The sequence below is a fragment of the Serratia sp. G204Y genome (genome assembly GCF_051172435.1).
Taxonomy (GTDB): domain Bacteria; phylum Pseudomonadota; class Gammaproteobacteria; order Enterobacterales; family Enterobacteriaceae; genus Serratia; species Serratia sarumanii.
Genome location: NZ_JBPIZA010000002.1, coordinates 55,612 through 112,885, shown reverse-complemented (window position 1 = coordinate 112,885; position 57,274 = coordinate 55,612). Strand labels below are relative to the sequence as shown.

Annotated in this window: 49 protein-coding genes (2 of these 49 running past the window's edge); 29 read left to right on the top strand and 20 right to left on the bottom strand. The window is 61.2% G+C overall.

Features of this window, described 5'->3' with window-relative positions:
- The 5 genes from ACSBQQ_RS14975 to lpxC all read left to right on the top strand — a co-directional run.
- Nucleotides 1–733 carry the 3' portion of a D-alanine--D-alanine ligase gene (locus tag ACSBQQ_RS14975; protein ID WP_033641257.1) on the top strand. Its footprint begins 188 nt before the window's first position, so the window shows 733 of its 921 coding nt (coding positions 189–921); the start codon falls outside the window, past its left edge; it ends in the stop codon at nucleotides 731–733.
- A gap of 1 nt (nucleotide 734) precedes the next feature.
- Nucleotides 735–1,586, top strand: coding sequence for a cell division protein FtsQ (ftsQ, locus tag ACSBQQ_RS14970; protein WP_033637108.1), 852 nt, complete (start codon nucleotides 735–737; stop codon nucleotides 1,584–1,586).
- Complete coding sequence (ftsA, locus tag ACSBQQ_RS14965; RefSeq protein ID WP_004932758.1) at nucleotides 1,583–2,839, top strand: cell division protein FtsA; 1,257 nt, start codon at nucleotides 1,583–1,585, stop codon at nucleotides 2,837–2,839. Before ftsQ ends, ftsA begins: the two co-directional genes overlap by 4 nt.
- 74 nt (nucleotides 2,840–2,913) lie before the next feature.
- Nucleotides 2,914–4,068: a cell division protein FtsZ gene (ftsZ, locus tag ACSBQQ_RS14960; protein WP_004932757.1), complete on the top strand. Its 1,155-nt coding sequence runs from the start codon at nucleotides 2,914–2,916 to the stop codon at nucleotides 4,066–4,068.
- Between the two features lie 103 nt (nucleotides 4,069–4,171).
- Nucleotides 4,172–5,089, top strand: a complete 918-nt coding sequence (gene lpxC, locus ACSBQQ_RS14955; protein WP_025159644.1) for a UDP-3-O-acyl-N-acetylglucosamine deacetylase — start codon at nucleotides 4,172–4,174, stop codon at nucleotides 5,087–5,089.
- A gap of 104 nt (nucleotides 5,090–5,193) precedes the next feature.
- Here lpxC and ACSBQQ_RS14950 read toward each other — a convergent pair whose 3' ends face one another.
- Nucleotides 5,194–5,709, bottom strand: a complete 516-nt coding sequence (locus tag ACSBQQ_RS14950) for a DUF721 domain-containing protein (protein ID WP_033637110.1) — start codon at nucleotides 5,707–5,709, stop codon at nucleotides 5,194–5,196.
- Nucleotides 5,710–5,735: 26 nt separating this feature from the next.
- Here ACSBQQ_RS14950 and secM point away from each other — a divergent pair, with 26 nt between their 5' ends.
- The 3 genes from secM to mutT all read left to right on the top strand — a co-directional run bounded on the left by secM (nucleotide 5,736) and on the right by mutT (nucleotide 9,541).
- On the top strand, nucleotides 5,736–6,266 hold the full coding sequence (gene secM, locus ACSBQQ_RS14945; RefSeq protein WP_049213090.1) for a secA translation cis-regulator SecM: 531 nt from the start codon (nucleotides 5,736–5,738) through the stop codon (nucleotides 6,264–6,266).
- A gap of 82 nt (nucleotides 6,267–6,348) precedes the next feature.
- Nucleotides 6,349–9,057 carry a preprotein translocase subunit SecA gene (gene secA / locus ACSBQQ_RS14940; RefSeq protein WP_049213091.1) on the top strand — a complete coding sequence of 903 codons (2,709 nt, stop codon included), beginning with the start codon at nucleotides 6,349–6,351 and terminating at the stop codon, nucleotides 9,055–9,057.
- A gap of 79 nt (nucleotides 9,058–9,136) precedes the next feature.
- Nucleotides 9,137–9,541, top strand: a complete 405-nt coding sequence (gene mutT / locus ACSBQQ_RS14935) for an 8-oxo-dGTP diphosphatase MutT (protein ID WP_033652916.1) — start codon at nucleotides 9,137–9,139, stop codon at nucleotides 9,539–9,541.
- A 39-nt stretch (nucleotides 9,542–9,580) separates the two neighbouring features.
- On the opposite strand, the gene yacG is transcribed toward mutT, so the two are convergent.
- The 3 genes from yacG to coaE are packed head-to-tail and all read right to left on the bottom strand — an operon-like array spanning nucleotide 9,581 to nucleotide 11,196.
- Nucleotides 9,581–9,772: a DNA gyrase inhibitor YacG gene (gene yacG / locus ACSBQQ_RS14930; protein ID WP_004932737.1), complete on the bottom strand. Its 192-nt coding sequence runs from the start codon at nucleotides 9,770–9,772 to the stop codon at nucleotides 9,581–9,583.
- A 51-nt stretch (nucleotides 9,773–9,823) separates the two neighbouring features.
- A complete protein-coding gene (zapD, locus tag ACSBQQ_RS14925; protein ID WP_060388127.1) occupies nucleotides 9,824–10,576 on the bottom strand; it encodes a cell division protein ZapD in 753 nt (250 codons plus the stop codon).
- A 5-nt stretch (nucleotides 10,577–10,581) separates the two neighbouring features.
- Nucleotides 10,582–11,196, bottom strand: a complete 615-nt coding sequence (gene coaE / locus ACSBQQ_RS14920; RefSeq protein ID WP_060428656.1) for a dephospho-CoA kinase — start codon at nucleotides 11,194–11,196, stop codon at nucleotides 10,582–10,584.
- 362 nt (nucleotides 11,197–11,558) lie between these two features.
- Between coaE and ACSBQQ_RS14915 the strand changes: the two genes are divergently transcribed.
- On the top strand, nucleotides 11,559–12,602 hold the full coding sequence (locus tag ACSBQQ_RS14915) for a GMP reductase (RefSeq protein ID WP_015376656.1): 1,044 nt from the start codon (nucleotides 11,559–11,561) through the stop codon (nucleotides 12,600–12,602).
- 53 nt (nucleotides 12,603–12,655) lie between these two features.
- On the opposite strand, the gene hofC is transcribed toward ACSBQQ_RS14915, so the two are convergent.
- The 4 genes from hofC to nadC all read right to left on the bottom strand — a co-directional run bounded on the left by hofC (nucleotide 12,656) and on the right by nadC (nucleotide 16,817).
- Nucleotides 12,656–13,855 carry a protein transport protein HofC gene (gene hofC / locus ACSBQQ_RS14910; protein ID WP_043148138.1) on the bottom strand — a complete coding sequence of 400 codons (1,200 nt, stop codon included), beginning with the start codon at nucleotides 13,853–13,855 and terminating at the stop codon, nucleotides 12,656–12,658.
- A complete protein-coding gene (gene gspE, locus ACSBQQ_RS14905) occupies nucleotides 13,852–15,294 on the bottom strand; it encodes a type II secretion system protein GspE (protein WP_060428654.1) in 1,443 nt (480 codons plus the stop codon). Before gspE ends, hofC begins: the two co-directional genes overlap by 4 nt.
- Before the next feature lie 5 nt (nucleotides 15,295–15,299).
- Entirely contained in the window at nucleotides 15,300–15,737 is a 438-nt protein-coding gene (gene ppdD, locus ACSBQQ_RS14900) for a prepilin peptidase-dependent pilin (protein ID WP_033649215.1), read from the bottom strand.
- A gap of 189 nt (nucleotides 15,738–15,926) precedes the next feature.
- Nucleotides 15,927–16,817: a carboxylating nicotinate-nucleotide diphosphorylase gene (gene nadC / locus ACSBQQ_RS14895; RefSeq protein WP_060428652.1), complete on the bottom strand. Its 891-nt coding sequence runs from the start codon at nucleotides 16,815–16,817 to the stop codon at nucleotides 15,927–15,929.
- Nucleotides 16,818–16,901: 84 nt separating this feature from the next.
- On the opposite strand from nadC, the gene ampD reads away from it, so the two are divergent.
- Both ampD and ampE read left to right on the top strand, forming a co-directional pair.
- Nucleotides 16,902–17,498 (top strand): 1,6-anhydro-N-acetylmuramyl-L-alanine amidase AmpD, encoded by a 597-nt coding sequence (gene ampD, locus ACSBQQ_RS14890; RefSeq protein WP_033652921.1) that lies wholly within the window; start codon nucleotides 16,902–16,904, stop codon nucleotides 17,496–17,498.
- Nucleotides 17,498–18,352 carry a beta-lactamase regulator AmpE gene (gene ampE / locus ACSBQQ_RS14885; protein WP_060428650.1) on the top strand — a complete coding sequence of 285 codons (855 nt, stop codon included), beginning with the start codon at nucleotides 17,498–17,500 and terminating at the stop codon, nucleotides 18,350–18,352. Before ampD ends, ampE begins: the two co-directional genes overlap by 1 nt.
- 60 nt (nucleotides 18,353–18,412) lie before the next feature.
- Here the strand turns inward: ampE and hemL are convergent, their stop codons facing one another.
- Nucleotides 18,413–19,702, bottom strand: coding sequence for a glutamate-1-semialdehyde 2,1-aminomutase (gene hemL, locus ACSBQQ_RS14880; protein ID WP_033637128.1), 1,290 nt, complete (start codon nucleotides 19,700–19,702; stop codon nucleotides 18,413–18,415).
- 174 nt (nucleotides 19,703–19,876) lie between these two features.
- Here hemL and clcA point away from each other — a divergent pair, with 174 nt between their 5' ends.
- Nucleotides 19,877–21,316, top strand: coding sequence for a H(+)/Cl(-) exchange transporter ClcA (gene clcA / locus ACSBQQ_RS14875; RefSeq protein WP_060428648.1), 1,440 nt, complete (start codon nucleotides 19,877–19,879; stop codon nucleotides 21,314–21,316).
- Between the two features lie 89 nt (nucleotides 21,317–21,405).
- A complete protein-coding gene (erpA, locus tag ACSBQQ_RS14870) occupies nucleotides 21,406–21,750 on the top strand; it encodes an iron-sulfur cluster insertion protein ErpA (RefSeq protein WP_033649222.1) in 345 nt (114 codons plus the stop codon).
- Between the two features lie 56 nt (nucleotides 21,751–21,806).
- Here the strand turns inward: erpA and ACSBQQ_RS14865 are convergent, their stop codons facing one another.
- From ACSBQQ_RS14865 to mtnN, 4 genes are all read right to left on the bottom strand, one after another.
- Nucleotides 21,807–22,037, bottom strand: a complete 231-nt coding sequence (locus ACSBQQ_RS14865; RefSeq protein WP_050438977.1) for a hypothetical protein — start codon at nucleotides 22,035–22,037, stop codon at nucleotides 21,807–21,809.
- Between the two features lie 215 nt (nucleotides 22,038–22,252).
- Nucleotides 22,253–22,867, bottom strand: coding sequence for a TRIC cation channel family protein (locus ACSBQQ_RS14860; RefSeq protein WP_033637131.1), 615 nt, complete (start codon nucleotides 22,865–22,867; stop codon nucleotides 22,253–22,255).
- A complete protein-coding gene (gene btuF, locus ACSBQQ_RS14855) occupies nucleotides 22,867–23,652 on the bottom strand; it encodes a vitamin B12 ABC transporter substrate-binding protein BtuF (RefSeq protein ID WP_033649279.1) in 786 nt (261 codons plus the stop codon). Before btuF ends, ACSBQQ_RS14860 begins: the two co-directional genes overlap by 1 nt.
- A gap of 22 nt (nucleotides 23,653–23,674) precedes the next feature.
- On the bottom strand, nucleotides 23,675–24,376 hold the full coding sequence (gene mtnN, locus ACSBQQ_RS14850; protein WP_033637132.1) for a 5'-methylthioadenosine/S-adenosylhomocysteine nucleosidase: 702 nt from the start codon (nucleotides 24,374–24,376) through the stop codon (nucleotides 23,675–23,677).
- Nucleotides 24,377–24,505: 129 nt separating this feature from the next.
- Between mtnN and dgt the strand changes: the two genes are divergently transcribed.
- The gene (gene dgt, locus ACSBQQ_RS14845; RefSeq protein ID WP_033649226.1) at nucleotides 24,506–26,023 is read left to right on the top strand and encodes a dGTPase; all 1,518 of its coding nucleotides are present in this window, start codon (nucleotides 24,506–24,508) and stop codon (nucleotides 26,021–26,023) included.
- Between the two features lie 180 nt (nucleotides 26,024–26,203).
- Nucleotides 26,204–27,643 carry a serine endoprotease DegP gene (gene degP / locus ACSBQQ_RS14840; RefSeq protein WP_033649228.1) on the top strand — a complete coding sequence of 480 codons (1,440 nt, stop codon included), beginning with the start codon at nucleotides 26,204–26,206 and terminating at the stop codon, nucleotides 27,641–27,643.
- Nucleotides 27,644–27,708: 65 nt separating this feature from the next.
- Here the strand turns inward: degP and barA are convergent, their stop codons facing one another.
- Nucleotides 27,709–30,435, bottom strand: coding sequence for a two-component sensor histidine kinase BarA (gene barA / locus ACSBQQ_RS14835; protein WP_033649229.1), 2,727 nt, complete (start codon nucleotides 30,433–30,435; stop codon nucleotides 27,709–27,711).
- A 66-nt stretch (nucleotides 30,436–30,501) separates the two neighbouring features.
- Between barA and rlmD the strand changes: the two genes are divergently transcribed.
- From rlmD to ACSBQQ_RS14795, 8 genes are all read left to right on the top strand, one after another.
- Entirely contained in the window at nucleotides 30,502–31,851 is a 1,350-nt protein-coding gene (gene rlmD / locus ACSBQQ_RS14830) for a 23S rRNA (uracil(1939)-C(5))-methyltransferase RlmD (RefSeq protein WP_033649231.1), read from the top strand.
- Between the two features lie 9 nt (nucleotides 31,852–31,860).
- The gene (gene relA / locus ACSBQQ_RS14825) at nucleotides 31,861–34,092 is read left to right on the top strand and encodes a GTP diphosphokinase (protein ID WP_033637137.1); all 2,232 of its coding nucleotides are present in this window, start codon (nucleotides 31,861–31,863) and stop codon (nucleotides 34,090–34,092) included.
- Between the two features lie 102 nt (nucleotides 34,093–34,194).
- Nucleotides 34,195–34,989, top strand: coding sequence for a nucleoside triphosphate pyrophosphohydrolase (gene mazG, locus ACSBQQ_RS14820; RefSeq protein WP_033649234.1), 795 nt, complete (start codon nucleotides 34,195–34,197; stop codon nucleotides 34,987–34,989).
- Between the two features lie 348 nt (nucleotides 34,990–35,337).
- A complete protein-coding gene (gene pyrG, locus ACSBQQ_RS14815) occupies nucleotides 35,338–36,975 on the top strand; it encodes a glutamine hydrolyzing CTP synthase (protein WP_033637139.1) in 1,638 nt (545 codons plus the stop codon).
- A gap of 81 nt (nucleotides 36,976–37,056) precedes the next feature.
- Nucleotides 37,057–38,352 carry a phosphopyruvate hydratase gene (eno, locus tag ACSBQQ_RS14810; RefSeq protein ID WP_060428644.1) on the top strand — a complete coding sequence of 432 codons (1,296 nt, stop codon included), beginning with the start codon at nucleotides 37,057–37,059 and terminating at the stop codon, nucleotides 38,350–38,352.
- Between the two features lie 298 nt (nucleotides 38,353–38,650).
- Nucleotides 38,651–39,841 carry an NAD(P)/FAD-dependent oxidoreductase gene (locus tag ACSBQQ_RS14805; protein ID WP_039568868.1) on the top strand — a complete coding sequence of 397 codons (1,191 nt, stop codon included), beginning with the start codon at nucleotides 38,651–38,653 and terminating at the stop codon, nucleotides 39,839–39,841.
- Nucleotides 39,838–40,233, top strand: a complete 396-nt coding sequence (locus ACSBQQ_RS14800) for a hypothetical protein (RefSeq protein ID WP_077791442.1) — start codon at nucleotides 39,838–39,840, stop codon at nucleotides 40,231–40,233. Before ACSBQQ_RS14805 ends, ACSBQQ_RS14800 begins: the two co-directional genes overlap by 4 nt.
- 36 nt (nucleotides 40,234–40,269) lie before the next feature.
- Entirely contained in the window at nucleotides 40,270–41,463 is a 1,194-nt protein-coding gene (locus ACSBQQ_RS14795) for a methionine gamma-lyase (protein WP_060428642.1), read from the top strand.
- A gap of 36 nt (nucleotides 41,464–41,499) precedes the next feature.
- Here the strand turns inward: ACSBQQ_RS14795 and ACSBQQ_RS14790 are convergent, their stop codons facing one another.
- The 4 genes from ACSBQQ_RS14790 to ACSBQQ_RS14775 all read right to left on the bottom strand — a co-directional run bounded on the left by ACSBQQ_RS14790 (nucleotide 41,500) and on the right by ACSBQQ_RS14775 (nucleotide 47,940).
- Nucleotides 41,500–42,894, bottom strand: coding sequence for an amino acid permease (locus tag ACSBQQ_RS14790; protein WP_033652933.1), 1,395 nt, complete (start codon nucleotides 42,892–42,894; stop codon nucleotides 41,500–41,502).
- A gap of 102 nt (nucleotides 42,895–42,996) precedes the next feature.
- Entirely contained in the window at nucleotides 42,997–44,532 is a 1,536-nt protein-coding gene (hutH, locus tag ACSBQQ_RS14785) for a histidine ammonia-lyase (protein ID WP_060428640.1), read from the bottom strand.
- On the bottom strand, nucleotides 44,529–46,220 hold the full coding sequence (gene hutU, locus ACSBQQ_RS14780) for a urocanate hydratase (RefSeq protein WP_025159649.1): 1,692 nt from the start codon (nucleotides 46,218–46,220) through the stop codon (nucleotides 44,529–44,531). Before hutU ends, hutH begins: the two co-directional genes overlap by 4 nt.
- Before the next feature lie 379 nt (nucleotides 46,221–46,599).
- Complete coding sequence (locus tag ACSBQQ_RS14775) at nucleotides 46,600–47,940, bottom strand: MFS transporter (RefSeq protein ID WP_049213101.1); 1,341 nt, start codon at nucleotides 47,938–47,940, stop codon at nucleotides 46,600–46,602.
- 326 nt (nucleotides 47,941–48,266) lie between these two features.
- On the opposite strand from ACSBQQ_RS14775, the gene queE reads away from it, so the two are divergent.
- Nucleotides 48,267–48,938 (top strand): 7-carboxy-7-deazaguanine synthase QueE, encoded by a 672-nt coding sequence (gene queE / locus ACSBQQ_RS14770; protein WP_043148130.1) that lies wholly within the window; start codon nucleotides 48,267–48,269, stop codon nucleotides 48,936–48,938.
- A gap of 29 nt (nucleotides 48,939–48,967) precedes the next feature.
- Here the strand turns inward: queE and queD are convergent, their stop codons facing one another.
- Nucleotides 48,968–49,327: a 6-carboxytetrahydropterin synthase QueD gene (queD, locus tag ACSBQQ_RS14765; RefSeq protein WP_004932638.1), complete on the bottom strand. Its 360-nt coding sequence runs from the start codon at nucleotides 49,325–49,327 to the stop codon at nucleotides 48,968–48,970.
- 436 nt (nucleotides 49,328–49,763) lie between these two features.
- Between queD and cysJ the strand changes: the two genes are divergently transcribed.
- The 3 genes from cysJ (at nucleotide 49,764) to ACSBQQ_RS14750 (ending at nucleotide 54,077) form a co-directional block, all read left to right on the top strand.
- On the top strand, nucleotides 49,764–51,566 hold the full coding sequence (gene cysJ / locus ACSBQQ_RS14760; protein WP_033649245.1) for an NADPH-dependent assimilatory sulfite reductase flavoprotein subunit: 1,803 nt from the start codon (nucleotides 49,764–49,766) through the stop codon (nucleotides 51,564–51,566).
- Nucleotides 51,566–53,281 carry an assimilatory sulfite reductase (NADPH) hemoprotein subunit gene (gene cysI, locus ACSBQQ_RS14755; RefSeq protein WP_016929053.1) on the top strand — a complete coding sequence of 572 codons (1,716 nt, stop codon included), beginning with the start codon at nucleotides 51,566–51,568 and terminating at the stop codon, nucleotides 53,279–53,281. Before cysJ ends, cysI begins: the two co-directional genes overlap by 1 nt.
- Before the next feature lie 61 nt (nucleotides 53,282–53,342).
- Nucleotides 53,343–54,077 (top strand): phosphoadenylyl-sulfate reductase, encoded by a 735-nt coding sequence (locus ACSBQQ_RS14750; protein ID WP_016929052.1) that lies wholly within the window; start codon nucleotides 53,343–53,345, stop codon nucleotides 54,075–54,077.
- Between the two features lie 55 nt (nucleotides 54,078–54,132).
- Here the strand turns inward: ACSBQQ_RS14750 and ACSBQQ_RS14745 are convergent, their stop codons facing one another.
- Complete coding sequence (locus ACSBQQ_RS14745; protein ID WP_033649282.1) at nucleotides 54,133–55,203, bottom strand: aminopeptidase; 1,071 nt, start codon at nucleotides 55,201–55,203, stop codon at nucleotides 54,133–54,135.
- Nucleotides 55,204–55,464: 261 nt separating this feature from the next.
- Between ACSBQQ_RS14745 and cysG the strand changes: the two genes are divergently transcribed.
- A complete protein-coding gene (cysG, locus tag ACSBQQ_RS14740) occupies nucleotides 55,465–56,895 on the top strand; it encodes a siroheme synthase CysG (RefSeq protein WP_033652938.1) in 1,431 nt (476 codons plus the stop codon).
- Nucleotides 56,896–56,917: 22 nt separating this feature from the next.
- Nucleotides 56,918–57,274, top strand: the 5' portion of a protein-coding gene (gene cysD / locus ACSBQQ_RS14735; RefSeq protein ID WP_004932620.1) for a sulfate adenylyltransferase subunit CysD. 552 nt of this gene lie beyond the right edge of the window; the window shows 357 of its 909 coding nt (coding positions 1–357); it begins with the start codon at nucleotides 56,918–56,920; the stop codon falls past the right edge of the window.

Here is a 57,274-nt window from a genome sequence, read left to right as displayed (position 1 = left end):
CGGGCGCGGCGGCGAGGACGGCACCCTGCAGGGGCTGCTGGAGTTCCTCGAACTGCCTTATACCGGCAGCGGCGTGATGGCCTCGGCGCTGACCATGGACAAATGGCGCACCAAGATGGTGTGGCAGTCGATGGGCTTGCCGGTGGCGCCTTACGTGGCGCTGAATCGCCAGCTGTATCTCGGCGCTGAAAAAGCAGCGCTGCTGGCGCGCGTGGCGGATCTCGGCCTGCCGCTGATCGTCAAGCCGAGCCGCGAAGGCTCCAGCGTCGGCATGAGCAAGGTCACCGAGAGCGCCGCGTTGGAAGCCGCGCTGGAAGAGGCCTTCCGTCATGACGACGATGTGCTGGTGGAGAAATGGCTGAGCGGCCCGGAATATACCGTGGCGATGCTAGGCGACCAGGTGCTGCCGTCGATCCGCATCCAGCCGGCCGGCGTGTTTTACGACTACCAGGCCAAGTACATTTCGGACGACACGCAGTACTTCTGCCCGAGCGGTTTGAGCGCCGAGCAGGAAGCCGAGATGGCGGCGTTGGCGCTGCGCGCCTATCGCGGCCTGGACTGCAGCGGCTGGGGCCGCGTCGACGTGATGCAAGACAGCGATGGCAGCTTCTATCTGCTTGAGGTGAATACCTCTCCGGGCATGACCAGTCATAGCCTGGTGCCGATGGCGGCGCGCCAGTTTGGATTAAGCTTCTCGCAGTTGGTGGCGAGAATTTTGGAGTTGGCCGACTGATATGTCGCAAGCTGCCCTGAATGCGCGCGATCGCGAGGTGGATAACGGCCCGCGCCGCAGCAATGGAACCCAGTTGGCGGGAATGATTTTCCTGCTGATGGTGTTGGGAACGGTTGTGTGGAGCGGTTGGGCGGTGCTTGGCTGGATGAAAGACGCCAGTCGCCTGCCGCTCTCAAGGCTGGTGGTGACCGGCGAACGCCACTACACCACCAACGATGATATTCGTCAGGCGATCCTGGCGCTGGGCGCGCCCGGCACCTTTATGACGCAGGATGTGGACGTTATCCAGCAGCAGATCGAGCGTCTGCCGTGGATCAAGCAGGCCAGCGTGCGCAAACAATGGCCGGATGAGCTGAAGATCCATCTGGTGGAGTACGTCCCGGTGGCGCGCTGGAACGATTTGCACATGGTGGACGCCGAAGGTAAAGCGTTCAGCGTGCCGGCGGAGCGGGCGGGCAAGCAGAAGTTGCCGCTGCTCTACGGGCCGGAAGGGAGCGAGCAGGATGTGCTGGAAGGCTATCGGGCGATGAGCGCTTCGTTGGCGGCCAGCAAATATACGCTGAAAATGGCGGCGATGACCGCGCGCCATTCCTGGCAGCTGGCGCTGGACAACGATGTCCGGCTTGAGCTGGGGCGCGATGACCGCAATGGGCGTTTGCAGCGGTTTATCGAGCTTTACCCGGTATTGCAGCAGCAGGGCCAGGCGGAGAGCAAGCGTGTCAGCTATGTCGATCTGCGCTACGAGTCCGGCGCTTCGGTAGGGTGGGCTCCGGTGTTGGTCGATCCGCAGGCGCTTGGCGGTCAGCAAAACAGTAATCAGCAACAGAATCAGGCACAGGCAAAACAACAATGATCAAGTCGACGGACAGAAAACTGGTAGTTGGACTGGAGATCGGTACTGCAAAAGTCTCCGCGTTGGTAGGGGAAGTTCTGCCCGATGGCATGGTCAACATTATCGGGGTGGGCAGCTGCCCGTCTCGCGGCATGGATAAGGGTGGCGTAAACGACCTGGAGTCGGTGGTGAAGTGCGTACAGCGCGCCATCGATCAGGCCGAGCTGATGGCGGACTGCCAGATCTCCTCGGTGTATCTGGCGCTGTCGGGCAAACACATCAGCTGCCAGAACGAAATCGGCATGGTGCCGATCTCGGAAGAGGAAGTGACGCAGGACGACGTGGAGAACGTGGTGCACACCGCCAAATCGGTGCGCGTGCGCGACGAACACCGCATCCTGCACGTGATTCCTCAGGAATACGCCATCGATTATCAGGAAGGCATCAAAAACCCGGTTGGGCTGTCCGGCGTGCGCATGCAGGCCAAGGTGCATCTGATTACCTGCCATAACGATATGGCGAAGAACATCGTCAAGGCCGTGGAACGTTGCGGCCTGAAAGTTGACCAACTTATTTTCGCCGGTCTGGCCGCGAGCTACGCGGTGCTGACCGAAGATGAACGCGAACTCGGCGTTTGCGTGGTGGATATCGGCGGCGGCACCATGGATATGGCGGTGTACACCGGCGGTGCGCTGCGCCACACCAAAGTGATCCCTTATGCCGGGAACGTGGTCACCAGCGATATCGCCTACGCCTTCGGCACGCCGCCGACCGACGCGGAAGCGATTAAAGTTCGACACGGCTGTGCGCTTGGGTCGATTGTTAGCAAGGATGAGAATGTAGAGGTGCCTAGCGTCGGGGGACGTCCTCCGCGCAGTCTGCAAAGACAGACGCTGGCTGAAGTCATTGAGCCACGCTACACCGAACTGTTGAATCTGGTTAACGATGAAATTTTGCAATTGCAGGAGCAACTGCGTCAGCAAGGGGTGAAGCATCATCTGGCGGCAGGTATCGTGCTGACCGGTGGCGCCGCCCAGATTGATGGCCTGGCAGCCTGTGCGCAACGGGTGTTCCACACTCAGGTACGCATCGGCCAACCCTTGAACATCACGGGTCTGACGGATTATGCGCAGGAGCCTTACTACTCGACGGCGGTAGGTCTGCTGCACTATGGAAAAGAGTCTCACCTGAGCGGTGAGACGGAAGTAGAAAAACGCGCCTCGGTGGGCAATTGGTTTAAACGCATCAATAGCTGGCTGAGAAAAGAGTTTTAATGTTTCAACAAAGAGATCATGCTGAGTAATCTTTTTATGATCTCGCAGCGACAGGCACAAAACGGAGAGAAACTATGTTTGAACCAATGGAACTAACCAATGACGCGGTGATTAAAGTCATCGGCGTCGGCGGCGGCGGTGGCAACGCCGTTGAACACATGGTGCGCGAGCGCATCGAAGGTGTTGAATTCTTCGCTGTGAACACGGACGCCCAGGCGCTCCGCAAAACGGCGGTTGGCCAAACCATCCAGATCGGTAGCGGTATTACCAAAGGTCTGGGTGCGGGCGCGAACCCGGAAGTGGGTCGCAATTCAGCGGAAGAAGACCGCGAAGCCCTGCGCGCAGCGCTGGACGGCGCAGACATGGTCTTCATCGCGGCCGGCATGGGTGGCGGTACCGGTACCGGTGCGGCGCCAGTGGTGGCTGAAGTGGCTAAAGATTTGGGTATTCTGACCGTGGCCGTGGTGACCAAGCCTTTCAACTTCGAAGGCAAGAAGCGCATGGCATTCGCGGAGCAGGGTATCGCTGAGCTGTCCAAACACGTGGACTCGCTGATCACCATCCCGAACGACAAATTGCTGAAAGTTCTGGGGCGCGGCATCTCTCTGCTGGACGCGTTCGGTGCGGCCAACGACGTGCTGAAAGGCGCGGTGCAGGGTATCGCCGAGCTGATCACCCGTCCGGGCCTGATGAACGTCGACTTCGCCGACGTGCGCACCGTGATGTCCGAAATGGGCTACGCGATGATGGGTTCCGGCGTGGCTTGCGGTGAAGACCGTGCCGAAGAAGCGGCCGAAATGGCGATCTCCAGCCCACTGCTGGAAGACATCGACCTGTCCGGCGCGCGCGGCGTGCTGGTCAACATTACCGCCGGCTTCGACCTGCGTCTGGATGAGTTCGAAACCGTGGGTAACACCATCCGTGCGTTCGCTTCCGACAACGCGACCGTGGTTATCGGTACCTCGCTGGATCCGGAAATGAACGACGAACTGCGCGTTACCGTGGTTGCAACCGGTATCGGTATGGACAAACGTCCTGAAATCACCCTGGTGACCAATAAGCAGGCCAGCCAGCCGGTGATGGATCACCGCTATCAGCAGCACGGCATGTCGCCTCTGCCGCAGGAAGTGAAACCTGCCGCCAAGGTGGTCAACGACCAAGCTGCGCAACCGAATAAAGAGCCCGACTATCTTGATATTCCAGCCTTCCTGCGTAAACAGGCAGACTAAGAATATCCTGAGAATTTGGAATCTCCGCTCTTTGTGCTAAACTGTCCCGCCGGCCATGCTGTATGCTTGGCTGGTAGGATGGATAACATTGCGAGATAAAACGATGATCAAACAAAGGACATTAAAACGTATTGTTCAGGCGACTGGCGTCGGTTTGCATACCGGCAAGAAAGTCACGCTGACAATGCGCCCAGCGCCGGCTAATACCGGGGTCATCTATCGTCGCACTGACTTGAATCCACCGGTTGATTTTCCGGCTGATGCAAAATCCGTGCGTGATACCATGCTCTGTACTTGCCTGGTGAATGAGCATGACGTGCGTATTTCGACCGTTGAGCACCTCAACGCCGCGCTGGCTGGGTTGGGCATCGACAACATCGTCATCGAAGTCGACGCCGCTGAAATCCCAATCATGGACGGCAGCGCCAGTCCGTTCGTGTTCTTGCTGCTGGATGCCGGCATCGAAGAACTGAACTCGGCGAAGAAATTCCTGCGTCTGAAAGAGACCGTGCGTGTTGAAGATGGCGACAAATGGGCCGAGCTGTCCCCGCATAACGGGTTCCGCCTGGACTTCACCATCGACTTCAACCACCCGGCTATCGACGCCAGCTCTCAGCGCTATCGTCTTGATTTCTCGGCTGAGTCGTTCGTGCGTCAAATCAGCCGCGCGCGCACCTTCGGGTTCATGCGCGACATCGAATACCTGCAGTCCCGCGGCCTGGCCCTGGGCGGCAGCTTCGACTGCGCCATCGTGGTGGATGACTACCGCGTGCTGAACGAAGACGGCCTGCGTTTCGAAGACGAATTCGTACGTCACAAAATGCTGGACGCCATCGGCGACCTGTTCATGTGCGGCCACAACATCATTGGCGCGTTTACCGCGTACAAGTCTGGCCACGCGTTGAACAACAAACTGCTGCAGGCCGTGCTGGCCAAGCAGGAAGCGTGGGAATACGTGACCTTCCAGGACGAAGCCGAAATGCCGTTGGCATTCAAGGCACCGTCTACCGTATTGGCGTAAGGTCTGAATTCCTCGCCCGCTGCGAATAACGGCAGGCGCATCCTCTGAGAGCCTGAGCATTCAGGCTCGTGATGCGGTCTGATGTTTTGCAGTTGTGTCGCTGATTACTTATCACGACTGGTTGTGTTGGTACCCTCTCCGGCCAATGCAGCCAGCCGTTCCAATATCTTGCGCAGTTTTTCCGGGCTACGGCTCGCCAATCCTCTCAGTTCTTCCGCACTTTCCAGACTCAAATGCCGCATCGGCACCGGTTTTTCCGGCGCTTTCTCTGCGTTTTGCACCTGGTGGCTGCCTTTCGCCATCAAGGCCGGATTAATCCTGATGTCGATCGACGACAATGATGGTAGAATTTGCGCTCGTAGTGCAGACAGCAAAGCGGGTTGTTCGTAGCGCAAGCGCATCATCCAACTGGCATTTGCCGTTTCGAGCACTAAAATACCCTGTCGGAAATTCGCGACGCGGCACCAGGGATGCAGGGGAGCGGGCAACAGGCCCTTCACTGCACGGTTAAGCTTGAGCAGCGCCACCGCGCGTTGCTGGACGTTATGCAGCGGCCCTTTGCTGCCGGCAGACGCGTCGTCGAACAGGACATCTAATAATTGTGGACGGCTATCGCGCATAATGGGCTCCGGCGGATTATAAACTCGTGATCGGTATTCTAAATCGTTGGCGACAATTTGGCAGACGTTATTTCTGGCCCCATCTCCTGTTAGGGATGGTTGCGGCCACGCTTGGCGCGTCTTCCAGTTTGTCCGGCGCCCCCGATCAGGCCGCACTGCCGAATACGTCGTCCAGCCTTAACCGGCAAAATGCGGCCAATGGTACCTTCAACAGCCTGGCCCTGCTGCAGGACGCGCACCGCCGTCCTACCTTCAGCGTAGATTATTGGCAGCAACATGCGCTGCGCACCGTCATTCGTCACCTTTCTTTCGCGCTGGCGCCGCAGGCGGTTTATGCGCGGGTGCAGGAGAGCGAAACCCAAGCGGAACCCCCTTTGCAGGTGGCGCAACTGGCGCTGCTGTCCACCCTCAACGCGCTGCTGACGCACGAGCCGAAGCCGCCGACCATCATTCGCCATACCCACCTTGAGGTGCTGCCAACGCTGGCAAGGCACCAGACCGGCCTGTGGGTGGCGCAGGTACAGGGCATTCGCGCCGGGCCTGCCGCGCTCGTCTGACTCCGCCCTTCGGGCACAAAAACCATAAATAATAGCAAGTTGACTGCCGTGTCAGGCCGTCATGACAGAGATATCAAACATCATGTTAGTGAAATTATTAACCAAAGTTTTTGGCAGCCGTAACGATCGTACCCTGCGCCGCATGCGCAAAGTGGTTGAGCAGATCAACCGCATGGAACCGGACATGGAAAAACTGTCCGATGATGAGCTGAAAGCGAAAACCAACGAATTCCGCGCGCGCCTGGAGAAGGGCGAATCGCTGGAAAGCCTGATCCCGGAAGCCTTCGCCGTAGTGCGTGAGGCGAGCAAACGCGTGTTCGGCATGCGTCACTTCGACGTGCAGCTGCTGGGCGGCATGGTGCTGAACGATCGCTGCATCGCCGAGATGCGCACCGGTGAAGGTAAAACCCTGACCGCCACGCTGCCGGCTTACCTGAACGCCCTGAGCGGCCGCGGCGTGCACGTCGTGACCGTCAACGACTATCTGGCGCAGCGTGACGCCGAAAACAACCGTCCGCTGTTCGAGTTCCTCGGCCTGAGCATCGGTATCAACCTGCCGGGCATGCCGGCGCCGGCCAAGCGTGAAGCTTACGCCGCCGACATCACCTACGGCACCAACAACGAATACGGTTTCGACTACCTGCGCGACAACATGGCGTTCAGCCCGGAAGAGCGCGTGCAGCGCAAACTGCACTATGCGCTGGTGGATGAGGTGGACTCCATCCTGATCGATGAAGCGCGTACGCCGCTGATCATCTCCGGCCCGGCCGAAGACAGCTCCGAGATGTACATCAAGGTCAACAAGCTGATCCCTAAACTGATCCGCCAGGAAAAAGAAGACTCCGACACCTTCAAGGGGGAAGGGCACTTCTCGGTGGATGAGAAGGCGCGCCAGGTCCACCTGACCGAACGCGGCCTGATCCTGATCGAAGAGATGCTGGTGGAAGCCGGCATCATGGATGAGGGCGAGTCGCTGTACTCGCCGACCAACATCATGCTGATGCACCACGTTACCGCCGCGCTGCGCGCCCACGTGCTGTTCACCCGCGACGTTGACTACATCGTGAAAGACGGCGAAGTGATCATCGTCGACGAACACACCGGCCGTACCATGCAGGGCCGCCGCTGGTCCGACGGCCTGCACCAGGCGGTGGAAGCCAAAGAAGGCGTGGAGATCCAGAACGAGAACCAGACGCTGGCTTCGATCACCTTCCAGAACTACTTCCGTCTGTACGAGAAGCTGGCGGGGATGACCGGTACCGCTGATACCGAAGCCTTCGAATTCAGCTCGATCTACAAGCTGGACACCATCGTGGTGCCAACCAACCGTCCGATGATCCGTAAGGACATGCCGGATCTGGTATATATGACCGAGAAAGAGAAGATCGGCGCCATCATCGAAGACATCCGCGAGCGTACCGCCAAAGGCCAGCCGGTGCTGGTGGGTACCATCTCGATCGAGAAATCCGAAGTGGTTTCCCGCGAACTGACCAAAGCGGGCATCGAGCACAAGGTGCTGAACGCCAAATTCCACGCCATGGAAGCGGATATCGTCGCCCAGGCCGGCCAGAGCGGCGCGGTGACCATCGCCACCAACATGGCGGGCCGTGGTACCGATATCGTGCTGGGCGGCAGCTGGCAGGCCGAAGTGGCGCTGCTGGAAGCGCCAACCGAAGAGCAGATCGAAGCCATCAAAGCCGCCTGGAAAGAACGCCACGACGCGGTGCTGGCGGCAGGCGGCCTGCATATCATCGGCACCGAGCGCCATGAATCGCGCCGTATCGATAACCAGCTGCGCGGCCGTTCCGGTCGTCAGGGCGATGCCGGTTCATCCCGCTTCTACCTGTCGATGGAAGATGCCCTGATGCGTATCTTCGCTTCGGATCGCGTGTCCGGCATGATGCGTAAACTGGGTATGAAAGAAGGCGAAGCGATTGAGCACCCGTGGGTGACCAAGGCGATCGCCAACGCCCAGCGCAAGGTAGAGAGCCGCAACTTCGACATCCGTAAGCAGCTGCTGGAATACGACGACGTCGCCAACGATCAGCGCCGCGCCATCTACAGCCAGCGTAACGAATTGCTGGACGTGTCCGACGTGAGCGAAACCATCGCCAGCATCCGCGAGGACGTGTTCAAGAGCACCATCGACAACTACATCACGCCGCAGTCGCTGGAAGAAGAGTGGGACATTCAGGGGTTGGAAGAGCGCCTGAAGAACGACTTCGATCTGGAGATGCCGATCGCACAATGGCTGGACAAAGAGCCGGAGCTGCACGAAGAGACGCTGCGCGAACGCATTCTGGAGAACGCCAAAGAGCAATACCAGCGTAAGGAAGACGTGGTCGGCAGCGAAATGATGCGCAACTTCGAGAAGGGCGTGATGCTGCAGACGCTGGATTCCCTGTGGAAAGAGCACCTGGCGGCGATGGACTACCTGCGTCAGGGTATCCACCTGCGCGGTTATGCGCAAAAGGATCCGAAGCAGGAGTACAAGCGCGAATCCTTCAACATGTTCGCCACCATGCTGGAATCGCTGAAATATGAAGTGATCAGCGTGCTGAGCAAGGTTCAGGTGCGGATGCCGGAAGAGGTGGAAGCGCTGGAACAGCAGCGCCGTGAAGAGGCCGAGCGCCTGGCGCAGCACCAACAGTTGAGCCACCACGACGAGAACGCGCTGGTGACCGAAGATCCGAACGCGCCGGCGACCGCCGAGCGTAAAGTGGGCCGCAACGATCCATGCCCATGCGGCTCCGGCAAGAAATACAAGCAGTGCCACGGCCGCCTGCAGTAATGCCGGCCGCGGTTAACCGATAACACCAGGGGTTCAGCTTGCTGAGCCCCTGTTTTTTGACACCCATCAGGAGGGTGAGATGAAACATCTGAATATCGCCGTGGGCATCATCCGCAATGCGCAACGGGAGATCTTTATTACCCGCCGCGCCGCCGACGCGCACATGGCCGGGTTCTGGGAGTTTCCCGGCGGCAAGATCGAACAGGGTGAAACGCCGGAACAGGCGCTGAGCCGCGAGCTGCGGGAAGAGACCGGTATCGAAGCCGAACGCGCCGAGCTGCTGGAGGTAGTGGAGCATCGCTTCAGCGATCGCATCGTGACGCTGAATTTTTATCTGGTGGAGGCCTGGGCAGGCGAGCCGTTCGGCCGTGAAGGGCAACCGATGCGCTGGGTAAAACAGGCGGATCTGCGTGAAGACGAATTCCCGGAAGCCAACGTCGGCATCATCCGACTGCTGGTGGCGCAGGCGAACGCCGCGCAATGACAAGCGTGGCCTGGCGCCCGCCAGGCCAACCGTGGGCGATCAGCGATCGTCCATTTCACTCCAGTCTTCGCTTTCCGACAGATCGCTGTTGCTCGGAATGCGCTTCTCTTCATCGGCCCACTCGCCGAGATCGATCAGCTGGCAGCGCTTGCTGCAAAACGGCCGGAACGGGCTGACTTCACCCCAAACCACGCCGGTGCCACAGGTTGGGCATTTTACTACGGTCGTCATAACGGTTCCTTACGCCTTCTGTCAGTGCTGAGAAGGCTTTCTTTCACAAGTTCAACAACAGGCCAGTTCGAACGTCAGGCGTTCAGGCACCACGCCATTTTCGCTGTCCAGCGGCAGGAAACGAATGGCATAACGCGTCTTGTGGCCGGAAATCTGCGGATAAAGCTGTGGCGCCAGATGGAGGCGCAGGCGCAGCAGATCCGCCCCTTCGGCATTATCCTGGAAAAAGCCGTTCAGGCTGATTTGATTGCGGAACGGCCCGGATTGGCGGATCAGATCCAGCACCATGATCAGCGCCTGGTTCAGCGGATCCAGCGACTGCAGCCAGGCGGCGACGTCGGCATCGCGATCCTGCTGCGGCGCGTGCATCCACATGTGCAGGGTCGGCAGATCGAAGCTGCAGCAGCCGCCGGGAATGTTCAGCCGCTGGCGCACCAGGCCGATCAGCCGGTCTTCGCGCAACGCCTGGCCGAGGCGCGGCGCCGCCATCAGCGCCGATGCGCGCGACTTCAACTGGCCGCGCAGCTGGTCGATCAGCGCCATATCCACGCCCGGCACATCGGCCCAGGCCAACAGTTTCTGCTGCTGGCGCTCCAGCTCTTTGAGCAGTTCGGTGCGCACTTCGCCGCGCTCCAGCACGTCCAGCAAGTCGGAGACGGTGCGAAAGAAGGTGAGGGCGATGGCGGTTTCACTCAGGGCGCGTTGGCCGTGCAGCTGTTGCAGCAGAAATTCGATGCGTAGCCAGGTACGCATTTTTTCGTTCAGCGGGTGTTCAAAGAGAACGGTTGGGGAAACATCACTCATGCAGTTTAATCCTGTTGGGGCGCTGTTGCCGCCAGTTCAAGGTAGCGACGATGCAGTGCGGCGACCTGTGGCTCTATCCCCTGAGCGGTGCCGCTGTTGTCAATAATGTCATCCGCCACGGCGAGGCGCTGCCGGCGCGTGGCCTGGGCGGCGAGAATGCTTTGCGCCTGCTCACGTCTGACGCCGTCGCGCGCGATAGTGCGAGCCAGCTGGGTTTCGGCATCGACGTCGATCACCAGCACCCGATCGGCGCGATCCTGCAGGCCGTTTTCCACCAGCAGCGGCACCACCCACAGCGCGTACGGGCTGGCGGCCTGCGCTAGTTGGCGCTGGGTTTCACGGTGTATCAGCGGATGCAGCAGCTGGTTCAGCCAGGTTTTGTCATCGGGATGGCTAAAGATGCGCTGACGCAGCGCAGCGCGGTTCAACGCGCCGTCCGGCAGCAACATTTCATTACCAAATCGTTCGGCGATCGCGGCCAAGGCAGGGGTGCCCGGCTCGACGACCTGACGGGCGATCACGTCGGCATCGACAAGGGTTGCGCCGTGGCGCGCAAAGGCGTTCGCGACGGTCGTCTTGCCGCTGCCTATGCCCCCGGTCAACGCAACAATGTAGGCCATGGTGTTAGGTGCATCCGATGTTCATAAAAAAATAATAGTCGAATCATAAAGCGATCGCGCAGAAGTGCAAGTCGGCAGGCGGCGCTTGCGCGTCGGCACCGTTCGGGCGGCGAGAAAAAGCGCAGCGGCACGGCAAAAATGAGCGGGCAATCACACTGCGATTATGCAGGTAAATTTGTCGGATTGTAGCGTAAATAAAGGCGAATTCGCAGTCTTGTTCGGCGATTATTAGCGCGTATTATAACGTCACTGGAACTGGCATTAATCTCGCCGCCGTCTTTTTGCGCCACTGGAAAGCCGTCGGGCAGAGATTCGAACATCCTCCTTGCGATCCGTCGCCATTAACCAGGAAATCATAAGTCATGCGTATTGAAGAAGATTTGAAGTTGGGCTTTAAAGACGTGTTGATCCGCCCTAAGCGCTCCACGCTGAAAAGCCGCTCCGAGGTTGAACTGGAACGTCAGTTTACCTTCAAGCATTCAGGTTGCAGCTGGTCCGGCGTGCCGATTATCGCCGCTAACATGGACACGGTGGGCACCTTCCGCATGGCCGAGGCCCTGGCTTCTTTCGACGTTCTCACCGCAGTACACAAACATTACAGCGTCGAGCAATGGGCTGACTTTGTGCAGCGCATGCCGGAATCGGTGCTGCGCCACGTGATGGTGTCCACCGGCACCTCCGAAGCCGACTTCGCCAAAATGCAGCAGATCCTGGCTCTGTCTCCGGCGCTGAAATTCATCTGCATCGACGTGGCCAACGGCTACTCTGAACATTTCGTCGCCTTCCTGCAGAAAGCGCGCGAAGCCTGCCCGAATCACGTGATCTGCGCCGGCAACGTAGTGACCGGCGAGATGGTGGAAGAGCTTATCCTCTCCGGCGCCGACATCGTTAAGGTTGGCATCGGCCCGGGCTCAGTCTGTACTACCCGCGTGAAGACCGGCGTGGGCTACCCGCAGCTGTCGGCGGTGATCGAATGCGCCGATGCGGCCCACGGGCTGGGCGGCCAAATCGTCAGCGACGGCGGCTGCTCGGTGCCGGGCGACGTCGCTAAAGCCTTCGGCGGCGGCGCTGACTTCGTGATGTTGGGCGGCATGCTGGCCGGCCACGACGAGTGTGAAGGCACCGTGGTGGAAGAGAACGGCGAAAAGTTCATGCTGTTCTACGGCATGAGCTCCGAGTCGGCGATGAAGCGCCACGTCGGCGGCGTGGCGGAGTATCGCGCGGCCGAAGGCAAAACCGTCAAGCTGCCGCTGCGCGGCGAGGTGGAGTTTACCGTGCGCGATATCCTCGGCGGCCTGCGCTCTGCTTGCACCTACGTTGGCGCCGAGCGCCTGAAAGAGCTGACCAAGCGCACCACCTTTATCCGCGTGGCGGAGCAGGAAAACCGCGTCTTCGGCAGCAAATAAGCCGCACCTTGCATTCGGGCGTCGCGTACCGCGGCGCCCGCTATACCTCTCCTTTATCCCAGCACGCTCCCCAGTTGAAAGATAGGCAGGTACATGGCGATCACCAAAGCGCCGACGATCCCGCCCACCACCAGCATCAGCAGCGGCTCCAGCGTTTGCGCCAGCGTATCGGCCAGCTCGTGCGTCTGCCGTTCATACCACTGCGCCAATTTATCCAGCAAGACATCCAGCGAGCCCGATTCTTCGCCCACCCGCACCAGCTGCCGGCACAGCGGCGGAAACAGCGGTTGCAGGGCGAGGGCGTGATGAAACGCCTCGCCTTCGGCGAGCTGCCGCTGTACCTGCTCCAGCGCCTGTCGGTACAGCAGATGGTCGGCCGCCAGCGCCGCCGCGTTCAACCCTTCCACCAGCGTCAGCCCCGCGCGTTGGGTCATGGTCAGAATACGAAAGGTTTGGCTCAGCGCGCCGCCGCTCACCAGCCGGGCGATCAGCGGCAGGCGCAGCAAGGCGGCCTGCTCACGTCGGCGCCACGGCGGGCGCGGATGCAGCCAGCGGCAATAGCCGAACAGCAATGCGCCGAGCAGCAGCGCCAAATAGGGGCCAACGGCGATCAGCAGCGCGGACAACCCCAATAACCCTTGGGTAAACCAGGGTAGCGGCGCATCGAACGACTGATAAACCTTGGCGAATTCCGGCAGCACCATCACCAGCATCAGCACGCTGACCAGCAGCGCCACCGCACAGATGAAGAGGGGATAGCGCAGCGCTTTGGTCACTTTGCGGCGCAGCAGCAATTGGGCTTCCTGCTGCTGCGCCAGCTGCAGGCAGCAGCGATCGAGATTGCCGGTTAGCTCGCCGATAGCGATCAGTTGGCGATAGATCAGTGGAAAAACGCCTGGCTGCGCGGCAAGGGTTTCGGAGAGTGGCTGCCCTTCGCGCACCTGTTCTGCCAACTGGCGCAACAGGCAACGCCAGGCCGCCGAAGGGTGCTCTGCCGCCAGAAGCTGCAGCGTATTGACCAGCGGCAACCCGGCCTGCAGCAGGGTGGCGAGTTGGCGGGTGAAGTGGATCAAAGGTTCTCCGCGCCACTGGCCGGGCGTGACGCGTTTGCCGTGCCCGATCCGCCAGGGTTGCATACCTTGCTCAATCAGTAACCGGCTCACCTGCCGTTTTTCATCGCTCATCAGTTCGCCGCGGCGCAGGGCACCCTGGGCGTCGAAAGCCTGCCACAGAAACAGCCGGCGCGCTTTCATGGCGCGGTTACGCCGGGCTGGACGACGTCGATCACGCGGTACAGCTCTTCCAGCGAGGTCGCGCCTTCGCTGGCCAGCGCCAGGCCCGCCTGCAGCAGCGAAAGCTGCCCCTGCTCGCGGGCGATATCCGCCAGCCGGCTGGGCGCGGCGTTCGCCAGCAACGCCGCCTGTATTTCCTGCGTAATGGCCAACAGCTCATACACGCCGATGCGCCCATAGTAGCCGCCGAAGCAATGCTCGCAGCCGTCGGCGCGCCAGGCGGTCAGCGGCTCCGGCCAGACCGAGGCAGGAAAATGCGTCGGCTGGCTGTGCGGGTAGCGGCAGTGGCGACACAGCCTGCGCACCAGCCGCTGTGCGATGACCAGCTTCAGGCAGCCGGCGAGCAGGTAGCCGGGGATACCCATGTGCATCAGGCGCGTCAGGGTTTCGCCGGTGGAGTTGGTATGCAGCGTCGACAGCACCAGGTGGCCGGTTTGCGCGGCCTTGACCGCGATCTCGGCGGTTTCCGCATCGCGGATCTCGCCGATCATGATGACATCCGGATCCTGGCGCAGCAGGGCGCGCAGCACCCGGGCGAAGCTCAGCTCGGTTTTGGCGTTGATCTGGGTTTGATTGACGCCGAACAGCGGTATCTCGACAGGATCTTCGACGCTGCACAGGTTGCTTTGTGCATCGTTCAACTGGCGCAGGCCGCTGTACAGCGTTACCGTCTTGCCGCTGCCGGTCGGGCCGGTCACCAGGATCAAACCTTGCGGGCAGGCCAGCGCCGCCGCGTAGCGCGCCAAATCCGCTCGGCTCATGCCCAATTGATCCAGCGGCAGCTCCTGCTGTTCGCCCTGCTGAACGCGCAGCACCACCTTTTCGCCGTGCAGCGTCGGCAGAGTGGCGATACGCATGGCATAGCGCGCGCCGTCCAGCGTCAGGCTGAGCTGCCCGTCCTGAGGCTGACGGCGCTCGGCGATATCCAACTGGCCGAGGATCTTCAGCCGGGCGATGAGGCGCGCGGCCAGCTGTGGCGGCGGTGAGGCGAGGGTTTGCAGCACGCCGTCGATGCGCAGGCGAATGCGAAAATGCTGCCGAAAGGGCTCGAAGTGGATATCCGAGGCGCGGCGCTGAATAGCCAGGCGCAGCGTCTGGTTGATGAACTGCACCACCGGCGCGTCGCCGTCGTCGGGGTAGGCGATGTCGGCGCTGTCTTCTTCGGCCGCCAGCGGTGCCGGCAGCGGTTCCTGGCGTTGGTTCAGCGCCTGCTCCAGCCTGGCCGCCGGCCATTGCTCCAGATGGATGCGCTTGCCGGTGGCGAAACGCAGCGCCGCCAGCAGCCCTTGCGGCGCCTCTTCGTTGAGCGCGATCGTCAGGGTGGTTGGATCTTCGTTCAGCGCCAGCGCCTGATAGCGCCGGCACAGGGCGTGAACTTCTTCGCTGATTTGCGCGTTCATCGCCGTTACTCCGCCGCGTTGTCGAAGCGGAAGACTTCCTGGCACACTTCAACCAGCGTTGCGTTTTCGCTGCTGCACAGCCGGCTCCAGCGGGTCAGCCCATCGGCGTTCGCTTTGGGGGTTAATGCCACCGCCAGCCCCTGCAGCGTTTGGGTGCCGGTCAGCGTGATCACGCCTTTGACGACTTTCACCCCGCTGACGTAACGCGACGTGCCGCCGGTGGGAATGCCTTTGCTGCCGGCTTCACAGCCGGTGGGGGCGCCTTCGTCCAGCACGCACAGCTCGACCGCCAGTTTGTACGGCGACATGGTTTGCAGCATGTCGGTCATCGCCGCTTTCTGGATGTAGCGCTGGTAGGCGGGAATGCCGATGGCGCTGAGGATGGCGATGATGGCGATCACCACCATCAGTTCTATCAGGGTAAAGCCGCGTTGCGTTTCCATGCGTTGTCTCCTCCATAAGGGTGTGGAAGGCAACGGTAGCGGTTTGCGCGGGGGCACGGCGAGGGGCTTTTGCGCGTTTCTCGGCGCGCTTCCATCAGTAATGACGTTGTTTGCAGCGGTGAATAAAAGGGTGCGAGGGGCTTCGCAATTTTACGGTAACGCCCCCGGCAGCGGCCGGGGGCGAGGGGATCATTTGAAGCGCATCGACAGATCGAGCGCGGTCACATGCTTGGTCAGCGCGCCGACCGAAATGTAATCCACGCCGGTCTCGGCGAAGGTGCGCAGCGTCTCACTGGTGACGTTGCCGGATACTTCCAGCTGGGCGCGGCCCTGGGTTTGGGCGACCGCCTGGCGCATCATCTCGACGCTGAAGTTGTCCAGCATGATGATGTCGGCGCCGGCGTCCAGCGCCTGCTGCAGTTCATCGAGCGATTCGACTTCCACTTCCACCGGCACGTCGGCGTGCAGCCAGAAGGCTTTTTCCACCGCGTTCTTGATAGAGCCGGAGGCGATGATGTGGTTTTCCTTGATCAGGAAGGCGTCGGACAGCCCCAGCCGGTGGTTGCTGCCGCCCCCGCACAGCACGGCGTATTTCAGCGCGGTGCGCAGGCCGGGCAGGGTCTTGCGGGTATCGAGCAGGCGAGTCCGGGTGCCTTCCAGCAGAGCCACATAGCGGCTGACCTCGGTCGCCACGCCGGAGAGCGTCTGCACGAAGTTCAGCGCGGTGCGCTCGCCGGTCAGCATCACCCGCGCGGGGCCGCGCAGCCGGCAGAGCGGTTGGTTCGGCGTCAGACGGGCGCCGTCCGCCACCAGCCACTCCACCTGCACCTGATTGCCCAGCTGAATAAAGACCTCATTCAGCCAGCGGCGGCCACAGAATACGCCGGCTTCGCGGGTGATTACGGTGGCTTCGGCCTGCTTGTCCGCCGGTAACAGTTGCGCGGTAATATCGCGCCCGGCGTCGACTTCACCCCCCAGGTCTTCGCGCAGCGCCTGGGCGACGGCATAGGGAATATCACTTTCAATTCGTTCAAGAAGCTCGGTGCGGCGACTGTCGGCACTGTAGCGGCGTGTCGGCATGGAAAACTCCGAAATGGACGGTTAGATCGTAGGGGAACATGCTACTCTGTTGTAGGAATAAGTACCACCGCAGAGAGGTGTCTGATGCAGTTGGAAAATGGCTGGATTATCGGGGTGACGCGAGTGGTCTCGCCGCACTGCGATCGGCGCCCGGATGACGAGCCGCCGTCGCTGCTGGTCATCCACAACATCAGCCTGCCGCCCGGCGAGTTCGGCGGCCCCTATATCGACCAGTTGTTTACCGGCACGCTCGATCCCGCACAGCATCCCTATTTTGCCGAGATCCATCAGCTGCGGGTGTCGGCGCACTGCCTGATCCGCCGCGACGGGGAGATCGTGCAGTACGTGCCCTTCGACCAGCGCGCCTGGCACGCGGGCGTTTCCCTGTATCAGGGGCGCGACCGGTGCAACGATTTCTCCATCGGCATCGAGCTGGAAGGCACCGATCAGTTACCCTACACCGAGGCGCAATACCGCGCGCTGCAGGCGGTCACCGCGCTGCTGGCCGAACATTATCCGCCGCTGGTGGCCAATATCGCCGGGCATTGCGATATCGCCCCCGGCCGCAAGACCGATCCCGGGCCGGCGTTCGATTGGGATCGCTATCTGGCATCTCTGGAACAACGCGGCGCGCCCGCCGACGCTATGCTTGAGACAAGAAATAGGGAGAGGAATCGCTAATGACGCTGTTTACGCTGTTGCTGGTTTTGGCCTGGGAGCGCCTGTTTAAGCTGGGAGAACACTGGCAGCTGGATCACCGTCTCGAAGTGGTGTTTCAGCGGCTGCATCGGGTTTCGCTGGCGCAGACGCTGGCGATGACCGCCGCCTGGATGGTGGTCGTCTGGGGCGTTCTGTGGCTGTCGCACGGGTTGTTCTTCGGCCTGGTGACGCTGCTGCTGTGGATCGTCATCGATCTGCTGTGCGTCGGCGCCGGCATCAAGCGCAAACACTACCGCGCCTACCTGAAAGCGGCGCGGCAGGGCGATACCCACGCCAGCGATCAGATGGCGGAAGAGCTGGCGTTGATCCACGGTTTGCCGGTGGACTGCAGCGAAGAGCTGCGCCTGCGCGAGCTGCAAAACGCGCTGCTGTGGATCAACTTCCGTTATTATCTAGCGCCGCTGTTCTGGTTCGTGGTCTTTGGGCCTTACGGGCCGATCGCGTTGGCGGGGTATGCCTTCCTGCGCGCCTATCAAACCTGGCTGGCGCGCCACAATACGCCGCTGGAGCGTTCGCAATCGGGCATCGATCACCTGCTGAACTGGCTGGACTGGATCCCGGTGCGTTTGGCCGGGGTGGCCTACGCGCTGTTTGGCCACGGCGAGCGGGCGCTGCCGGCCTGGTTCGCCTCGCTGGGGGATCGGCATTCATCGTCGTATCAGGTGCTGACGCGGCTGGCGCAGTTCTCGCTGGCGCGCGATCCGCATATGGATCCGGTGCAAACGCCGCGGGCGGCGGTGACGCTGGCGCGCAAGGTGACGATGATCATCGTGGTGGTGGTGGCGCTGTTGACCATTTACGGCACGCTGCTTTAAGCGGCAGCGAAAAGCAAAACGGGCGCCGAGGCACCCGTTTTTTTGGCCATTCGGCCGGGATTACAGCTTGGCGAAGCAGCGACGCGCGGCGTCGATGGTGCGCTGAATGTCTTCCTTGCTGTGCGCCACGGACATGAAGCCCGCTTCGAAGGCGGACGGAGCCAGATACACCCCTTCTTCCAGCATCAGATGGAAGAAGCGCTTGAAGCGTTCCACGTCGCACTGCATCACGTCCTGGTAGCAGGTGACCGCCGGCGCGTCGGTGAAGAACAGGCCGAACATGCCGCCGACGTTGTTGACCACCAGCGGGATATTCTCTTCCTGCGCCGCGTGCAGCAGGCCAGCGGCCAGCATCTCGGTCAGTTCGGTCAGCGTCTGGTGCACGCCCACCTGCGACACTTCGGTCAGGCAGGCATAGCCCGCCGCCATGGCGATCGGGTTGCCGGACAGGGTGCCCGCCTGGTAGACCGGGCCGGTCGGCGCCAGCGCGTCCATCACGTCGCGGCGGCCGCCGAAGGCGCCCACCGGCATGCCGCCGCCGATGATTTTGCCGAGGCAGGTCAGATCCGGCTCGACGCCGTAATAGGACTGTGCGCCGGCCAGCGCCACGCGGAAGCCGGTCATCACTTCATCGATGATCAAGAGCGCGCCGTACTTGTCGCACAGCGCGCGCAGGCCCGGCAGGAATTCCGGCAGCGGCGGCACGCAGTTCATGTTGCCGGCGACCGGCTCGACGATGATACAGGCGATCTCGGACGGGTACTGCTCGAAGGCGGCCCGCACCGAATCCAGGTCGTTATAGGTGCAGGTCAGGGTGTGCTTGGCGAAATCGGCCGGCACGCCCGGTGAGTTCGGCTGGCCGAGGGTCAGCGCGCCGGAACCGGCTTTCACCAGCAGGCAGTCGGCGTGGCCGTGGTAGCAGCCTTCGAACTTGATGATTTTATCGCGGTTGGTGTAGCCGCGCGCCAGGCGGATGGCGCTCATGGTGGCTTCGGTGCCCGAGTTCACCATGCGCACCATATCCATGGTAGGCACCAGCTCGGTGACCAACTGCGCCATTTTGACTTCCATCTCGGTCGGCGCGCCGAAGCTCAGGCCGCGCTGCGCCGCTTCGATCACCGCGTCGCGGATCGCCGGGTGGTTGTGCCCCAGCACCATCGGCCCCCAGGAACCGACATAGTCGATATAGGCCTTGCCGTCGGCATCGAACAGATAAGCCCCGTCTGCCCGCTCGATAAACAGCGGCACTCCGCCCACGCCGGTGAATGCACGCACCGGAGAGTTCACCCCACCGGGGATCAACTGTTGCGCCTGGGCGTACAGACTTTCGGACTTGCTGTGTAGGCTCATAAATCGGCTCCTGGATTCTCTTTTGAATGATTTGACCGCGCTATTCTAGAGGAGAGCGCCGCGTTATGAAACGATCACAGTCAGATACCATTAACGGCAGCGCGCGCCGCCGGGTTGGGGTAGAATAACCGCCTTGCCTATTTGTATTACAAATTACCTGACGAATTACTCGCGATGACGGAAACACATTCACAGCCAGTCGGGACGTTGAGCCCGCGTCTTAGCCGCAGCGATGCGGTGCGTCAGTTTATTCGCCGCGATAAAACGCCGGTGGCGATCCTGGTGATGGCCGCGCTGGTGGGGACGCTGGCCGGTTTGCTCGGCGTGGCCTTCGATAAGGCGGTGGAGTGGGTGCAGCAGCAGCGGCTGGCTTCGCTGGCGCAGGTCGCCGACTCCTGGATCCTGGTGTGGCCGCTGGCGTTTATCCTGTCCGCCGCGCTGGCGGCGCTGGGCTATTACCTGGTGCGGCGCTTTGCCCCTGAGGCGGGCGGCTCGGGCATTCCGGAGATCGAAGGCGCGCTGGAGGAGCTGCGGCCGGTGCGCTGGTGGCGCGTGATCCCGGTGAAATTCATCGGCGGCATGGGCACACTGGGGGCGGGCATGGTGCTGGGGCGCGAAGGGCCCACGGTGCAAATGGGCGGCAACGTCGGGCGCATGGTATTGGACGTGCTGCGCATTCGCGGCGCCGAGGCGCGTCATACGCTGCTGGCGACCGGGGCTGCCGCCGGGCTGTCCGCCGCCTTCAATGCGCCGCTGGCCGGCATCCTGTTCATCATCGAAGAGATGCGGCCGCAGTTTCGCTACAACCTGATCTCGATTAAAGCGGTGTTTATCGGCGTTATCATGTCGAGCGTGGTATTCCAGCTGTTTAACGGCCAGGGCTCGGTGATCGCGGTCGACAAACTTTCTTCGGCGCCCATCAATACCCTGTGGCTCTATCTGGTGCTGGGGGCGATATTCGGCGCGGTGGGCGTGGGGTTCAACGCGCTGATCTTCCGCACTCAGGATATGTTCGCGCGTTTGCACGGCGGCAGAATGCGCAATGTCTTGCTGATGGGCGGGCTGCTCGGCGGCGTGTGCGGCATTCTGGGGCTGATCCAGCCGGAGGCGGCGGGCGGCGGCTTTGGGCTGATCCCGATCGCCGCGGCGGGCAATTACAGCGTCGGCATGTTGATGTTTATCTTTATCACCCGCATCTTCACCACGCTGCTGTGCTTCGGCTCCGGCGCGCCGGGCGGCATCTTCGCGCCGATGCTGGCGCTGGGCACGCTGTTTGGCACCGCCTTCGGGCTGGCCGGGGCGCACCTGTTCCCGCAGTACGGCATCGAGGCGGGCACCTTCGCCATCGCCGGCATGGGGGCGCTGTTCGCCGCTACGGTGCGCGCCCCGCTGACCGGCATCGTGCTGGTGCTGGAAATGACCGACAACTACCAACTCATTTTACCGATGATCATCACCTGCCTCGGCGCCACGGTGGTGGCGCAGCTGCTCGGCGGCAAGCCGCTGTATTCGTCGATCCTGGCCCGCACGCTGCAAAGGCAGGAGGCGCAGCTGGTGCGGGAAGCGGCGGAGAAAACAGGTAAGGAAAATACAACAAATGCGGTGAATACTTGAACGCAACACTCAGGTATCGGATAATCGTTAATATTAATCAGGCAGCCATAGTAGCGATCTGATGCTGAACAATGTTGGGAGTAAAGAGTATGAGTGATCAAACGGCACTGCCCCTGCAATTTACCGAGGCAGCAGCAAGCAAGGTTAAGTTCCTGATTGCTGACGAAGAAAATCCGAACCTTAAGCTGCGGGTTTACATTACCGGCGGCGGCTGCAGCGGATTCCAGTACGGCTTCACTTTTGACGACAAGGTCAACGATGGCGATATGACCATCGAGAAGCAGGGCGTGGCGCTGGTGGTCGATCCGATGAGCCTGCAGTATCTGGTCGGCGGTTCGGTGGACTACACCGAAGGGCTGGAAGGGTCGCGCTTCGTGGTGACCAACCCGAATGCCAAAACCACCTGCGGTTGCGGTTCGTCGTTCAGCATTTGAGTTTGCCTGTCAGAATGTCAACCCGCTCGCCTTACGGCCGGCGGGTTTTTTTATGCCTACCATTCCACGAGGATCACTTCCGCCCCGTTCTCCAGCGCCGGTTGGCGGGTAATGTTCGGCTGCGCCGCCGCATGGCTGCATTCGGCCCGTGGGGCGGCGGCCTCGAGGCGCACGGCGCATTGCGGTTCAATGGTCAGAGTAACGCCGATCCGGCCGTTGACGGCATCGGCATGCGCGGCGCCACTCAGCAGGGCGCCACAGCAGGCAAGCAGGATTTTTTTCATCATTGCGGGAATAGCCATCCGTAAGCAATCTTGTGATGACTTATCGGCAAAAAGTTAAAAAGGTTTAACAGCGCGGGGAGGGGATTAACCTGCGGATAACAGAATTTTACATCGTCACTACGCTATTTATTGGGTGAAAATAATACCACCAGGCCCGTTTTTAGTCTAATGAATCACTAAATGCGGCGTTGCCAAGCGCCGCCCCACAGGGCGACGGCTCAGCGTTCGAGAATAAAGGCGGGCAATTTGAGGTGCCAGCGGATGGCCGCCAACCGAATGGCCAGGGTGATGATCATGCCCAGCATCATGGCCTGTTGCAGCGGCATGCTGAAGGTGTAAAACGCCGTGGCGTGCACGATGCCGCCGATGATGCAGGCGGTGGCGTAAATCTCGGTGCGCAGGATCATCGGGATCTCGCGCGCCAGCACGTCGCGGATAATGCCGCCGCCGACGCCGGTGATCACCCCCATGCAGATTGCCACCAGCGGGCCGGTGCCGGCTGCGAAGGCCTTGTTGACGCCGATGCCGACGAACACCGCCAGTCCGACGGCGTCCAGCACCGGCAGCACCCACTGCGGCAGACGGCGCGGCTGGCGCACCAGCAGCAGCGTCAAGACGCAGGTGATCATCGCCACCACCAGATCGGTGGGATCCTTGACCCAGAACACCGGGCCGTTGGCCAGCGCCATGTCGCGGATGGTGCCGCCGCCGACCGCGGTGACCACGCCCAATACCAGCACGCCGAACGGATCCATGCGCAACTTGCCGGCCAGCAGTACGCCGGAGATGGCGAACACCGCCGTACCGAGAATATCCAACCAGAACACCAGCATCAGCGGATCTCCGCCAGCTGGCGGCACAGCTGCTGCGCCGCCAACAGGATGCGCGGCCCGCCGCGGTTGAACCAGTCTTCGTTCAGCGCGATCACCGGCACCTGCAGCTGCGGCGCCCAGAAGGCTTTCACATTGGCGGCTTCTTTCGCGCCGCCGGTGATGACGATGGCCTGCGGCCGACGCGCCAGCACCTGCTCGCGGCTGATTTGCGGCCAAGGGGTGCGGCTGTCGGCGAAGACGTTCTGCCCGCCGCACAGCGCCAGCACCTGGCTTTGCAATGTGGCGCCGGCGCTGGTGAACAGCGGCTGGGTGCCGAACTGCAGCAGCACGCGCCGTGGCGAGTTAGCGGCGTACTGTTGTTTGAGAGCGGCGAACTGGCGGCGAAGGCCTTCCGCTGCCTGATGCGCCTGCTCCGGGTGCGGGCTGTATTGCGCCAGCTTATCCAGCAAGCCGGCGATCCCTTCGAGATTGTCGGCGTCCGCATAGAAAATTGGGATGCCGAACGCGGCGAGCTGATCCAGCACGCGCTGCGGATTGCCGCCGCGCCAGGCGAGGATCAGGTCCGGCTTGAGCGCCAGCACCCGCTCCAGATTGATGCCCTGCCAGGTGGCCACCTGCTCCAGCCTGGCGGCCTGCGGCGGATAATCGGAATAGGCGCTCGCCGCCACCAGCACATCGCCCATGCCGGCGGCATAGGCGAGTTCGGTGGCGTTGGGCGCCAGGCTGATCACCCGCTGGGCGCCGCCGGCCGGCATGGCCAGCCAGAGCGCCAACAGACAGAGCATCGAGGTAAAGCGCAGCCTCACATCAACCGCGCTTGGCCAGGGTTTGCAGCATGGCGTTGACCATCAGCGTGGACTGTTTGGCCGCTACCACCAGGAACTCGTCAAAGCTCATGTGCGACTCGCTGTCGGCGACGTCGGAAATGGCGCGCACCACCACGAACGGCGTGCCGAACAGATGGCAGACGTGGGCGATCGCCGCGGCTTCCATTTCCACGGCGGCGACGCGCGGAAAGGTGGCGCGAATGCGCGCCAGCGGCTCGGCGCCGTTGATGAAGGCGTCACCGCTGCAGATCAGGCCGCGCACCGCGTGCAGATCCAGCTGTTTGATGCAGCCTTCCGCCAGCGCGATCAGCGCGTCGTCGGCGACGAACGCCGCCGGGCAGCCGGCCATCTGGCCCGGCTCGTAGCCGAAGGCGGTGACGTCGGCGTCGTGGTAGCGCACTTCTTCCGACACCACGATATCGCCCACGCGCAGGGTGCTGGCCAGGCCGCCGGCGGAACCGGTGTTGATCACCAGATCCGGGCTGCAGTGTTCCAGCAGCAGGGTGGTGCCCATGGCCGCAGAAACTTTGCCGATGCCGGATTTCAGCAGGGCCACCTCAACGCCGCCGATCTGGCCGGTGTAGATTTCGCAGCCCGCGCGCTGGATGGTTTGACGGTTTTCGATTTGATCGCGCAGCAGGGTGACTTCCTGCTCCATTGCGCCGATGATGCCTACTTTCATAAATAACACTCGCTGATTGGCCGTGAGAATTGCGGCATAGTCTATCATGGCTGTGTGAGAGAGATAATGCGTTGCATCCGCCGCCGGGAATTGTTATCACGGGGGCAGGGCGCAACGGCGGAGAAACAGATGTCCGGGATCGACTTCAAGCAAAAAATCAGCTTCCAACGGCCTTTCAGCAAACCGATCGAGGCCGAGGAAGAGTACGACATCGTGCGGCAGTTCGAGAGCGATCGCGGGCGCATCGTCAACTCGGCCGCCATTCGCCGTCTGCAGCAAAAAACCCAGGTGTTTCCGCTGGAGCGCAACGCGGCGGTGCGCAGCCGCCTGACGCACTCGATGGAGGTGCAGCAGGTCGGGCGCCACATCGCCAAAGAGATCCTCAACCGCTTCAAACAGGCGGGGAGAATTGATGAGCTCGGCCTCACCCGGCTGCTCGATCCGTTTGAAAGCATCGTGGAAATGGCCTGCCTGATGCACGACATCGGCAACCCGCCGTTCGGTCACTTCGGCGAGTCGGCGATCAACGACTGGTTCGCCCAACGGCTCGATCCCGCCAGCTGCGGCAGCGAGCCGGGCAGCCACGATCGCTGCCAGGTGGCGACGCTGCGCCTGCATGAAGGGGAGAGCGATCTGAACCGGCTGCGCAGCCGGATCCGTCAGGATCTCAGCCACTTCGAGGGCAACGCCCAGGCGATCCGCATGGTGTACAGCCTGCTGAAGCTCAACCTGACCTACGCGCAGGTCGGCTGCATTTTGAAATACACCCGCCCGGCCTACTGGGCGAGCGACATCCCCGCCAGCCACAGCTATCTGATGAAAAAGCCCGGCTACTATCTGGCGGAAGAGGCCTTCGTCGATCGGCTGCGGCGCGAGCTGCACATGGGCGAGTTCGATCGTTTCCCGCTGACCTATATCATGGAGGCCGCCGACGATATCTCGTACTGCGTGGCCGATCTGGAAGACGCGGTGGAGAAGAGCATTTTCACCGTCGAGCAGCTGTATCAGCACCTGATTCAGGAGTGGGGCGAGGTGGCGCCGGGCGATCTGTTCGACAAGACCGTCGCCAGCGCGTTTCGCAAGATCGATCGCGGCGGCGCGCGGCGCAGCGCGGAAGATCAGTTCTTCATGTATCTGCGGGTGTTTACCGTGGCGCGGCTGGTGCCGCATGCGGCGCAGCGCTTTATCGACAATCTGGACGCGGTCTATCAGGGCAGTTTCAATCAGGCGCTGCTGGAGGATTCCAGCCCGGCGTACCGGCTGCTGAAAATATTTAAAAATGTGGCGTTCAAGCACGTGTTCAACCACCCGGAGGTCGAGCAGCTCGAGCTGCAAGGCTACCGGGTGATCAGCGGCCTGCTGGACATTTACAGCCCGCTGCTGGCGATGTCGCTGGCGGACTTCAGCCAGCTGGTGCGCGAGGACAGCCACCGCGCTTACCCGATCGAAACGCGCCTGTTCCATAAGCTGTCCACCAAGCATCGGCTGGCGTATGCGGAGGCGGTAGAGGGGCTGCAGCATTTATCGCCGGAGCAGCAAGCCATTCGGGAATATTATTTCCGCGCCCGTTTATTGCAGGACTATATCAGCGGAATGACCGACCTTTACGCCTATGATGAATATCGTCGATTGATGGCGGCGGAATAATTCAACTGAAGAATAATTGTCAGCAATTCCAACCGGTTGGCTGTCTCGACTTTTGTAAAGACGTACAATATTTGTTTACTATTGCCAATCATCTGTGCCGGAACTTCGGGCTATTAATTAACTCTGAATAAGCACGCAAGACGGCCATTCTTTTTGAACGACTTTATAAGAGACACACAGATGAAAAAAACCGCATTAGTTCTGAGCGCATTGGCATTCAGTATCGGTATGGCGATGGGCCCGGTCACGGCCAGCGCCGCTGAAACCGCCTCTTCCAACACCCAACAGCTGCCGAGCCTGGCGCCGATGCTGGAAAAGGTGATGCCTTCCGTGGTGAGCATTAACGTTGAGGGCAGCACCACGGTCAATACGCCGCGCATGCCGCAGCAGTTCCAACAGTTCTTCGGCGAAGATTCGCCGTTCTGCCAGGATGGTTCGCCATTCCAGGGCTCGCCGATGTGTCAGGGCGGCGAACAGCCAGGGCCGGATGGGCAGCCGCAGGGCACGCAGCAGAAATTCCAGGCGCTGGGCGCCGGGGTGGTCATCGATGCCGCCAAGGGCTATGTGGTGACCAATAACCACGTGGTGGACAACGCCAACAAGATCCAGGTGCAGCTGAGTGACGGCCGCCGTTTCGACGCCAAGGTGATCGGCAAGGATCCGCGTTCCGATATCGCGTTGATCCAGCTGAAAGACTTCAAGAATCTGACGGCGATCAAGATGGCGGATTCCGATCAGCTGCGCGTCGGCGATTACACCGTGGCGATCGGCAACCCGTACGGGCTGGGTGAAACCGCCACTTCGGGCATCGTATCCGCCCTGGGGCGCAGCGGCCTGAACATCGAAAACTATGAAAACTTCATCCAGACCGATGCGGCGATCAACCGCGGTAACTCCGGCGGCGCGCTGGTTAACCTGAACGGCGAGCTGATCGGCATCAACACCGCGATCCTGGCGCCGGACGGCGGCAACATCGGTATCGGCTTCGCCATTCCGAGCAACATGGTGAAAAACCTGACGGCGCAAATGGTCGAATATGGCCAGGTGAAACGCGGCGAGCTGGGCATCATGGGCACCGAGCTGAACTCTGAGCTGGCCAAGGCGATGAAGGTCGACGCGCAGCGCGGGGCCTTCGTCAGCCAGGTGATGCCGAAGTCTTCCGCCGCGAAGGCGGGCATCAAGGCCGGCGACGTGATCGTCACCATGAACGGCAAGGCCATCTCCAGCTTCGCCTCGTTCCGGGCGGAGATCGGCACGCTGCCGGTCGGCAGCAAGATGTCGCTGGGCATTATTCGCGACGGCAAACCGGTGACGATTGACGTCACGCTGGAGCAAAGCGCGCAGACTCAGGTGGCCTCGGGCAATATCTACACCGGCATCGAAGGCGCCGAGCTGAGCAACACCCAGGTCGGCAATGTGAAGGGCGTCAAGGTGGACAGCGTGAAAGCCGGCAGCGCCGCGGCGCGTATCGGCCTGAAAAAGGGCGATGTGATCCTGGGGGTGAACCAGCAGCCGATCCAGAACCTGGGCGAGCTGCGTAAAATCCTCGACAGCAAGCCGTCGGTGCTGGCGTTGAATATCCAGCGCGGCGAGAGCCAGCTGTACCTGCTGGCGCAGTGATAGGCGTCTGGCGTTAAAAAGAAAGGCACGCTGCGGCGTGCCTTTTTGCGTTATGGCCTGAGGACTCAGGCCGGTTGCGTCAGATGCGCGCGCGCCGCGTGGATCACCAGTTCAATCTCATCCAACAGCTCCAGCCACTCCGGCTCCAGCTCGTCGTTGGTGACGCCCTGGCGCAGCTGCCGCTCGAGGTAGAAACACAGCTGCTTGAGGCGCGGCACGCCGCTGTAGCTGCAGCTGCCGTGCAGCTTATGGACCAGATCGAGGATCTCGTCGTCATGCTGGCCGTCGAGCAGCGCTTGCACCCGCTCGCGCACCTGCGGCAGGAAATCGAGCAGCATTTGCAGCAGATCGCGCGCCAGATCCGGTTTATTGGCCGCCTGGCGCAGCGCCAGCGGCCAGTCGAGCGACAGCGGCGCGTCGTCGGCGACGGCGTTTTCCACGTCGCCGCTGTGGTAGCGCGACAGCACGCGGGTCAGCATTTTCTCGTCGATCGGCTTGGCCAGATAGTCGTCCATCCCGGCCTGCAGCAGGTGCTCGCGCTCGCCGCTGGCGGCATGGGCGGTAACGGCGACGATCGGCGTGGAGTTGTGATGCGGCAGTTGGCGGATCAGCTCGCTGGCGTGAATGCCGTCCATCTTCGGCATCTGAATGTCCATCAGGATCAGATCCAGCACGTTGTCGCGCGCCAGCGCCAGCGCTTCCTCGCCGCTCTCGCACAGCAGGGTTTTTTCTACCTGTTCCCCCAGCAGCGTGCCGATCAGCTTCAGGTTGGCCGGGTTGTCGTCAACCGCCATCACCGTCAGCGGCAGGCGTTTACGCTCAGGCGGCGCGGTGAGGCGTGTCTGTGTCTCCATCCTGAGCAGCGGGAACAACCGGGTGCTGGTGATCGGCTTGATCAGGCAGCCGAGCGCGCCTTGTTGCTTGAGCAGCTCGGCGTCGATCTGCGCCTGGCACGGCAGCGCCAGAATCACCCGATCGGCCAGCTTCAGCGAGGCCAGCAATTTGTCCTCGTGCTGCGCCATGTTGTCGCGGAACGGGATGGGCACGCCGGCCAGCAGGAAGTCATAGTGGCCTGGTGGCAGCTGGGCCAGCGTCGGCGAGTGGGTGATCACCAGCTGCGTGACGCTGAGCATGTTGAGCGTCGCCTGCGCCGCCGTCGGGTTGGACTCGATATAGGCCAGCGTTTTGCCGTTCAGATCCGGCAGGCTCGGCGCCAGCGACAGCATGCCCTCGTTCAGATCCAGCGTGATGTGGAACCAGAAGGTCGAGCCGCGGTTCAACTGGCTGTGGAAGCAGATATCGCCCCCCATCTCTTTCACCAGTTTTTGCGTGATCACCAGCCCCAGCCCGGTGCCGCCGTGGCGGCGGGAGATGCTGGCGTCTGCCTGACGGAATGCCTGGAACAGCTGCGACTGCTGGCGTTCGGAGATGCCGATGCCGGTGTCGTGGATCTGCACTTCCACTTCCACCCGGCGATCCAGCCGTTTGCGCAGCTCGACGCGAATATCGATATTGCCGGTTTCGGTGAACTTGATGGCGTTGCCCAGCAGGTTGGTGATGATTTGCTGCAGGCGCAGCGAGTCGCCGATCACCTGCTCCGGCACGTCGTTGTGCACATCCAGCGTCAGTTCCAGCCCCTTATCGTGGGCGCTGGGCGCCAGCAGCACCACCACTTCGTCCAGCGTTTCACGCAGGGCGAACGGAATATGCTCCAGCACCAGCTTGCCGGCCTCCAGCTTGGAGAAGTCCAGCACGTCGTTGATGATGGTCAGCAGGTTGTTGGCCGAGCGTTCGATGGTCTGCAAATAGTCGGTCTGGGTCGCGCTCAAATCGGTTTTCAGCATCTGGCGGGTGAAGCCGATTACGCCGTTGAGCGGGGTGCGCAGCTCGTGCGACATGTTGGCCAGGAATTCGGACTTGATGCGCGCCGCTTCCTGCGCGCGTTTTTTCGCCAGATCCAGCTCGACGTTCTGAATTTCCATTTGCTCCAGCGTTTCACGTAGGTCGGAGGTGGCCTGATCGATGTTCTGCTGCATCTCTTCGTGATAGGCGGTGAGCGACATCGCCATCGAGTTGATGCCGTTCTTCAGCATGTGCAGCTCGCCGAGCATGTAGCCCTCCACGCGGCTGTCGAGCTGGCCGCGGCGGATACGGTCGACGGTATTCACCATATTGCGGATCGGGCCGGTCACGTCGCGCATCAGCCGGTAAGCGAACAGGATGGCGATGCACATGCACAGCAACAGCAGCAGGGTGGAGACGAACACCTCTTTATATTGCTGCAGCCGCACCGACTGCAGATCCAGCTCGATCGCCACATAGCCCAGGTTGTTGTCGGGGTGGCTACCGCCGTCGGCGGTTTCATCCGGATACTGGCTTTCCGACAGGATCGGCGTGCGCAGGATCAGCGAATCGCCGCGTCGGGTGAGCATCAGCTCGGTAGGCAACGGCACGCCTTTCGGCAGCTGCAGCTGAGCGAAGTTGTGGTGATAATTGGAGGTGACGAACAAATTGTTCTGCGCATCGAACACGGTGATCGAACGCACGATGTCCGAATGGCGGCGGTGCAACAGACTGACCAACTGCCTGACCGATTCGCGGCTGCGGAACGTCATGCCGTACTCGCTGGCCACCGCCAGCGGCTCGATGATGCTGGCGCCGGCGTCGACCAGTTGCTCCTGCAGCTCGTTATAGCGGTGCACCACGAAGAAGGTGCTGAGCAGCAAACCAATCAGCAAGGTCGGGGCCAGAATCAGGATCATCATGCGCGCACGCAGGCTGTATTTGGTCATGGGATTCCAATGTGGGAGAATTGACAGCTGACACTAGCTTAATGAACCAGCACACAATCGACAAATATGGCGCAATTCTACTCTCCCAAACGCCGCGTGACGACCCGGCAGAGCTCACAAATCTTCACCGTGACGGTGAGCGATCTCGATCCTTTCGGCCAGGGCGTGGCGCGCCACGACGGCAAAGCGGTGTTCGTGCCGGGCGTATTGCCGGGCGAGCAGGCGGAAATCCAGCTGACCGAAGATAAGCGCCAGTTCGCCAAAGGCAAGCTCAAGCGCCTGCTGAGCCGCAGCCCACAGCGGGTGGCGCCGCGCTGCCCGCATTTCGGCGTGTGCGGCGGCTGCCAGCAGCAGCATGCGGATGAGGCGCTGCAACAGCAGAGCAAGGCGGCGGCGCTGGTGCGCATGATCGCCCGCGAAACCGGGGTGACCCCGCAGCAGGAGCCGGTGATCGCCGGCCCGGAATACGGTTATCGCCGTCGCGCCCGCCTGAGCCTGGCGTGGCAGCCCAAGCTGCAGCGCCTGATGATGGGCTTTCGACAGGCGGCCTCCAGCGAGCTGGTGGCGGTGGAGCACTGCCCGGTGCTGCGGCCGGAGCTGGAACGGCTGCTGGCGCCGGTGCGCGCCTGCCTGAGCGGGCTGCAGGCGGTACGGCGGCTGGGGCATGTAGAGCTGGTGCTGGCGGATAACGGCCCGCTGCTGGTGCTGCGCCATCTCGACGCGCTGAAAGAGGCGGATCGGCAGGCGTTGTTGGCGTTTGGCGAGCGGGAAAACCTCGCCGTTTACCTGGCGCCGGACAGCGATCGCGTGGAAAAACTGTGCGGTGACACGCCGTATTATCAGGTTGACGGGCTACGCTTAGACTTCAGCCCGCGCGACTTTATTCAGGTCAATGACGCCGTAAACCAACAAATGGTGGCGCAGGCCCTTGAATGGCTCGACATTCAACCCAATGATCGGGTGCTGGACCTGTTCTGCGGTATGGGTAACTTCACCCTGCCGTTGGCGCGCCGCGCCGCTGCGGTGGTGGGCATCGAAGGTGTTGCCACGCTGGTAGCGAATGGGCAATATAATGCACATAAGAATAAGCTGAATAATGCATCGTTCTTCCACGAGAATCTGGAGGACGACGTTGCGCGGCAACCTTGGGCAGCACAAGGGTTTGATAAGGTGATGCTGGATCCCGCCCGTGCCGGTGCGGCCGGGGTGATGTCACACATTGTAAAACTGGCGCCGGCGCGGGTGGTGTATGTTTCCTGTAACCCCACCACGCTGGCTCGCGACAGCAAAGTGCTGTTGAGCGCCGGTTATCGTCTTGCGCGCGTGCGGATGTTGGATATGTTTCCGCACACGGGGCATCTTGAATCAATGGCGCTGTTTATCAACGAGCGCGCGCCAGAGGTCGCTGCAAAGTAGGGAGAAGTTATGGTTGCGGTAAGAAGTGCACATCTGAATACGGCGGGTGAGTTCGCTCTCGATGAGTGGATAGCCGGCTTGGGGCTACCTAACCCGCAGTCATGTGAGCGATTGGCCGCAACCTGGCGTTATTGTGAGCAGCAGACCCAGAATCACCCCGACGCCTCGCTGCTGCTGTGGCGTGGTCTGGAGATGGTGGAAATCCTCTCGACGCTGAGCATGGACAACGACAGCATGCGCGCTGCGCTGCTGTTCCCGCTGGTGGACGCCGGCATCGTGCAGGAAGAGACCCTGACCGAAGCGTTCGGCAAGGGCATTGTCGCGCTGGTGCACGGCGTGCGCGACATGGACGCCATTCGCCAACTGAAAGCCACCCAAAACGACTCGATGGCCTCCGAACAGGTCGACAACGTGCGCCGCATGCTGTTGGCGATGGTGGAGGATTTCCGCTGCGTGGTCATCAAGCTGGCGGAGCGCATCGCTCACCTGCGCGAGGTGAAAGACGCGCCGGAAGACGAGCGCGTGCTGGCGGCGAAAGAGTGTTCCAACATCTACGCCCCGCTGGCCAACCGGCTCGGCATCGGCCAGCTGAAGTGGGAACTGGAAGATTTCTGCTTCCGCTACCTGCATCCGGAAGAATACAAGCGCATCGCCAAGCTGTTGCATGAGCGCCGCATCGATCGCGAACAGTTCATCGACGATTTCGTCGCCGGGCTGCGCGCCGAAATGGCCAGCGAAGGCATTCGGGTGGAGATCTACGGCCGGCCGAAACACATCTACAGCATCTGGCGCAAGATGCAGAAAAAGCACCTGGCGTTCGACGAACTGTTCGACGTGCGCGCGGTGCGCATCGTGGCGGAGCGCCTGCAGGATTGCTATGCGGCGTTGGGCATCGTGCATACCCACTTCCGCCATCTGCCGGACGAGTTCGACGACTACGTCGCCAACCCGAAACCCAACGGCTACCAGTCTATCCACACCGTGGTGCTGGGGCCGCGCGGCAAAACCGTCGAGATTCAGATCCGCACCCGGCAAATGCATGAAGACGCCGAGCTGGGCGTAGCCGCGCACTGGAAGTACAAAGAGGGCGCGGGCGTGACCGTGCGCTCCGGCTACGAAGAACGCATCGCCTGGCTGCGCAAGCTCATCGCCTGGCAGGAAGAAATGGCGGACTCCGGCGAGATGCTCGACGAAGTGCGCAGCCAGGTGTTCGACGATCGGGTGTATGTGTTTACGCCGAAAGGCGACGTGGTGGATCTGCCGGCCGGCTCCACGCCGCTCGATTTCGCCTACCACATTCACAGCGACGTCGGCCACCGCTGTATCGGCGCCAAGATCGGCGGCCGCATCGTGCCGTTTACCTATCAGCTGAAGATGGGCGACCAGATTGAGATTATCACCCAGAAGCAGCCGAACCCGAGCCGCGACTGGCTGAACCCGAACCTGGGGTATGTCACCACCAGCCGCGGGCGCTCGAAGATCCACAACTGGTTCCGCAAGCAGGATCGCGACAAGAACATTCTCGCCGGCCGCCAGATGCTGGACAACGAACTGGAACACCTCGGCATCAGCCTGAAAGAGGCCGAGAAGCTGCTGATCCCGCGCTACAACATGAACTCGCTGGACGAGGTGTTGGCGGCGATCGGCGGCGGGGACATTCGCCTGAACCAGATGGTGAATTACCTGCAGGGCAAGTTCAACAAGCCGAGCGCCGAAGAGCAGGATCGCGAGGCGCTGCGCCAGCTGGTGCAGCAGAAAGCGCCGCCGCCGGCCCGCAACAAGGACAACGGCCGAGTGGTGGTGGAAGGCGTGGGCAACCTGATGCACCACATCGCCCGCTGCTGCCAGCCGATCCCGGGCGACGACATCGTCGGCTTTATCACCCAGGGGCGCGGTATTTCGATCCACCGGGCGGACTGCGATCAGCTGGTCGATCTGCAATCGCACGCGCCGGAGCGCATCGTCGACGCGGTATGGGGTGAAAGCTACTCCAGCGGTTATTCGCTGGTGGTGCGCGTGATGGCCAACGATCGCAGCGGGCTGCTGCGCGACATTACCACCATTCTGGCCAACGAAAAGGTCAACGTACTGGGCGTCGCCAGCCGCAGCGACACCAAGAAGCAGTTGGCCACCATCGACATGGATATCGAAATCTACAACCAGCAGGTGCTGAGCCGGGTGCTGGCGAAGCTGAACCAGCTGCCGGACGTGATAGACGCCAAGCGTCTGCACGGCAACTAAGCCCACATCGCCTTTCGGGCCGTATCGATAGCGGATGCGGCCCGAAATCCATGAATTCGGCGGGCGCTCCCCTGCGCCCCCATGCTTTCTCAGAGATTTTTTATGACCCAATCCACTCCGCTGCAGCGTCTGCTGAACATCATGAAAACGCTGCGCGACCCGCAGATCGGTTGCTCGTGGGACCGCAAGCAAACCTTCGCCACCATTGCGCCTTATACGCTGGAAGAGACTTACGAAGTGCTGGACGCCATCGAGCGGCAGGACTATGCCGATCTGCGCGACGAGCTGGGCGACTTGCTGTTTCAGGTGGTGTTTTACGCGCAAATGGGGCAGGAGCAGGGGCTGTTCGATTTCGATGAGGTGTGCACCGCCATCAGCGACAAGCTGGAGCGCCGTCACCCGCACATCTTCGGCGACGCCGAGGGCGGAGACAGCGAAGCCGTGGCGGCGCGCTGGGAGCAGCTGAAGGCCGGTGAGCGCGCCGAAAAAGCGCTGCACTCGGTGCTGGACGATATTCCGCAGGCGCTGCCGGCGTTGATGAAAGCGCACAAGATCCAGAAACGCTGTGCCTCGGTCGGCTTCGACTGGAATACCCTGGGCCCGGTGCTGGACAAAGTGTACGAAGAGATCGACGAAGTGATGCACGAAGCCCGCCAGGCGGTGGTCGACGAGAGCAAGCTGGAAGAGGAGATCGGCGATCTGCTGTTCGCCACGGTGAACCTCTCGCGCCATTTAGGCCACAAGGCCGAGAACGCGCTGCAGGCGGCGAACCGCAAGTTCGAGCGCCGCTTCCGCCAGGTGGAAGAGATTGTCCAGCAAAGCGGGCTGCGGCTTGAAGACGCCACGCTGGAGCAGATGGAAGAGGCCTGGCAGCAGGTGAAACGTCAGGAAAGCTGAATCGCCGCGACAATGTTGATCGCCGACAAGGTTCGCTTGAGCTGAAACGGTTAAGCTTTCGGTCAGGTTAGAGGCGCATGGCTGCCGGCGGCAGCAAAAGGGCAACAAACTGAAATCTAAGGCGTTTTATCGCTCCTGAGGGGCGGTAAAAAGAAATTTTCTCTGCTAACTCTTTGTTTTACCTGGAGGGTTTATGCGGCGCCGGCGGAGTAAACCCTGATGAACACGGGAGGGCGGCCGAGATGATGGACAGCAAAACGATCGTTTGTAGGTCAGGAGAGGTTCGGGTATACTACTTTCCCGTCCTGGTTCTTCCATCGTCTTTAAACCTAAACTCTCAGGTTCAGCATGACAACTAATTATATTTTTGTGACCGGCGGGGTCGTATCCTCTCTGGGTAAAGGCATTGCCGCAGCCTCTCTGGCGGCTATTCTTGAAGCCCGTGGCCTCAACGTTACCATCATGAAACTGGACCCGTACATCAACGTGGATCCGGGCACCATGAGCCCGATTCAGCATGGGGAAGTTTTCGTCACCGAAGACGGCGCAGAAACCGATCTGGATTTGGGTCACTACGAGCGCTTCATCCGCACCAAAATGTCGCGTCGCAACAACTTCACCACCGGCCGCATCTACTCCGACGTGCTGCGTAAAGAACGCCGCGGCGACTATCTGGGTGCGACCGTGCAGGTCATTCCGCACATCACCAACGCGATCAAAGAGCGCATCATCGAAGGTGGCGAAGGCCACGATGTGGTGCTGGTGGAAATCGGCGGCACCGTCGGCGATATCGAATCGCTGCCGTTCCTCGAAGCTATCCGTCAGATGGCGGTGGAAGTGGGCCGCGAGCACACTCTGTATATGCACCTGACGCTGGTGCCGTACATGGCGGCGGCCGGCGAAGTGAAAACCAAGCCGACCCAGCATTCCGTAAAAGAGCTGCTTTCCATCGGTATTCAGCCTGATGTGCTGATTTGCCGTTCCGATCGCGCAGTTCCTGCTAACGAACGCGCTAAAATCGCGCTTTTCTGCAACGTGCCGGAAAAAGCGGTTATCTCTCTGAAAGACGTTGATTCTATTTATAAAATCCCAGGCCTATTGAAATCTCAGGGGCTGGACGATTATATTTGTAAACGATTCAGCTTGAACGCACCGGAAGCCAACCTGGCCGAATGGGAACAGGTGATCTACGAAGAAGCCAATCCGGGCGGCGAAGTGACCATCGGCATGGTCGGCAAATACGTTGAGCTGCCGGACGCCTACAAGTCGGTGATCGAAGCGCTGAAGCACGGCGGGCTGAAAAACCGTCTGACCGTGAACATCAAGCTGATCGACTCGCAGGACGTGGAAACCCGCGGCGTGGAAGTGCTGAAAGGGCTGGACGCGATCCTGATCCCGGGCGGCTTCGGTTACCGCGGCGTGGAAGGCAAAGTGATGACCGCACGCTATGCGCGCGAGAACAACATTCCTTACCTGGGCATTTGCCTGGGCATGCAGGTGGCGTTGATGGAGTTCGCTCGCAACGTGGCGGGCATGGAAAACGCCAACTCCACCGAGTTTATGCCAGACTGTAAGTACCCGGTGGTGGCGTTGATCACCGAATGGCGCGACGAAGACGGCAACGTCGAAGTGCGCAGCGAAGAAAGCGATTTGGGCGGCACGATGCGCGTAGGTGGCCAACAGTGCAACCTGATCGACAACAGCCTGGTGCGTCAGCTGTATGGCGAACCGACCATTGTCGAGCGTCACCGTCACCGTTACGAAGTTAACAACATGCTGTTGAAGCAGATCGAAGCCGCAGGGCTGCGTGTCGCCGGTCGTTCCGCCGACAACAAGCTGGTCGAGATCATTGAACTGCCGAATCACCCGTGGTTTGTAGCCTGTCAGTTCCACCCGGAATTTACGTCTACGCCGCGTGATGGGCATCCGCTGTTCGCCGGCTTCGTGAAAGCCGCAGGCGAGCATCAGAAGCGCCAGGTGAAATAAAATATTTGGTAGGCGGCGCGCGGTGAGAACCGCGCGCTGTTTGTCTGGAGTTTTAGTTTAACTTGTACTGAGGAAAACCTAATGTCCAAAATCGTTAAAGTCATCGGTCGTGAAATCATCGACTCCCGCGGTAACCCGACTGTTGAAGCCGAAGTTCATCTGGAAGGCGGTTTCGTCGGCCTGGCTGCTGCGCCGTCAGGTGCTTCTACCGGTTCCCGCGAAGCGCTGGAACTGCGTGACGGTGACAAGTCTCGTTTCCTGGGTAAAGGCGTACTGAAAGCCGTTGCTGCAGTAAACGGTCCGATTGCTCAGGCAGTACTGGGTAAAGATGCCAAAGACCAGGCGAACATCGACAAGATCATGATCGAGCTGGACGGCACCGAAAACAAATCCAACTTCGGCGCCAACGCCATTCTGGCGGTTTCCCTGGCAGCAGCGAAAGCGGCCGCAGCTTCTAAAGGCATGCCGCTGTACGAGCACATCGCTGAACTGAACGGCACCCCAGGCAAATTCTCCATGCCACTGCCGATGATGAACATCATCAACGGCGGCGAGCACGCTGACAACAACGTCGACATTCAGGAATTCATGATTCAGCCGGTTGGCGCGAAAACCCTGAAAGAAGCGGTGCGCATCGGTTCTGAAGTGTTCCACCACCTGGCGAAAGTTCTGAAAGCCAAAGGCATGAACACCGCCGTGGGCGACGAAGGCGGCTACGCGCCAAACCTGGGTTCCAACGCCGAAGCGCTGGCGGTTATCGCTGAAGCGGTAAAAGCGGCGGGCTACGAGCTGGGCAAAGACGTCACTCTGGCGATGGACTGCGCGGCTTCCGAATTCTACAAAGACGGTAAATACGTGCTGGCCGGCGAAGGCAACAAAGCCTTCACTTCCGAAGAGTTCACTCACTTCCTGGAAGATCTGACCAAACAGTACCCAATCGTGTCTATCGAAGACGGCCTGGATGAATCCGACTGGGTGGGCTTCGCTTACCAGACCAAAGTTCTGGGCGACAAAATCCAGCTGGTGGGCGACGATCTGTTCGTTACCAACACCAAGATCCTGAAAGAAGGCATCGAGAAAGGCATCGCTAACTCCATCCTGATCAAATTCAACCAGATCGGTTCTCTGACCGAAACTCTGGCTGCTATCAAGATGGCGAAAGACGCCGGCTACACCGCGGTGATCTCTCACCGTTCCGGTGAAACCGAAGACGCGACCATCGCCGACCTGGCGGTAGGGACTGCGGCTGGCCAGATCAAAACCGGTTCCATGAGCCGTTCTGACCGCGTTGCCAAGTACAACCAACTGATCCGTATCGAAGAAGCGCTGGGTGACCGTGCGCCGTTCAACGGCCTGAAAGAAGTTAAAGGCCAGTAAGTTCGACCGATTCGGTTGCTAAATAAAAACCCGCCGCGGCGGGTTTTTTTATGTTTTAAATTCGTGATGAATGTCAGTCTAATAATAAGTTTTTTATTGAAAACGTGGTCCTATTTAACCCGATAATTTTATTAAAGATAGTAACTGTGTTTATTTTGTATTCCATTTTTATTTGCTTTATAATTATTCGTTACTAGACTGCCAATGAGGCAGTTTATTTCTCGCCGTTCTGCCGTAGATCTTCATCCTCACTATGCCTTAATACTGCCGGCTTGCTGGCCGGTTGAGCGAGGGCTTGATGCGACAGCGAATCGTCATTGTCGGCGGCGGAACCGGCGGCACCATCCTGGCCAATGTATTGGCCGAAAAATTGCACCGAGAAATTATTAATAATAAAGTCGAGTTATTAATGATATCGGATTCACCGCTGCATTATTACAAACCGGCGTTTATGTATGTGGCGTTCAATACTTTTTTCAAGCAGGAACTCACGCGCTCACAGCGGAGTTTATTGCGCCCTGAAATACAATTCATTGTTGATAAAGCGGAATCTTTCGATTTAACACAGCGAAATATAGCCACGCAAAGTGGTAAAATTTATTCCTATGACTTTCTGGTCTTTGCTACCGGCTGCGTCCCCTGGCCGGAGCGTATCGAAGGGCTGGCGCAGGCGGGCGATCATTTTTACCAGTATCAGGCCGCCAGGCGGTTGGCGCAAAAACTGGCGACTATCGAGAAAGGGCGTATCTTCATCACCGTTTCCTTCCCTGAAACCCCCAACGTGCCCCACCAGTGCGGCATCGCGCCGATCGAAACCACCTTGATGCTGGATGACTACCTGCGGCGGCGCGGCGTGCGTAAGGCGGTGGAGATCGTTTATACCTATCCGACCATTTCCCAATTGCTGCGCAACTGCCTGTTTTTGCAGCGCCCGACCGGCGAAGCGCTGCCCGCCATTTTTGCCGCGCGCGATATCCGTCACCAGCGCGGTTTTACCCTCAGCCGGGTGGACGCACAGCGCAACATCGCCTATTCCGCCGAGGGGGAGGAACAGCCGTTTGACATCCTGATGGCCACGCCGCCGATCCGGGCGGTGGAAGCGGTGCGCAACACCGGCCTGAGCGATATTCAAAACGGCGAGGGGTGGTTGCCGACCGATCACCAAACGCTGCAGGTGTACGGCCAGCAGGGCGTATACGTGATAGGCGACACCGTGGATCTGCCGGTCAGCAAGGCGGGCGGTTCTTGCCACAATCAGGCGCCGGTGATCGCCGACAATATCGTGGCGGAAATACGGCTGGGGCAAACGGTCAGCCATTACGACGGCAAGGTGCAGGCGGTCGCGCAAATGGGGCTGAATGCCGGCATGCCGCTGGTGTACGACTACCGTCACGACGTGCTGCCGACCCCGGCCACCAAGGTGGGCGGCATGCTGCGCAACGGTTTTAACCGCGGTCTGTATTGGGCCACGGTAAGGGGGCTGATATGACGGAAAGCACGGTGCATGGTGATGAACTCCAATCGCTGGCGGGCTTGCTGGAAAAACTGCGGCCGCTGCTGGCCGGCGGGCGGCTGGACAACGTGGTCGATCTGCTATCGTTGCTGTCGGACGTAGTGGATATCGCCGACAACGCGCTGGTGGAAAAACTGGCCGGCGTATTCGAAGGGCTGGTTACGGTCGGTTGGGAGGGAGGGACTGCGTTGAAGATGGCGCACAGCGAGCTGCAATTGAACCCGCCGCCCGCCAATTTTCGTGCGGCTTACGCCTTGCTGAAGCAGCCGGACACACTGCTGGGCGTCATGCTGCTGCTGCGCACTCTGCAAATTATCGGGCGGCGTACACGGGATGGCGCGTTGCCGCCGGATGCTTCCGATGAATAATTGAATCGGCTTCGTTCACTCAGATAAGGAGTCGTTATGTCCGGCAAACTTGACCATGCCTTCGCTACCCGCGCTATTCATTATGGCTACGATCCTCAGCAGCATCAGGGGGCGCTGAGCCCGCCGGTGTTTATGAGCTCCACTTTTACCTTTCCCACGGCGGAATATGGCGGCGCTTGCTTTGCCGGCACCGAACCGGGGTATTTCTATTCACGTATCGCCAACCCGACGCTGAATCTGCTGGAGCAGCGCATCGCCAACCTCGAAGAGGGGGAAGCGGCGGTGGCGTTCTCTTCCGGCATGGGGGCGATCACCGCCTGTTGCTGGACGTTGCTCAGCCCGGGCGATGAGCTGATCGTCGATGAAACGGTGTATGGGTGCACCTTCAGCTATTTTCATCACGGTCTGGCGCGCTTTGGCGTCAAGATAACCCATGTTGATCTGACCCGGCCGGAGCGGCTGGCCGCCGCGATCGGTAGGCGCACCCGGCTGGTGTATTGCGAAACCCCGGCCAACCCCAACATGCGACTGATCGATATCGTCGCAGTGGCGGAGATTGCACACCGGCATCAGGCGTTGCTGCTGGTGGACAACACCTACTGTACACCGTACCTGCAGCGGCCGCTGACGCTGGGCGCCGACATCGTGGTGCACTCGGCCACCAAGTACCTCGGCGGCCACGGCGATCTGCTGGCTGGGCTGGCGGTGACGAGCGAGGCGCTGGCGCAGACGATCCGGCTTGAGGGGCTGAAGGACATGAACGGGGCAGTGCTGTCGGCGCAGGATGCTGCGCTGGTACTGCGCGGTTTGAAAACCTTGCCGCTGCGCATGGATCGTCATTGCGATAACGCGCAGCGTCTGGCGGAGATGTTGGCGGAGCATCCTGCGGTCGAGCGGGTGTATTATCCCGGCCTGGCGAACTTCCCGCAGCATGCGTTGGCGCAGCGGCAAATGGCGCGCCCCGGCGGCATGCTGGCGTTTGAACTGCGGGGCGGCATGAGTGCAGGCATTCGCTTCCTCAATGCGCTGCAGCTCATCTTGCGCGCGGTCAGCCTGGGCGATTGCGAAAGCCTGGCGCAACACCCGGCCAGCATGACGCACTCGGCCTACAGCCCCGAAGAGCGGCGGCGCCATCATATCAGCGAGGGATTGGTGCGGTTGTCCGCCGGGCTGGAGGCGTTTGACGACTTGCAGGCGGATGTCCTGCAAGCATTGGCGCAGGCGCATTAAAAAACCCGCCGCAGCGGGTTTTATCAGAAGCGAGCGTTACATCTGCTGCGTTGCCGCGGTCACCGGCGAACCCCCGCCTTTCTTGCGCACCCACAGCCAGTAAGCCACGGTGAGTAAAGCGATCCACACCAGCCCGACGTACAGCGCGATGCGGCTCTCTTCGAAGTAGCCGAGCAGGCCGATGACGAATGCCATAAAGGCGGTCGCCAATGCCGGCGCCACCGGCCACCACGGCACCGGGAAGCTCAACTGACGAGTTTCTTCCGGCGACAGCGTGCGGCGCATGACGATCTGCGACAGCAGGATCATCAGCCACACCCAGACGGTGGCGAAGGTGGCGATCGAGGCGATGATCATGAAGACCTTCTCCGGGATCAGGTAGTTGAGCACCACCGCCAGCAGCAGGGCGACCGACATCACCAGCACCGTCATCCACGGCACGCCGCTGGCGGTCAGTTTGGTGAAGCTGCGCGGCGCCTGGCCGTCCTGCGCCATGCCGTACATCATGCGGCCGGCGCCGAAGATGTCGCTGTTGATGGCCGAGATGGCGGCGGTGATCACCACCACGTTCAGCACGTTGGCGGCGGAGCTGATGCCGAGGTTGCTGAAGATCTCAACGAATGGGCTGCCGTTCTGGCCGATGCTGTTCCACGGGTAGATCGCCATCAGCACCGTCAGCGTCAGCACGTAAAACAGCAGGATGCGCACCGGCACGGCGTTGATCGCTTTCGGCAGCACTTTGGCGGGGTCTTTCGCCTCGCTGGCGGTAATGCCGATGATCTCGATGCCGCCGAAGGCGAACATCACCACCGCCAATGACGCGACCACGCCGCCGATGCCGTTAGGCATAAAGCCGCCGTGCTGCCACAGGTTACTGATACCGGTAGCGTGCTGGGCTTGGCCGAAGCCGAACAGCATCACCGCCGCGCCGCCGACGATCATCGCCACGATGGCGGCGACCTTGACCAGCGACAGCCAGAACTCCAGCTCACCGAACACCTTGACGCTGCACAAATTGAGCGCGCCGATAAACAGAATGATGCTGAGCACCCAGACCCACTGGGCGACGTCCGGGAACCACAGCCCCATATAAATGCCGAAGGCGGTGACGTCCGCCAGGGCGACGATCACCATTTCGAAGGTGTAGGTCCAACCGGTGAGGAACCCGGCCAGCGGGCCGAGATAGTGGCTGGCGTAGTGGCCGAACGAGCCGGAAACCGGCTGGTGCACCGCCATTTCACCCAGCGCGCGCATCACCATGAACACCGCCGCGCCGCCCACCAGGTAGGCCAGCAGCACGGCCGGGCCGGCCAGCTGGATGGCGCCGGCGGAGCCGTAGAACAGGCCGGTGCCGATCGCCGAGCCGAGAGCCATGAAACGGATGTGCCGCGCGTTTAGTCCGCGTCTGAGTTGTGTTGTTTCGTTACGCATGTTGCTTCCCGTTAAGTGTTTGCCGAACAGGCACGCGCTGCCCGCGCCGGGTGGAACGCACCCGGCGGGGCAGAACAAACTGCGTGATTCAGTGTGTGATGATTATGCCTGGCTAGGCAGCAGCGCCGCAGGCAGCAGCGATGTCAGGTGACCGGCCGCCAAGAGTTGGCTGGCGGCTTCAATGTCGGGGGCGAAGAAACGATCCTTGTCGTAGAAACTGACATGCTCGCGCAGCAGACGGCGCGCCTGCTCCAGACCTTCCGAGGTCTTCAGGCCGTTGCGGAAATCCAGGCCCTGACAGGCGGCCAGCCATTCGACCGCCAGAATGCCGCGCACGTTGTCCGCCATGATCCACAGGCGGCGACCGGCGGCCGGCGCCATGGAAACGTGGTCTTCCTGGTTGGCGGAGGTCGGAATGCTGTCGACGCTCGACGGGTGCGCCAGCGCTTTGTTTTCGCTGGCCAGCGCCGCGGCGGTCACCTGGGCGATCATGAAGCCGGAGTTCACGCCGCCGTTTTCCACCAGGAACGGTGGCAGTTGCGACATGTGCTTGTCCATCATCAGCGAGATGCGGCGCTCGGACAGCGAACCGATTTCGGCGAACGCCAGCGCCAGGTTATCGGCGGCCATCGCCACCGGCTCGGCGTGGAAGTTGCCGCCGGACAGCACGTCGCCCTGTTCGGCGAACACCAGCGGGTTATCCGAGACGGCGTTGGCTTCAATTTCCAGCACCTCGGCGGCCTGGCGGATCTGCGTCAGGCAGGCGCCCATCACCTGCGGCTGGCAGCGCAGGGAGTAAGGATCCTGCACTTTTTCGCAGTTGCGATGCGAGTCGGAGACTTCGCTGCGCGCGCCGAGCAGGTGGCGGTAGGCGAGGGCGGCGTCGATCTGGCCGCGCTGGCCGCGCACCTCGTGGATGCGCGCATCGAACGGGCTGCGAGAGCCCAGCGCCGCTTCCACCGTCAGGCTGCCCGCCACGGTCGCGGCGGCGAACAGGTCTTCGGCATCGAACAGGCCGCGCAGCGCGAAGGCGGCGGAGACCTGGGTGCCGTTCAGCAGCGCCAGGCCCTCTTTCGCCGCCAGCGTCAGCGGTTTCAGGCCGGCCTTAGCCAGCGCTTCGGTCGCCGGCAGCCATTGGCCCTGATGGCGCGCCTGGCCTTCGCCCAGCAGCACCAGGCTCATGTGCGCCAGCGGCGCCAGGTCGCCGGAGGCGCCGACCGAGCCCTTCAGCGGAATATGCGGATAAACTTCGGCGTTGACCAGCGCGATCAGCGCCTGGATGACTTCCAGACGAATGCCGGAGAAGCCGCGCGACAGGCTGTTGATCTTCAGCACCATGATCAGGCGCACCAGGTTGTCGTCGGTCGGTTCGCCCACGCCGGCGGCGTGCGACAGCACGATCGAACGCTGCAGGTTTTCCAGATCGTCGCGGGCGATGCGCGTCGAAGCCAGCAGGCCAAACCCGGTGTTGATGCCGTAAGTGGTGCGGTTTTCCTCAACGATGCGTTCCACGCAGGCCACGCTCTGCTGGATTGGCGCGTAGGCGTTGTCGTCCAGCGTCAGCGTCACCGAGTGTTGATAGACGTCGCGTAGCTGGGCCAGCGTCAGTTTGCCCGGGCGAATAGTCAGCGCTTTCATGCTTTTTCTCCTTGGGTCGCGGCAACCATCGGCAGGTTCAGGCCTTGCTCGCGGGCGCAGTCGATAGCGATATCGTAACCGGCGTCGGCGTGACGCATGACCCCGGTAGCCGGGTCATTGTGCAGGACGCGGGCGATGCGCTCGGCGGCTTCGTCGGTGCCGTCGCAGACGATCACCATGCCGGAGTGTTGGGAGAAGCCCATGCCGACGCCGCCGCCGTGGTGCAGGGAAACCCAGGTGGCGCCGCTGGCGGTGTTCAGCAGGGCGTTGAGCAACGGCCAGTCGGAAACCGCATCGGAGCCGTCTTTCATCGCTTCGGTTTCACGGTTCGGGCTGGAAACGGAGCCGGAATCCAGGTGATCGCGGCCGATGACGATCGGGGCGGACAGTTCGCCCCGGCGCACCATTTCGTTGAACGCCAGGCCCAGCTTGGCGCGCTGGCCGAGGCCAACCCAGCAGATGCGCGCCGGCAGGCCCTGGAAGCTGATGCGCTCGCGCGCCATGTCCAGCCAGCGGTGCAGGTGTTCGTCATCCGGGATCAGCTCTTTCACCATGGCGTCGGTTTTGTAGATGTCCTGCGGATCGCCGGACAGCGCCGCCCAGCGGAATGGCCCGATGCCGCGGCAGAACAGCGGACGGATGTAGGCCGGCACGAAGCCCGGGAAGTCGAAGGCGTTGTCGACACCGGTTTCTTTCGCCATCTGGCGAATGTTGTTGCCGTAGTCGAAGGTCGGCACGCCCATCTGCTGGAAGGCCAGCATGGCTTTGACGTGATCGGCCATCGACTGCTTGGCGGCGGCGACCACTTTGGCCGGCTCGGTCTGGGCGCGCTGGCGATATTCTTCCCAGCTCCAGCCCTTCGGCAGGTAGCCGTTCAGCGGATCGTGGGCGCTGGTCTGATCGGTGACCATGTCCGGGCGCACACCGCGGCGAACCAGCTCAGGCAGGATTTCCGCCGCGTTGCCGCACAGGGCGATGGAGATGGCTTTGCCTTCCGAGGTGTATTTTTTGATGCGTGCCAGCGCGTCGTCCAAATCTTTAGCCTGCTCATCGACGTAGCGGGTTTTCAGGCGGAAATCGATGCGGCTCTGCTGACATTCGATGTTCAGCGAGCAGGCGCCCGCCAGCGTCGCGGCCAGCGGCTGCGCGCCGCCCATGCCGCCCAAACCGGCGGTCAGCACCCAGCGGCCCTGCAGGCTGCCGTCGTAATGCTGGCGGCCCGCTTCGACGAAGGTCTCATAGGTGCCCTGAACGATGCCCTGGCTGCCGATGTAGATCCAACTGCCGGCGGTCATCTGGCCGTACATGGCCAGGCCTTTGGCGTCCAGCTCGTTGAAGTGTTCCCAGGTTGCCCAGTGGGGCACCAGGTTGGAGTTGGCGATCAGCACGCGCGGCGCGTTGCTGTGGGTTTTGAAGACGCCGACCGGCTTGCCGGACTGCACCAGCAGGGTTTCGTCTTCCTCCAGCGTTTTCAGCGTTTCGACGATCTTGTCGTAGCAATCCCAGTCGCGCGCGGCGCGGCCGATGCCGCCGTACACCACCAGCTCGTGTGGGTTCTCCGCAACTTCAGGATCGAGGTTGTTCATCAGCATGCGTAACGGCGCTTCGGTCAGCCAGCTTTTTGCGTTTAATTGTGTGCCGCGTGGCGCGCGTACATCGACATTGCGAACTTTGTTATTTGTAGTCACAGCAGTTTCCTCAAACAGTATCGGTGCAGATTCCATGCCGCGGTGGGGATGAGTACCACGGCATAACAATGCGTAGGGTTTATTAACATATACTTGTATGTACAAGCATATGCAACACTGACCAGTTGCCGCTTAAAAGTGGCATAAGAAAAAGTTATTTTCTTTTTATATCAGTTTGATATGCGATTTTTTATCGCCGGCTTCATGTATGGAAAGCCGGAGAAAAGTGAGCTGTTCGGCAAAAATGAATTAAAAATGACTCATTTTTGGGCGGCTAGTCACAATATTTTTACAGACTGATTACAGTTGCGGCCAGGGGATAAACAAACCCTATCGCCGCAGGGGAAAAAGCCCGCCGTCGGTGGCGGGCTTGCCAGGGTCAGGCCGCCGGTTGTAGCGTCGGTTTGCGGCTCATTTTGCATACCGTGGCGATGGCGGCGATCAGCGCCGGCACGCACAGGAACATCAGGATGCTCTGCACCTCCCACTGCATCGCCAGCAGTTGGGCGCCCATCATGGTGCCGGCGACGCCGCCGAAGCGGCCGATGCCCTGCATCCAGGCGATGCCGGTGGCGCGGCTGTGGGTGGGGTAGAAGGTGGCCGCCAGCGTTTGCAGCCCGGACTGCGCGCCGTTCATGGTGACGCCCATCAGGAAGATGAAGGCGCCCAGCAGCACGATGTGTTTGTCCTCGGTCGCCATCGCCACGATCAGCAGGGCAGTGGCGACAAAGCCGCTCGAGACCACCTTATGCGCGTTCCAGCGATCCATCAGCCAGCCGGCCACCAGGATGCCGAGCGTGCCGCCGAAGGTGAACAGCGAGGTGAGCATCGCCGATTGCTCCAGCTGGTAACCCAGTCCCTGCATCAGGATCGGCATCCAGCTCAGCAACACGTAGTAGATCACCAGCCCCATAAAGTAGGTCAGCCACAGCATCAGCGTGCCGAGCAGGTAAGGGCGGCTGAACAGCAGGCCGACGCTGGTCTTGGTGTGCGTAAGCTTCTCTTCGTACAGGTAAAAACGCGTCACGCCGTCCAGGCTCTGGCTGACGAAGCGCTGTGCGATGCGCTTGATCTTCGCCGCATCCTGCCCGCGGTTGACCATGTATTTGACTGATTCCGGCAGCAGCAGGATCAGCAAAACCGTCAACGCCAGCGGCGCAATGGCGCCGAGCAGCAGCACGCTGTGCCAGCCGTAGCTCGGGATCAGCCACGATGAAATGGCGCCGCCGCCGGCCGCGCCCAGCGGGAAACCGCAGTACATGGTGTTGATCGCCAGCGAACGGCAGCGCTGCGGCGCGTATTCGGAGATCAGCGTGATGGCGTTGGGCATCGCCGCTCCCAGCCCGAGGCCGGTGAGGAAACGCCACAGCGTCAGGCTATTGAGCGAGCCGGCGTAGGCGGTGGCCAGGCTCGACAGGCCGAAGAACAGACAGGAAAACACCAGCACGCGCTTGCGGCCGATGCGATCGGAGATTGGCCCGGCGATCAGCGCGCCGAGCGACAGCCCCAGCAGCGCGGCGCTCAGCACCGGCCCCAGATCCTGTTTGATGATGCCCCAGTCTTTGGCGACCGAGGGGGCGATATAGCCCATGGCGGCGGTATCGAAACCGTCGATGGCGAGGATCAGGAATCCGAGAATGATCAGGGTCCAGTGAAACAGCGAAAACTTGCTGTCGTCGATGGCCTGCTGAATGTTCAACTCGCTGGTGGAATGAGTCATGGCACCCTCTAAACGCAGATGTAGTCGTGATGGATGGAACGTGGCCGAAACTGACGCTCGGCTTGTGTTTGCTTGTATATACATCTGCGCGTCGGCGCTTTATGTCAAATATATTTATCTTATGCGTTAAATAAATGTTGTTTTTGCGAAGCAGGTTACACCGTGAATGAAAGGCCAAGGCCCGACTCACAAATTAAATGAACGCCGTGGGTGGTGAGATATGCTGGCGGCGGCGCGGAGAATAAAATTTAATACAATGTTGGCCGTTTGGTCGCCGGGCCGGAATCTGCGATAATCGCTTTTTACTTTTCCAGATTGAGAAACCGATGCAGTACCCGATCAATGAGATGTTCCAAACCTTGCAGGGCGAAGGCTTTTTCACCGGCGTGCCGGCCATTTTTATCCGCTTGCAGGGCTGCCCGGTAGGGTGCAGTTGGTGCGACACCAAACATACCTGGGAAAAGGAAGCCAATCGGGAAGTCGACCTGCAACGGATCCTGGTCAAAACAGAGGAAAGCGACGCCTGGGGCAACGCCAGCGCCGAGCAACTGTTGGCGGTGATGCGCCAACAAGGTTACACCGCGCGCCATGTGGTGATCACCGGCGGCGAACCCTGCATCTACGATCTGACACCGCTGACCGAGCTGTTCGAACAGCATGGCTACGGCTGCCAGATTGAGACCAGCGGCACCCACGAGGTGCGCTGTTCCGCCAACACCTGGGTGACGGTTTCGCCGAAGGTGAATATGCGCGGCGGCATGAAGGTGCTGGATCAGGCGCTGCGGCGCGCCGACGAGGTGAAGCATCCGGTGGCGCGCGAGCGCGACATCGAGGCGCTGGACGCGCTGCTGGCGACGCTGCAGGACGACAAGGCGCGCATTATTGCGCTGCAGCCGATCAGCCAGAAAGAAGAGGCGACCCGCCTGTGCATCGAAACCTGCATCGCGCGCAACTGGCGGCTGTCGATGCAGACCCACAAGTATCTGAACATCGCCTAAAATCAGGGCGCCCTTGGGCGCCCTTTCTTTTAACCTTTATATACGCATCCCGCAGTACAGGTCTCTTTCACCATCACCGCAGTCAGTTCCGGCAACTGGGGCTTGAGCTGCTGCCAAATCCAGGCGGCGAGCACTTCGCTGGTGGGATTTTCCAATCCTGGAATATCGTTCAGATAATGGTGATCCAGCCGCTCCCAGATCGGGGAAAACACAGCCTTGAGCTCGGCGAAATCCATCACCCAACCGGTGTGGGGATCCACTTCACCGGTCACTTCCAGACGCACCATAAACGAATGCCCATGCAGACGGCCGCATTTATGGCCCTCCGGCACGTGCGGCAAGCGGTGTGCGGCTTCAAACTGAAAATCTTTAAACAGCGTGGTTGCCATTATTACGGCCTCATTGACTCAAAAACCGCCGCATAGTACCGGAAAGCGCGTCTGCTTGCCATTTATACCGTTATGGTCTACCGCCGCGGTAACCGCGCCCGGTTAACACTTTTTTTGTTTGGTGTTTGCGGCACCTATCGGCTGGGGTTATGAGTCGAAATGTTGAACGGTGAAAAAATGATGAAAAAAAGCGCTTTAATTTCATCTGGATAAAAAACTTTGTTTAACGGTTTAAGCATTATCCCTTACCAGAAAAACAGCTTAGTCATTTTGGTTATGATTTATTGCTATCCCTTATTTAATCGTTGCTATTCTGCTCGGTAACCTTACAAACTCTCCTGATCTTTTCCGCACACCCGACGCAGCGAAGAGACAGCGACTGGCACTGGCGCGCGCCTGGCAGGAAAGGCGCTAAGTATAGGAAATAAGTACAGCAATGACGACTCAGGCTCCTCCAACATCTTTGCTCCCGCTGACGCCCGAACAGCTGGCGCGCTTGCAGGCGACGATCGGCGACTATTCGCCGACGCAGCTGGCGTGGCTGTCCGGCTATTTTTGGGGCATGGTCAATCAACAGCCCGGAGCCGTGGCCATTGCGCCTGTCGCCCCTGCGGCTGCCGCCGGCATCACCATCATTTCCGCTTCGCAGACCGGCAATGCGCGCCGCCTGGCGGAGCAGCTGCGCGACGATCTGCTGGCCGCCAATCTGAGCGCCACGCTGATCAGCGCCGGCGACTACAAGTTCAAGCAGATAGCTCAAGAGCGCCTGCTGGTGATCGTCGCCTCTACGCAGGGGGAAGGCGAGCCGGCGGAAGAAGCGGTGGCGCTGCATAAATTCCTGTTCTCGAAGAAGGCGCCGAAGCTGAATGACACCGCTTTTGCGGTGTTCGGGCTGGGCGACACCTCTTATGAGAATTTCTGCCAGTCTGGTAAGGATTTCGACGGCAAGCTGGCCGAGCTGGGCGCCGAGCGCCTGGTGGAGCGCGTGGACGCCGACGTGGAGTACCAGGAACTGGCCGCCGCCTGGCGCAAACAGGTGGTGTCGGTGCTGAAGGCGCGCGCGCCGGCGGAAAGCGCCGCACCGGGCGTGTTGGCCAGCGGCGCGGTCGATCTGATCGACAGCAGCCCGTACAGCAAGGAACAACCGCTTACCGCCCAGCTTGCGGTCAATCAGAAAATTACCGGCCGCGCGTCGGATAAAGACGTGCGCCATATCGAAATCGATCTGGGCGACTCCGGCCTGCGCTATCAGCCGGGCGATGCGCTCGGCGTATGGTTCGACAACGATCCGGCGCTGGTGGACGAACTGGTGCAGCTGTTGTGGCTGAAAGGCGACGAACCGGTCGAGGTGGAAGGGCAAACCCTGCCGCTGGCGCAGGCGCTGCGCAGCCATTTCGAGCTGACGCAGAACACCACGCCGATCGTCGATAAATACGCCGCGCTGTCGCGCGACGAAACGCTGATCGGCCTGTTGGCGGATAAAGCCGCGCTGCAGCAGTACGCGCACAACACGCCGATCGTCGACATGGTGCGTCAGGCGCCGGCGGATCTGAGCGCCGAACAGCTGGTCGGCCTGCTGCGCCCGCTGACGCCGCGTCTGTACTCCATCGCCTCTTCGCAGGCGGAGAACGAAAGCGAAGTGCACATCACCGTGGGCGTGGTGCGTTACGACATCGACGGGCGCGCCCGCAGCGGCGGCGCCTCCGGCTTCCTGGCGGATCGCCTGGAGGAAGACGGCGACGTGCGGGTGTTTATCGAACACAACGACAACTTCCGCCTGCCGGCCAACCCGGAAACGCCGGTGATCATGATCGGCCCGGGCACCGGCATCGCGCCGTTCCGCGCCTTTATGCAGCAGCGCGACGCCGACGGCGCCGGCGGCAAAAACTGGCTGTTCTTCGGCAACCCGCACTTCACCGAAGATTTCCTGTATCAGGTCGAATGGCAGCGCTACGTGAAAGACGGCCTGCTGACCCGCATCGATCTGGCCTGGTCCCGCGACCAGCAACATAAAATATACGTACAAGACAAACTGCGCGAACAGGGCGCGGAAGTGTGGCGCTGGATTCAGGAAGGCGCGCACATTTACGTCTGCGGCGATGCCAATCGCATGGCGAAAGACGTGGAAAACACATTACTGGAACTGGTGGCCGAGCACGGTGGCATGGATACCGAGCAGGCGGATGAATTTTTAAGTGAGCTGCGCCTTGAGCGCCGTTATCAGCGAGATGTTTACTGATGAGTGATAAACACCCCGGGCCTTTGGTAGTCGAAGGCAAACTGGCCGATGCGGAGCGCATGAAGAAGGAGAGCAACTTCCTGCGCGGCACCATCGCCGAAGATTTGAACGACGGCCTGACCGGCGGCTTCAACGGCGACAACTTCCTGCTGATCCGTTTTCACGGCATGTACCAGCAGGATGACCGCGATATTCGCGCCGAACGCGCCGAGCAGAAGCTGGAGCCGCGCCACGCCATGATGCTGCGCTGCCGCCTGCCGGGCGGCATCATCAGCCCGCAGCAGTGGCTGGGCATCGACAAGTTCGCGCAGGAGAGCACGCTGTACGGCAGCATTCGCATCACCAACCGCCAGACGTTCCAGTTTCACGGCATTCTGAAAGGCAACGTCAAACCGGTGCACCAGCTGCTGAACCGTCTGGGGCTGGACGCGTTGGCGACCGCCAACGACGTTAACCGCAACGTGCTGTGCACCTCCAACCCGGTGGAATCCGAGCTGCATCAGGAAGCCTACGAGTGGGCGAAGAAGATCTCCGAACACCTGCTGCCGCGCACCCGTGCCTACGCTGAGGTGTGGCTGGATCAGGAGAAGGTGGCCACCACCGACGAAGAGCCGATTCTGGGGCCGACCTACCTGCCGCGCAAATTCAAAACCACGGTGGTGATCCCGCCGCAGAACGACGTCGATCTGCACGCCAACGACATGAACTTCGTGGCGATCGCCGAAAACGGCAAGCTGGTAGGCTTCAACCTGCTGGTGGGCGGCGGGCTGTCCATCGAACACGGCAACAAGAAGACCTACGCGCGGCAGGCCAGCGAATTCGGCTACATTCCGCTCGAGCATACGCTGGCGGTGGCGGAAGCGGTGGTGACCACGCAGCGCGACTGGGGCAACCGCACCGATCGCAAGAACGCCAAAACCAAATACACGCTGGAGCGCGTCGGGGTGGACGTTTTCCGCGCCGAAGTGGAAAAGCGCGCCGGTATCACCTTCGCGCCGATCCGGCCGTATGAATTCACCGGCCGCGGCGATCGCATCGGTTGGGTGAAGGGCATCGACGATCAATGGCACCTGACGCTGTTTATCGAGAACGGCCGCCTGCTGGACTATCCGGGGCGCCCGCTGAAGACCGGCATGGCGGAGATCGCCAAGATCCATAAAGGCGACTTCCGTCTGACGGCGAACCAAAACGTGATCATCGCCGGCGTGCCGGAAAGCGAGAAGGCGAAGATCGAAGCCCTGGCGCGCGATCATGGCCTGATCGACGACGAGATCAGCGAGCAACGCAAGAACTCGATGGCCTGCGTATCGTTCCCGACCTGCCCGCTGGCGATGGCGGAGGCCGAGCGCTTCCTGCCGCAGTTCGTCACCAAGGTGGAAGGGATCATGCATCGGCACGGGGTGGGCGACGAGCATATCGTGCTGCGCATCACCGGCTGCCCGAACGGCTGCGGCCGCGCGCTGCTGGCGGAGCTGGGGCTGGTGGGCAAGGCGGTCGGCCGCTATAACCTGCATTTGGGCGGCAACCGCGAAGGCACGCGCATTCCGCGCATGTACCGCGAGAACATCAACGAAGACGAGATCCTGAGCGAGATCGACCTGCTGGTGGGGCGCTGGGCGAAGGAGCGCAACGCCGGCGAAGGCTTCGGCGACTTCACCGTTCGCGCGGGCATCGTCAAACCGGTGCTGGATCCGGCGCGAGATTTCTGGGAGTGAGGCCGGGCGGCCCCTGGGCAGAGGGGCCGCACAGGTAATTTCAAGTAGCAGGAGAGACAACATGGCTGAATTCGATCTGGCGGCGCTGAACGCGTTGCCCAAATCCGGGCAGGCGCTGGCATTGGCGGTGGTCAACGGCCAACTGGAGACCCTCAGCGCCGAACAGCGCGTTGCATGGGCGCTGGAGCATCTGCCCGGCGAGTTTGTACTCTCGTCCAGTTTCGGTATTCAGGCGGCGGTATGCCTGCACCTGGTGACGCGCATCCGGCCGGATATCCCGGTGATCCTGACCGACACCGGTTACCTGTTCCCGGAAACCTACCGCTTTATCGATCAACTGACCGACCAGCTGAAGCTGAATCTGCAGGTGTTCCGCGCCGAACAGTCTCCCGCCTGGCAAGAGGCGCGCTACGGCAAACTGTGGGAGCAGGGCGTGGAAGGGATTGAGAAGTACAACCAGATCAACAAGGTCGAGCCGATGAACCGCGCGCTGGAGACGCTGGGGGCGCAGAGCTGGTTCGCCGGCCTGCGGCGCGAGCAGTCCGGCAGCCGCGCCAATCTGCCGGTGCTGGCGGTGCAGCGCGGGGTGTTCAAGATCCTGCCGATCATCGACTGGGACAACCGCAAGATTTACCAGTACCTGACCGAACATGGGCTGAGCTATCACCCGCTGTGGGAGCAGGGCTACCTGTCGGTAGGCGATACCCACACCACCCAGAAGTGGGAGCCGGGCATGAGCGAGGAAGAGACGCGTTTCTTCGGCCTGAAGCGCGAGTGCGGCCTGCACGAAGGCTAAACGGCGCGATCAACATGACGGGGCTCAGCAATGCTGGGCCCTGTTTTTTTGCGGGCTACTTTTTCTTCTGTGCTTTCGGTGGGTGCGCCTGCGCCAGCTCTTTGATCAGCGGTAGCAGGATCTGCACGCTTTCGCGGCTGCGTTTGTCGATCCGCCCCGGCAGATAGCGATCCAGATACTGCAGGTTGTCGTACTGCGGGCGGTGCCAGGTGATGCCCTGCGGGAAGTGCGGGCTGACGGCGCGCTGCTGGTAGCCGTCCTTGTCGCCCAGCGACCAGTTGGTGGCCTCCACCGACAGCACCGGGATGCCTGCGGCGTCGAACACCTCTTGATCGGAGCAGCAGCCGGTGCCCTTCGGATGCTGGGCGCTACCCGGATTGCTGGCGGCGGCGATGCCGTAGCGGTGGGCGATATCCAGCGCGCGATCGCGGGAGCGTTTCGCCATTTGCGGCGGCGTGTTGCGCCCGGCGTTGAAGTACAGACGATCGCCGGTGATCAGGCTGTCGAGGTTGATCACCAGCACGGTGTTGCTTTTCTCTTCCGCGCTCATGCGTTGCAGGTAGTTTTGTGCGCCCAGCGAGCCGATCTCTTCGGCGCTGGTGGCGACGAAGCGCAGGCCGTAGGCGGTGGGGATGCTCTTCAGTCGCTCCGCCAACTCCAGCATCACGCCGATGCCGGAGGCGTTGTCGTCGACGCCCTGCAGCGTCAGGCCGCCGAGGTTGTTATCCAGGTCTTCGTCGCTCTGCGGCGTGTAGGTGTCGAAGTGGGCGACAATCACTATTTGTTTCGGGCTGTCGCCGTTGCGGGCGGCGATCACCGAGCTGGCGGTGACGTTGTTCCAATTCTTCTTGCCGTCTTTGCTGGTGTAGAGATAGCGCGTGTTGACGCTGCGAATATCGCTTTGATAACCCATCTTGCTGAACTGCTGCTTCAGGTAGTCGGCGGTGAGCAATTCGGCCGGGCTGCCCGCCATGCGGCCGGGGAAGTAAGTGGCGATGTGGCGGGTCTGTTCGGCGGCGAAACGGCCCATTGGCGCGTCTTTTGCGGGCTGTGCGGCACAAACGCTGAAGACGCCGCCGAGTGCGAGGGCCAGCAGGCTGGTCTTCAGGTAAAAACGGGAAAACATACCGAAAAATCCTTCTTTGCTATCGGCGCTGCCGATCATTTTTCTTCGGCACCCAGTATGAGACGCCGGGCGGCATTACACAATTTCCCCGTCTCTTAATTTTCGCGCGAATGCGCAAACCGTCGCCGCAGTTATCACCGTTTGCCTCTGGCGTTGCGGCCTATATTCCATAAAGGAACTAATCATTCCTTTTCGTCATTTCAGAGGCTAAATCTCAGCCCGTATAGTCACACTATCTTTCTGTTATATGAAAAGGCTGTTGTGGACTATCTACCAATATTTGCCGACCTGAAACAACGTCCGGTGCTGGTCGTTGGCGGCGGTGACGTGGCTGCGCGCAAAGTCGATCTGCTTCAGCGCGCCGGGGCTGAAATACGGATAGTTGCGCAGTCGCTCTCACCGGAACTGGAACAACAACGTCAGCAAGGGCAACTGCTCTGGCTGGGGAAAACCTTTGACCCGCAACAGCTGGACGAGGTGTTTCTGGCGATCGCCGCCACGGACGACAACGCGCTGAATGCCGCGGTGTTCGCCGAGGCGGATAAACGCCGGGTGTTGGCCAACGTGGTGGACGATCAGCCGCGCTGTTCGTTCATCTTCCCGTCGATCATCGATCGCTCGCCGCTGGTGGTAGCTGTATCGTCCAGCGGCCAGGCTCCGGTGCTGGCGCGGTTGCTGCGCGAAAAGCTGGAGGCGTTGCTGCCCGCCAGTTTGGGGCAGATGGCGCAGGTGGCGGGCCGCTGGCGCGGCCAGGCCAAACAGCGGCTGGCCTCGATCGGCGAACGTCGTCGTTTCTGGGAGAAAGCCTTCGGCGGCCGTTTCGCCACGCTGGTGGCCAACGGCCAGACGGCGCAGGCGGAGCGGCAGCTGGAGCAGGATTTGCAAAGCTTCGCCGCAGGCGATGAAGGCGTGCAGGGCGAGATAGCCCTGGTGGGCGCCGGGCCAGGCGACGTGGGGCTGTTGACCCTGCGCGGGCTGCAGGTGATGCAGCAGGCGGACGTGGTGCTGTATGACCACCTGGTCAGCGGCGAGATCCTCGATCTGGTGCGCCGCGACGCCGAGCGCATCTGCGTGGGCAAGCGCGCCGGCGCGCACTCGGTGATCCAGGAAGAGACCAACCGGCTGCTGGTGGAGCTGGCGCAGCAGGGCAAACGCGTGGTGCGTCTCAAGGGCGGCGATCCGTTCATCTTTGGCCGCGGCGGCGAAGAGCTGCAGGTGGCCGCCGCCGCCGGCATTCCGTTTCAGGTGGTGCCGGGCGTCACGGCCGCCGCGGGGGCGACCGCCTACGCCGGCATTCCGCTGACGCACCGCGACCACGCGCAGAGCGTGACCTTTATCACCGGCCACTGCCGCCCCGACGGCGATGGCCTGGACTGGGCCGATCTGGCCCGGGCGCGGCAGACGCTGGCTATCTATATGGGCACCATGAAGGCGGCGGACATCAGCCAACGCCTGATCGCCCACGGCCGCGCTGCCGATACGCCGGTGGCGGTGATCAGCCGCGGCACGCGCGCCGATCAGCAGGTGCAGATCGGCACGCTGGATCAACTGGAACATCTGGCCCAACGGGCGCCGCTGCCGGCGCTGCTGGTGATTGGCGAAGTGGTGGAACTGCACCATCAAATCGCCTGGTTCGGGCATCAATCGCAGACGGAAGGGGCCGCGCGCCCGGCCGTCGTGAATTTGGCATAGGCAAGGCTTTTAAGGATTTGTTATGGACGAAAAACGACTCACTCATTTGCGGCAATTGGAGGCGGAGAGTATCCATATCATCCGTGAAGTCGCCGCTGAATTCGCCAACCCGGTGATGCTGTATTCCATCGGTAAAGACTCTTCCGTGATGCTGCATCTGGCGCGCAAGGCGTTCTTCCCCGGCACGTTGCCGTTCCCGCTGCTGCACGTCGATACCGGCTGGAAGTTCCGCGAAATGTACGAATTCCGCGATCGCACCGCGAAGGAGTACGGCTTCGAGCTGCTGGTGCATAAAAACCCGGAAGGGGTGGCGATGGGCATCAACCCGTTCGTGCACGGCAGCGCCAAGCATACCGACATCATGAAGACCGAGGGCCTG

Coding starts and splice junctions, on each gene's coding strand:
- ACSBQQ_RS14865 (WP_050438977.1), bottom strand. CDS start 22,037: ATGATGAAAAAAATCCTGCTTGCCTGCTGTGGCGCCCTGCTGAGTGGC.
- ACSBQQ_RS14750 (WP_016929052.1), top strand. CDS start 53,343: ATGGCTGAATTCGATCTGGCGGCGCTGAACGCGTTGCCCAAATCCGGG.
- hutH (WP_060428640.1), bottom strand. CDS start 44,532: ATGAAAGCGCTGACTATTCGCCCGGGCAAACTGACGCTGGCCCAGCTA.
- hemL (WP_033637128.1), bottom strand. CDS start 19,702: ATGAGCCTACACAGCAAGTCCGAAAGTCTGTACGCCCAGGCGCAACAG.
- btuF (WP_033649279.1), bottom strand. CDS start 23,652: ATGCTCTGTCTGTTGGCGCTCTGGCTGGCCATGCCGGCCGGCGGCGCC.
- yacG (WP_004932737.1), bottom strand. CDS start 9,772: ATGACGACCGTAGTAAAATGCCCAACCTGTGGCACCGGCGTGGTTTGG.
- degP (WP_033649228.1), top strand. CDS start 26,204: ATGAAAAAAACCGCATTAGTTCTGAGCGCATTGGCATTCAGTATCGGT.
- relA (WP_033637137.1), top strand. CDS start 31,861: ATGGTTGCGGTAAGAAGTGCACATCTGAATACGGCGGGTGAGTTCGCT.
- ppdD (WP_033649215.1), bottom strand. CDS start 15,737: ATGGAAACGCAACGCGGCTTTACCCTGATAGAACTGATGGTGGTGATC.
- dgt (WP_033649226.1), top strand. CDS start 24,506: ATGTCCGGGATCGACTTCAAGCAAAAAATCAGCTTCCAACGGCCTTTC.
- coaE (WP_060428656.1), bottom strand. CDS start 11,196: ATGGCCTACATTGTTGCGTTGACCGGGGGCATAGGCAGCGGCAAGACG.
- ACSBQQ_RS14915 (WP_015376656.1), top strand. CDS start 11,559: ATGCGTATTGAAGAAGATTTGAAGTTGGGCTTTAAAGACGTGTTGATC.
- ftsQ (WP_033637108.1), top strand. CDS start 735: ATGTCGCAAGCTGCCCTGAATGCGCGCGATCGCGAGGTGGATAACGGC.
- ACSBQQ_RS14950 (WP_033637110.1), bottom strand. CDS start 5,709: ATGCGCGATAGCCGTCCACAATTATTAGATGTCCTGTTCGACGACGCG.
- gspE (WP_060428654.1), bottom strand. CDS start 15,294: ATGAACGCGCAAATCAGCGAAGAAGTTCACGCCCTGTGCCGGCGCTAT.
- ACSBQQ_RS14795 (WP_060428642.1), top strand. CDS start 40,270: ATGTCCGGCAAACTTGACCATGCCTTCGCTACCCGCGCTATTCATTAT.
- mtnN (WP_033637132.1), bottom strand. CDS start 24,376: ATGAAAGTAGGCATCATCGGCGCAATGGAGCAGGAAGTCACCCTGCTG.
- queE (WP_043148130.1), top strand. CDS start 48,267: ATGCAGTACCCGATCAATGAGATGTTCCAAACCTTGCAGGGCGAAGGC.
- rlmD (WP_033649231.1), top strand. CDS start 30,502: ATGGCGCAATTCTACTCTCCCAAACGCCGCGTGACGACCCGGCAGAGC.
- ftsZ (WP_004932757.1), top strand. CDS start 2,914: ATGTTTGAACCAATGGAACTAACCAATGACGCGGTGATTAAAGTCATC.
- cysJ (WP_033649245.1), top strand. CDS start 49,764: ATGACGACTCAGGCTCCTCCAACATCTTTGCTCCCGCTGACGCCCGAA.
- ACSBQQ_RS14775 (WP_049213101.1), bottom strand. CDS start 47,940: ATGACTCATTCCACCAGCGAGTTGAACATTCAGCAGGCCATCGACGAC.
- secA (WP_049213091.1), top strand. CDS start 6,349: ATGTTAGTGAAATTATTAACCAAAGTTTTTGGCAGCCGTAACGATCGT.
- zapD (WP_060388127.1), bottom strand. CDS start 10,576: ATGAGTGATGTTTCCCCAACCGTTCTCTTTGAACACCCGCTGAACGAA.
- erpA (WP_033649222.1), top strand. CDS start 21,406: ATGAGTGATCAAACGGCACTGCCCCTGCAATTTACCGAGGCAGCAGCA.
- ACSBQQ_RS14745 (WP_033649282.1), bottom strand. CDS start 55,203: ATGTTTTCCCGTTTTTACCTGAAGACCAGCCTGCTGGCCCTCGCACTC.
- ampE (WP_060428650.1), top strand. CDS start 17,498: ATGACGCTGTTTACGCTGTTGCTGGTTTTGGCCTGGGAGCGCCTGTTT.
- lpxC (WP_025159644.1), top strand. CDS start 4,172: ATGATCAAACAAAGGACATTAAAACGTATTGTTCAGGCGACTGGCGTC.
- ftsA (WP_004932758.1), top strand. CDS start 1,583: ATGATCAAGTCGACGGACAGAAAACTGGTAGTTGGACTGGAGATCGGT.
- mutT (WP_033652916.1), top strand. CDS start 9,137: ATGAAACATCTGAATATCGCCGTGGGCATCATCCGCAATGCGCAACGG.
- pyrG (WP_033637139.1), top strand. CDS start 35,338: ATGACAACTAATTATATTTTTGTGACCGGCGGGGTCGTATCCTCTCTG.
- ACSBQQ_RS14860 (WP_033637131.1), bottom strand. CDS start 22,867: ATGCTGGTGTTCTGGTTGGATATTCTCGGTACGGCGGTGTTCGCCATC.
- eno (WP_060428644.1), top strand. CDS start 37,057: ATGTCCAAAATCGTTAAAGTCATCGGTCGTGAAATCATCGACTCCCGC.
- ACSBQQ_RS14805 (WP_039568868.1), top strand. CDS start 38,651: ATGCGACAGCGAATCGTCATTGTCGGCGGCGGAACCGGCGGCACCATC.
- mazG (WP_033649234.1), top strand. CDS start 34,195: ATGACCCAATCCACTCCGCTGCAGCGTCTGCTGAACATCATGAAAACG.
- cysI (WP_016929053.1), top strand. CDS start 51,566: ATGAGTGATAAACACCCCGGGCCTTTGGTAGTCGAAGGCAAACTGGCC.
- nadC (WP_060428652.1), bottom strand. CDS start 16,817: ATGCCGACACGCCGCTACAGTGCCGACAGTCGCCGCACCGAGCTTCTT.
- queD (WP_004932638.1), bottom strand. CDS start 49,327: ATGGCAACCACGCTGTTTAAAGATTTTCAGTTTGAAGCCGCACACCGC.
- ACSBQQ_RS14800 (WP_077791442.1), top strand. CDS start 39,838: ATGACGGAAAGCACGGTGCATGGTGATGAACTCCAATCGCTGGCGGGC.
- ampD (WP_033652921.1), top strand. CDS start 16,902: ATGCAGTTGGAAAATGGCTGGATTATCGGGGTGACGCGAGTGGTCTCG.
- ACSBQQ_RS14790 (WP_033652933.1), bottom strand. CDS start 42,894: ATGCGTAACGAAACAACACAACTCAGACGCGGACTAAACGCGCGGCAC.
- barA (WP_033649229.1), bottom strand. CDS start 30,435: ATGACCAAATACAGCCTGCGTGCGCGCATGATGATCCTGATTCTGGCC.
- clcA (WP_060428648.1), top strand. CDS start 19,877: ATGACGGAAACACATTCACAGCCAGTCGGGACGTTGAGCCCGCGTCTT.
- hofC (WP_043148138.1), bottom strand. CDS start 13,855: ATGAAAGCGCGCCGGCTGTTTCTGTGGCAGGCTTTCGACGCCCAGGGT.